Below are 57671 nucleotides of genomic sequence, written 5' to 3'. Positions count from 1 at the left end.
TGGTCGGCGCCAGCTTGCGCTTGCCGATGGCCTTGCCGACGAAATAGGCACCGATGTCAGCGGCCCAGACCAGCACGGCGGCGGTCAGCAGCACACCCACCCCGGCCACGCGCAGCGCCATGACCGCATGGCCGAACGCCGGCAGCATGATCAGTCCGAGCACGACGCCCAGTACGGTGAATCCGGGCGTTGCCTTCCGTACGCCGCGCGCCAGCAACACCAGCGCCACGCCCCAAGCCACCAGCGAAGCCTCGAGCAGCCAGTCGATGGCGAATCCGGACGGCGCAAGGTGCCACGCCAGCAACGCCACCAGGCATGCCACGGCATAGACATATGGCCACGGGCGCGGCAGGCCGATCAGGCGACCGAATTCCCAGCCGCCCAGCAGCACGATGACTGCCACCAGCACCGCCAGCGCCGTGGGGGGCGCCAGGAACAGGATCGGCAGGATCAACAGCAACAGGCATACGGCGGTGATAACGCGGGTCAGAAGCATGCGGCTGCGATTCCCGTTGATATGAAGGTACGACCGGCCTCAGGCCGTTCCCGACAGGCCCGGCGCCACGACCTGGGCACTGGTCCGGCCGAATCGGCGCTCTCGCTGGCGGTACGACGCAAAGGCCTTGTCGAGTTCCGCGGCGTCAAAATCGGGCCAGAACGTATCGGTGAAATAGAGCTCGGTATAGGCGAGCTGCCAAAGCAGGAAATTGCTGATGCGCTGCTCGCCGCCGGTACGGATGAACAGGTCCGGTTCCGGCGCATAGGCCATCGCCAGGTGCGGCGCCAGCAACGATTCGTCGATCGATTCCGCATCGAGCATCGGCGCGCGCGCCAGCATCTTGCGCATGGCCTGCAGCAGATCCCAGCGGCCGCCGTAGTTGGCGGCGATGGTCACGGTCAGGCCCGTGTTGCCTGCCGTACGCGCCTCGGCGTCCTTGATCATCTGCTGGATACGCGGGCTGAAGCGCGCCAGGTCGCCCACCACGCGCAGGCGGATGTTGTTCGCGTGCATCCGGACCACCTCGCGGCGCAAGGCGGTCATGAACAGGCGCATCAGGAACGAGACTTCGTCCGCAGGCCGGCGCCAGTTCTCGGAACTGAATGCGAACAGGGTCAGGTACTGGACGCCGCGTGCGGCGCAGGCCTGCACGATCTCGCGCACGGTATCCAGACCCCGAGTGTGGCCAGCCACGCGCGGCAGGTGACGCTTGGTCGCCCAGCGGCCGTTGCCATCCATGATGATGGCAACGTGTCGTGGCACATAGGTGGTATCGGGAACGCCGAGCGTCGAACTGATATGCTGCATGGATTCGCGGACGGGCTGGGACAACCCCGGCGGACGCGCCGCCGGGACGGCCTTACACCGTCAAGATCTCCTTCTCTTTCTCGGCGACGAGCCTGTCGATCTCGCCGACATACTTGTCCGTCAGCTTCTGGACGTCGTCCGTACCGCGGCGCTCGTCGTCTTCCGAAATGGTCTTGTCCTTGACGAGCTTCTTGAACTGCTCGTTGGCGTCGCGGCGCAGGTTGCGCACGGCTACCTTGGCGCCCTCGGCCTCGCTCTTCACCACCTTGATCAGCTCCTTGCGGCGCTCTTCGGTCAGCGGAGGCATCGGCACGCGGATCACGTCGCCCATCGTGGCGGGGTTCAGGCCCAGGTCGGCGTCGCGGATTGCCTTTTCCACGGCCTGCACCATCTTCTTTTCCCACGGTTGCACGGTAATCGTCCGGGCGTCGCCCAGGCCAATGTTGGCCACCTGGCTGATCGGCACCGGCGAGCCGTAGTAATCCACCTGGACGTGGTCGAGCAGGCCGGTGTGCGCACGGCCGGTACGAATTTTCGCCAGATCGGCCCTGAAGGCTTCGATCGACTTCTGCATCTTCTGCTCGGCGCTCTTCTTAGTGTCGGCGACGGTCATGATTACCTCCGGAAAACAGCCAGACAGGATCCCGTCAGGCGGGATCGAAAATGGAACATTCTACTCTCAGGCCAGACCGAATCCGCATTTTGATGCGGTCCGGACTGCTTAAACGTGCACTAGCGTACCTTCGTCCTCGCCCAGGATCACACGCTTCAGGGCACCCGGCTTGACGATCGAGAACACCTTGATCGGCAGCTTCTGGTCGCGGCACAGCGCGAACGCGGTGGCATCCATGACCTGCAGGTTGCGCGAAATGGCTTCGTCGAACGTGATCGTCGTGTAGCGGGTGGCGCTCGGGTCCTTCTTGGGATCGGCCGTGTAGACGCCGTCCACCTTGGTGGCCTTGAGCACGATTTCCGCGCCGATTTCCGAACCGCGCAGCGCGGCGGCCGTATCGGTGGTGAAGAACGGGTTGCCGGTGCCGGCGGCAAAGATGACGACCTTGCCTTCCTCCAGCTGGCGGATGGCACGCGGGCGGATATACGGTTCCACCACCTGGTCCATGCGCAGCGCCGATTGCACGCGGCCTTCGATATTGGCGTGGCGCATGGCGTCCTGCAGCGCCAGGGCGTTCATCATCGTGGCCAGCATGCCCATGTAGTCGGCCGTGGCACGGTCCATGCCGGCCGCACCGCCGGCAACGCCGCGGAAAATGTTGCCGCCGCCGATGACAACCGCCACCTGGACGCCCAGCTTCACGATTTCGGCTATGTCATTGACCATGCCTTCGATAGTGGCCCGGTTGATGCCGAAGGCATCGTCGCCCATCAGGGCTTCACCGGACAGTTTCAGAAGGACGCGCTTGTAGGCTGGCATGTTCACCCTCGGGCAGGTTCTAGTCGCTCGTTTGAACGGATGGATGGGCGCGGGCGGCACGACGCAACTGCGCACCGGCCGCGCATGAATTTGGACTGCTTGACAGCTGGAAAGCCGGTTTTCGCCGTCATCTGCCGGCATCACGCCGCTAAAGGCGCGCTTTTTGCAGGTGACTGCGAAAACTGACTGGCACGGCGCACATGGCAACCGTACTTGTGCAGAGGGGCACCTTGCGGCGCCCCTCGGCATTATACGGTGGCAGACCGGGCATCCCGCCAGGGAAACCCGCCCGGCCACCCGGACATCAGCCCTTCTGGGCGGCAGCCACCTGGGCAGCCACTTCAGCAGCGAAGTCGTCCTGCTTCTTCTCGATGCCTTCGCCCACCACGTACAGGGTGAAACCCTTCACATTGGTGTTTGCAGCCTTCAGCATCTGCTCGACCGTCTGCTTGTCGTTCTTCACGAACGGCTGATTCAGCAGCGACACTTCCTTCAGGTACTTCTGGACCGAACCTTCCACCATCTTGGCGGCGATTTCGGCCGGCTTGCCCGATTCGGCAGCCTTCTGCTCGGCAATGCTGCGCTCCTTGGCGATCAGCTCGGCCGGCACCTGTTCCGACGACAGCGACACCGGCTTCATGGCGGCCACGTGCATGGCAACGTCCTTGGCGGCGGTTTCGTCGCCGTCGAACTCGACCATCACGCCGATGCGGGTGCCGTGCAGGTACGAAGCCAGCTTGCCACCGTTGGCGTAGCGCACGAAGCGGCGGATCGTCATGTTCTCGCCGATCTTGCCGATCAGGGCCGAGCGCACGGCGTCAACCGTCGAACCGTCCATTTCCAGGGCCGACAGGGCTGCCACGTCGGCCGGAGCCTGCTTGGCGATCAGTTCGGCAACCTTGGCGGCAAAGCCCAGGAAGTCGTCGTTCTTCGACACGAAGTCGGTTTCGCAGTTCAGTTCGACCAGCGAGCCCGTGGTGCCGTCGATGTACGTGGCCACGATGCCTTCGGCGGTCACGCGCGAAGCGGCCTTGCTGGCCTTGTTGCCCAGCTTGACGCGCAGCAGTTCTTCAGCCTTGTCCAGGTCGCCGTCGGCCTCGGTCAGGGCCTTCTTGCATTCCATCATCGGCGCGTCGGTCTTCGCGCGCAGTTCTGCAACCATGCTTGCGGTAATTGCCGCCATTTGTCACTCCTTGATTGGTTGGCTTCATCCGCGGCGAATCATATCCACGGCGGATGACAACTGAATCTGTTTGCAAAAAGGGGGCGCCAGATGTGCCCCCTTTTCTTGGTTGCCGTCAGGCGGGCGCCGGCGGCCGGTGTGTCCCGGCCTCAGGCGCCAGCGGGCAATCAGCCTTCCTGGACTTCGACGAATTCGTCGTCGCCACGCACGGCTTCCACCACTTCCTGCACCGCGTTCGCACGGCCTTCCAGGATGGCGTCGGCCACGCCGCGCACGTACAGGGCAACGGCCTTGCTCGAGTCGTCGTTGCCCGGGATCACGTAGTCGATGCCTTCCGGCGAGTGGTTCGTGTCGACCACGCCGATCACGGGGATGCCCAGCTTGTTGGCTTCGGTCACGGCAATCTTGTGGTAGCCGACGTCCACCACGAAGATGGCGTCAGGAACGCCGCCCATGTCCTTGATGCCGCCGATGGACTTTTCCAGCTTTTCCATCTCGCGCTCGAACATCAGCGCTTCCTTCTTGCTCATGGTTTCCAGCGCGCCGGCTTCCTTGGCGGCTTCCATGTCCTTCAGGCGCTTGATCGAGATCTTGACGGTCTTGAAGTTCGTCATCATGCCGCCGAGCCAGCGGGCGTCGACGTACGGCATGCCAGCGCGGCCGGCTTCCTCAGCCAGGATCTCGCGCGATTGACGCTTGGTACCCACGAAAAGCACGGTGCCGCGGTTTGCTGCCAGCTGACGCACGTACTTCAGCGCGTCCTGGAACATCGGCAGGGTCTTTTCGAGGTTGATAATGTGGATCTTGTTGCGATGACCGAAGATGAAGGGGGCCATCTTCGGGTTCCAGAAGCGGGTCTGGTGGCCAAAGTGGCAACCGGCTTCCAGCATTTCGCGCATGGTCACGGACATGTGAATAACTCCAAAAGGGTTAGGTTCTGAAGTCCGCCCCGACATTCCTGAAAAGGAACACCCCGGATGAGCGGACCAGCGATTTACAAAAAACAGCGATCATTCCCGACCCGCAGCGGCCCGTTTCCGGCCCATCAGCAAGTCAGCCCGCGATTGTAGCAACAAAGCAGCCCTTCCCTCAAGCCCCTTCGCAAAGGCATGCGAACGAACCGCCCGGCGGCGCCGGCCCGGCCTGCTACCGTATTTCCCTGCTTTCTCGTCACGAAGGTGAGATAATCCCGCTTTGCGAACAGTAAAGGCGCAGCTGCGGCTGGGCCATCACATTTCAGGCGAAGCAGCATGAGCATCCATATCAATACCGCCGAAGACATCGCCCAAATGCGCGTGGCTTGCCGCCTTGCCTCCGAGGTCCTCGACTACATCACCCCTTTCGTCAAGGTTGGCGTCACCACCGGCGAACTCGACCGCCTGTGCCACGCCTACATGCGTGATGTACAAGGCACCGTGCCCGCCCCGCTGAACTACGCGCCGCCGGGCTACCCGCCCTTCCCCGGCGCCATCTGCACGTCGGTCAACGACGTGATCTGCCATGGCATCCCGGGCGACCGCGTGCTCAAGGCCGGCGACGTGGTCAACCTTGACATCACCGTCATCACCAAGGAAGGCTACTACGGCGATACCAGCCGCATGTTCGTGGTGGGCGAGGCATCGATCCTGGCCAAGCGCCTCGCGCAAATCACCTACGAGTGCATGTGGAAGGGCATCCAGCAAGTGCGCAATGGCGCACGTCTGGGCGATATCGGCCACGCCATCCAGACCCACGCCGAAGCCGCCGGCTACACCGTGGTGCGCGAATACTGCGGCCACGGCATCGGCAAGGTGTTCCACTCGGACCCGCAGATCCTGCATTACGGCCGCCCGAACACCGGCATGGAAATCAAGTCGGGCATGATTTTCACGGTCGAGCCGATGATCAACGCCGGCAAGCGCGATATCCGCACGATGCCCGATCACTGGACGGTCAAGACGCGCGACCGCAGCCTGTCGGCCCAGTGGGAGCACACGGTGCTGGTGACGGACACCGGCTACGAAGTGCTGACGCTGTCGGAAGGTTCGCCCGTACCGCCCGCGTTCATCACCGACACCGTGGCGGCCTGATCCCGCACCGAACGCCAGGGCGCCCACCAAGGCGCCCTTTCTTCTTCCAGCCGTGCCCACGCCCACCCTCGAACCGCCGCCCATGGACACCACGCCGGAACTGCTGCTCTGCCAGCGCATTCGCGACAGGCTCAAGGCCGACAAGCAGGCGCTGTTTGCCGAGTTCGACGCCAACAATCTGGTCACGCCTCTGGTGACGAAGCTGCGTCGCGCCGTCGATGCCGCGCTGATCGAGGCCTGGACCGCCCTGGAACTGCCGGCCTCCGCCGCGCTGGTGGCCGTGGGCGGGTATGGCCGTGGCGAGTTGTTCCCGTATTCCGATGTCGATGTGCTGTTGCTGCTGCCGGCCGAGCCCGACAGCGAGACGGCCGCCAAACTGGAACGCTTCATCGGCCTGTGCTGGGACCTGGGGCTGGAAATCGGCTCGTCGGTGCGTACCGTGGACGACTGCATCCGCGAATCGGCCGCCGACATCACCATCCGCACGTCGCTGCTTGAGGCGCGCCTGCTGACCGGCAGCAAGACGCTGCTCGCGTCGCTGCTGGCACGCTACCAGGCCGACATGGACGCGGCCGACTTCTTCCAGGCCAAGCTGCTGGAATTGCGCCAGCGCCATGCCAAGTACCAGGACACGCCCTACGCGCTGGAGCCGAACTGCAAGGAAAGCCCCGGCGGTTTGCGCGACCTGCAGGTCATCCTGTGGATGACCAAGGCGGCGAACCTGGGCGACAGCTGGAAGGAACTGTTCGAACGCGGCCTGCTGACCGAGCGCGAATCACAGGAACTGGCCCGCAACGAACGTCTGCTGCGCACCATCCGTGCGCGCCTGCACCTGCTGGCGGGCCGCCGGCAGGACGTGCTGGTCTTCGACCTGCAGACCGCGCTGGCCGAGTCCTTCGGCTATCGCCAGACGGCCCACAAGCGCGCCAGCGAACAGCTGATGCGGCGCTACTACTGGGCCGCCAAGGCGGTCACGCAGCTCAACAGCGTGCTGCTGCTGAACATCGAGGCGATGCTGTTCCCGAGCGAGTCCAAGGTCACGCGCGTGATCAACGACCGTTTCGTGGAGCGCCAGGGCATGCTGGAGATCACCAGCGACGACCTGTACGAGCAGAACCCGCACGCCATCCTGGAAACGTTCCTGCTGTACGAGCGCACGCCGGGCGTGAAGGGCCTGTCGCCGCGCACGCTGCGCGGGCTGTACAACGCGCGCACGGTGATGGATGCCAGCTGGCGCAACGACCCCGTCAACCGCAAGCTGTTTCTGGCCATCGTGCAGGAACCGCAGGGCATCACGCACGCGCTGCGGCTGATGAACCAGACCAGCGTGCTGGGCCGCTACCTGATCAACTTCCGCCGTATCGTCGGCCAGATGCAGCACGACCTGTTCCACGTGTACACCGTGGACCAGCACATCCTGATGGTGGTGCGCAACATGCGCCGCTTCGCGATTGTCGAGCACACGCACGAATTCCCGTTCTGCAGCCAGCTGATGGCCGGCTTCGAGCGGCCGTGGGTGCTGTGGGTGGCGGCGCTGTTCCACGATATCGCCAAGGGGCGCGGTGGCGACCACTCGAAGCTCGGCACCGTCGACGCGCGCCGCTTCTGCAAGCAGCACGGCATTGCGCGCGAGGACACCGACCTGATCGCCTGGCTGGTGGAAAACCACCTGACCATGAGCCATGTGGCCCAGAAGCAGGACCTGACCGACCCCGACGTGGTGAAGGGGTTCGCCCAGGTGGTGGGCAGCGAGCGTTACCTGACGGCGCTCTACCTGCTGACCGTTGCCGATATCCGCGGCACCAGCCCGAAGGTGTGGAATGCCTGGAAGGGCAAGCTGCTGGAAGACCTGTACCGCATCACGCTGCGCGTACTGGGCGGCGCCAAGATCGACCAGCATTCCCTCTGGGCGCAGAAGCGCGACGACACCATCGCGCAGTTGCGCCTGAAGGCGTTCGATCCCGAACTGGCCAAGCCGCTGTGGAGCCGGCTGGACATGTCGTTCTTCATGCGGCACGATGCGCGCGACATCGCCTGGGTGACGCGGCACCTGTTCAACAAGGTGAACAGCGTCGATCCGGTGGTCAAGGCCCGCGTGTCGCCCGCGGGCGAAGGGCTGCAGGTGGTGGTCTACGTGAAGGACCAGCCCGATCTGTTTGCGCGCATCTGCGGCTATTTCGAGCGCAAGGCGTTCTCGATCCAGGACGCCAAGATCGAGACCACGCGCGACGGCTACGCGCTGGACACCTTCCAGATCACGGACCCCGGCCTGGACGGCGGCTACCGCGACATTCTGGCGCTGGTGGAGCATGAACTGGCCGAGCGCGTGCGGCTGGAGTGCCCGCTGCCCGAGCCGACGCAGGGCCGGCTGTCGCGCCAGTCGCGCAGCTTCCCGATCAAGCCGCGCGTGGACTTGCGTCCCGACGAACGGGGCCAGTATTACCTGCTGTCGGTGTCGGCCAACGACCGCACCGGCCTGCTCTACGCGCTGGCCCGCGTACTGGCCAAATATCGCGTGTCCGTGCATTCGGCGCGCATCAACACGCTCGGCGAACGCGTGGAAGACGTGTTCCTGGTCGACGGCTCGCCGCTGGCCGCCGACAACCGATTGCAGATTCAAGTGGAACAGGATTTGCTCGACGCACTGGCCATCTGACTCCCCGATGGCCGGCGCGCGGGCGCTTGGAAAGATATGACAGATAGCAACAACCCCGGCCGCAAGACGCTGGGCATCAAGACCTCCACGACGGGCGCACCGCGCAAGGCGAACCGCCCGGTGCGTGTGTCGGACCTGAACCGCAAGCGCGTGCAGGATGTCGTGACCGGCATCAAGCAGGCCAAGGATCGCGCGGCCGAGAAAGACAAGCGCAAGCCGGCGCCGGCCGAAGGTGCACCGCGCCGGTTCGAGGGCGAGCGTACCGAGCGTCCGCGCCGCTTCGAGGGGCAAGGCTCCGACCGCCCGCGTCGGTTTGAAGGCGAAGGCTCGGACCGCCCCCGTCGCTTCGAAGGCCATGGGTCGGATCGTCCGCGCCGCTTTGAAGGCCAGGGCTCGGATCGCCCGCGTCGCTTCGAAGGCGAAGGCTCCGACCGCCCGCGTCGTTTCGAAGGCCAGGGCTCCGACCGCCCGCGTCGTTTCGAAGGCCAGGGCTCCGACCGCCCGCGCCGTTTTGAAGGCGAAGGCTCGGACCGTCCCCGTCGCTTCGAAGGTCAGGGCTCGGATCGCCCGCGTCGCTTCGAAGGCCAAGGCTCCGATCGTCCGCGCCGTTTTGAAGGCGAAGGCTCGGACCGTCCCCGTCGCTTCGAAGGCCAGGGCTCGGATCGCCCGCGTCGCTTCGAAGGCCAGGGCTCCGACCGCCCGCGCCGTTTTGAAGGCGAAGGCTCGGACCGTCCGCGTCGCTTCGAAGGCCAGGGCTCGGATCGTCCGCGTCGCTTCGAAGGCCAGGGCTCGGATCGCCCGCGTCGCTTCGAAGGCGAAGGGTCCGATCGTCCGCGCCGCTTCGAAGGCCAGGGCTCGGATCGTCCGCGTCGCTTCGAAGGCCAGGGCTCGGATCGCCCGCGTCGCTTCGAAGGCGAAGGGTCCGATCGTCCGCGCCGCTTCGAAGGCCAGGGCTCGGATCGTCCGCGTCGCTTCGAAGGCCAGGGCTCGGATCGCCCGCGTCGCTTCGAAGGACAGGGCACGGATCGTCCGCGTCGCTTCGAAGGCGAAGGTGGCCAGCGCCCGCGCCGCTTTGGCGACGATGCGCGGACGGACCGTCCGCGCCGCGATGATGGTGCGCCGCGCCGTGGCGATGCACCGGCACGCCGTTTCAGCGACACGTCGGACCGCGCCCGCCCGGTGCGCGGCGACCGCGGCGAACGGTTCGAACGCTCGGAACGCCCGGCCCCGCAGGCCCCGGCCGAGCCGCGTGAAGACGGCCTGGTCCGTCTGTCCAAGCGCATGTCCGAACTGGGCCTGTGCTCGCGCCGTGAAGCCGACGAATGGATTCCGCTGGGCTGGGTGCTGGTCGATGGCGAGCCCGTGACCGAACTCGGCTCCCGCATCCGCCCGGACGCCGAAATCGAAATCCGGCAGGAAGCGCGCTCTGAGCAAGGCGAGCGCGTGACGGTGCTGCTGAACAAGCCGGTCGGCTATGTCTCCGGCCAGGCCGAAGATGGCTACGAGCCGGCCGCCGTACTGTTCACGGCCGAGAACCAGTGGGAGCAAGACCCCACGCGCAAGCGTTTCGCGCCGTGGCAGCGCAAGAACCTGGCCCCGGCGGGCCGGCTCGATATCGACTCCACCGGCCTGCTGGTGCTCACGCAGGACGGCCGCGTGGCGCGGGCGCTGATTGGCGACGATTCCACCGTCGAAAAGGAATACCTGGTGCGCGTGGAGTGGGAATCGCCACAGGGTCTGGTCGACCGCAACATCAGCGCCGTCTTCCCCGAAGACCAGCTTGAGCGCCTGCGCTTTGGCCTGTCGCTGGACGGCGTGGCGCTGAAGCCCGCCAAGGTAAGCTGGCAGAACGAAGAGCAGTTGCGCTTCGTGCTGCGCGAAGGCCGCAAGCGCCAGATCCGCCGGATGTGCGAACAGGTGGGACTGAAGGTGGTGGGCCTCAAGCGCGTGCGCATGGGCCGTATCGCGCTGGGCGACCTGCCGCCGGGCCAGTGGCGCTTCCTGGGGCAGTTCGAGAAGTTCTGAGGCGGCTCGGGCAGCCTTGATTCGCCGGCCCCTATCCCGCAAGCGGGTGGGGGCTACACCCCTCACCCATGCACCGCCGGCAGCTTCCTTAGCGCGGCCTCGGCCTGCTCGTCGGCCGGCACATAGACCAGCAGCCGCGCGCCATTGCGCGGCGCGGTCCAGAAATTGGTCTGCGTCAGCTGGAAATCCCCGGTTTCCGGATGGGTGAAACGCTTGACGTGGTTCTGGATGCCGCGCACCTGGTATCTCTGCCAGAGCTGCTGGAAGGTCTCGGACACCGCCATATAGCGCGCCAGCTGCGCTTCCCACAGCGGATCGTCGACATGCTCGGCCATCGCCGCCCGATACATCGCCACCATGTTGCAGACCATGCTTTCCCAGTCGGGCACGGCCTTGCGCCAGCCCGGGTGCGTCAGTGCCAGATAGATGCAGTTGCGGTCTTCCGGCGGCAGGCTCGGGACATTCATCCCCAGCAGCCGGCAATAGGCGTCGTTGTGCGCCACGATGTCGAAGCGGGCGTTCTGCACCAGCGCCGGGATCGGGTCGAGCTGGTCAAGCATGCGCTGCGTGGTCACCGACACCGTTTCGCAAACCGACGTGCCGGCCAGGGCGGCGGGCCGCTGCAGGCCGGCAAGCGTGAACAGGTGCTCGGTCTCGGTCGGCGAGCATTGCAGCGCGGCGGCCACCGCATTGAGCACCTTCGGCGACACGCGGATCGGCCTGCCCTGCTCCAGCTTGGTGTACCAGGTGATGCCGATATCGGCCATCGCGGCCACTTCCTCGCGCCGCAGGCCCGGCGTGCGGCGTCGGCCGGCACGCGACAGGCCGATCCGTGCCGGATCGAGATTTTCGCGGCGGGCGCGCAGGAAGGCGCCTAATTCGGCCTCCCTGCCGGTGCCGGCATGGGCTGCGAACTCAGGCGCGTCGTTGTCCGTGGGCAGGCCGGTTCCCGGGTTCCACAGCGCACTCGGTTCCTGACGGGCGTTCATGATCGATCACTCCTGCGTAGCCTGACACTGTTTATACCAGTCTAACTGGACTCTTGTACCAGTCTGGATGCATGACCATACTCCCAGCCTCACGCCTTGTCGAGGTCCGCATGCCATGAAAGCCCCCGCACCTTCCATCCATACTTCCGCACCGGATTCCACACCGTCACTGGGCCGTACCGGCCTGTACGTGCTGCTGGCCGGTCAGTTGCTGCCGCAGATCGACTTTTCCATCGTCAACGTGGCGCTGCACCCCATTGAACATTCGCTGGGCGCCTCGCCGGCCGAACTGGAACTGATGGTGGCCGTCTACGGCGTGGCATTCGCCGTTTGCCTGGCCATGGGCGGCCGGCTGGGCGACAACTTCGGGCGCCGCCGCGTATTCAACGCCGGCGTGCTGCTGTTCGGCATTGCCTCGTTGCTGTGCGGCGTGGCCGGGTCGATGCTGGTGCTGCTGGGCGCCCGGTTGCTGCAGGGCGCGGCCGCCGCGCTGCTGGTGCCGCAGATCCTGGCCACCATCCACGTGGGCCTGCGCGGGCACGCGCACTCCCGCGCGCTGGCGCTGTTCGCGTCGGTGGGCGGTGTGGCCTTCATCATCGGGCAGGTGCTGGGCGGCTTCCTGGTGGATGCCGATATCGGCGGCCTGGGCTGGCGCAATGCGTTCCTGATCAACCTGCCCGTTTGCGCGGCCATCCTGTGGCTGTCGCCGCGCGTGATCCCGGAAACGCGGCGGGACAATCCGGCCGGTGTGGATGTCCCCGGCACGGCGCTGCTGGCGATGGTGATCCTGGCCGTGCTGCTGCCCGTGGCGATGGGGCCGATGTTCCACTGGTCCTGGCCCGTGCTGGCCACGCTGGCGGCGGCGGGCCCGCTGACGCTGTGGCTGTGGCAGGTTGAAAAGCGCCAGGAACGGCGCGGCGTGCATCCGCTGCTGCCGCCGTCGCTGTTACGGCTGCCGAGCGTGCGCTTCGGCTTTGTGGTGGCCATCCTGTTCTACGCGTGCTGGAGCGGCTTCATGTTCGTGCTGGCGCTGGCCCTGCAGGGCGGTGGCGGCATGACGCCGACGATGGCCGGCAACGCGTTCATTCCGCTGGGCGTGGCGTTCTCGGTGGCCTCGCTGCTGAGTCCGCGTGTGGTGGGGCTGTGGGGCCGTACGCGCGTGCTGCTGATCGGCTGCCTGATCCAGATGGCAGGCATGGCGGCGCTGGCCTGGACGCTGCGCCATGTCTGGCCGCATCCCGACCTGCTCACGCTGGCCGCGCCAACCATGCTGATCGGCATTGGCAACGCGCTGGTGGTGGGCTGCTTCTATCGCATCGGGCTGGCCGATATTCCGCCCGATCACGCCGGCGCAGGCAGCGCGGCGCTGGCCACGGTACAGCAGGCGTCGCTGGGCCTCGGTTCGGCGCTGCTGGGCACGGTGTTCGCCCAGCGCATCCACCACGGCGGCAGCTACCTCGATGCCACGCTCACGAGCCTGGCGGCCGAGCTGATCCTGATGACGATGCTGGTGGCGGCGGCCGCGATCTATCACGCCCGCCACGGCCAGCCGGTGCTGGCCACTGGTGCCGCATGACGGCCCCGCCCGCCGCCCCGCTCAGTCGTCGTAGTTGGGCGGCAGTTCGGGGAACAGGACTTCCGTGAAGCCGAAGCGCGTGAAATCCTTGACCCGCATCGGATACAGCACGCCGATCAGGTGATCGCACTCGTGCTGCACCACGCGCGCGTGAAAGCCATCCGCCACGCGCTCGATCGGGTTGCCGAGCATGTCGAAGCCCGAGTATTTCAGGCGGGTGTGGCGCGGCACCACGCCGCGCAGGCCGGGCACCGACAGGCAACCCTCCCAGCCGTCTTCCATGTCGTCGGACAGCGGCTCCAGCACCGGATTGATCAGCACGGTCTTGGGCACCGTCGGCGCATCGGGATAGCGCGGGTTGCGATCGAAGCCGAAGATCACCACCTGGAGGTCCACGCCGATCTGCGGCGCAGCCAGGCCGGCGCCGTTGGCATGCTCCATCGTGTCGAACATGTCGTCGACCAGCAGCCGCAGTTCCGGCGTGTTGAACTCGATCACCGGCCGCGCCTTCTGCAGCAGCCGCGCATCGCCCATCTTCAGAATCTCGCGGATCATTGCGGTTCTCCGTTGTCGGGGGCCTCGGCCCCGGCGTCGGCCAGCAGCTTGAGCATGCCGTCCTCGTCCAGCACCGGCACACCCAGCGCCTGCGCCTTTTCCAGCTTGCTGCCGGCTTCGGCGCCAGCCACGACGTAATCGGTTTTCTTCGATACCGAGCCCGCCACCTTGGCGCCGGCGGCTTCGAGCTTTTCCTTGGCGTCCTCGCGCGACAGCGTCGGCAGCGTGCCGGTCAGCACGATGGTCTTGCCGGCCAGCGGCAGCGGCGCCCGTGCCGTGGGTTCCGATTCGACCCAGTGTACGCCTGCGGCACGCAACTGCTCGATCACCTCGACGTTGTGCGGCTCGGCGAAGAAATTGGCAATCGATTGCGCCACCACCGGCCCCACATCGTTGACTTCCAGCAGCGCGGCCTCGTCGGCGGCCAGCAGGTTGTCGAGCTTGCCGAAGTGCTTGGCCAGGTCCTTGGCCGTGGCCTCGCCCACGTGGCGGATGCCCAGCGCAAAGATAAACCGGTTCAGCGTGGTCTCGCGCGACTTGTCGATGGCCGCCACCAGGTTCGTGGCGGACTTGTCGGCCATGCGGTCCAGCGCGGCCAGCTTGGCCACGCCGAGCTTGTAGAGATCGGCCGGCGTGCGGACGATGCCCATATCCACCAGCTGTTCGACGATCTTGTCGCCCAGGCCATCCACATCCATCGCGCGCCGTTGGGCAAAGTGGATCAGCGCCTGCTTGCGCTGCGCCGCGCAGATCAGGCCGCCCGTGCAACGGGCGATGGCCTCGCCCTCGAGCTTTTCCACATGCGACCCGCATACCGGGCACGCGGTGGGCATCACGAAGGCGCGGGCGTCGGCAGGCCGGCGCTCCAGCACCACGGCCACCACCTCGGGAATCACGTCGCCGGCACGGCGAACAATCACCGTATCGCCAATATGCACATCCTTGCGGCGGATCTCGTCCTCGTTATGCAGCGTGGCATTGGTGACGGTCACCCCGCCGACGAACACTGGCGCCAGCCGCGCCACGGGGGTGATGGCGCCGGTCCGGCCCACCTGCACCTCGATGTCCTCGACCGTGGTGGTCATCTCCTGCGCCGGAAACTTGTGCGCCAGTGCAAAGCGCGGGGCGCGCGAGACAAAGCCCAGCTGTTCCTGCTCGGCGATGGCATTGACCTTGTAGACCACGCCGTCGATGTCGTACGGCAACTGGTCGCGGCGCGCGCCGATATCGCGATAGAACGACAGCAGCCCCTGCGCGCCCTTGACCACGCGGCGTTCGTCGCAGACCGGCAAACCCAGCGCGGCGAAGCCGTCCATCATCACGCTGTGCGTGGCCGGACGGTCGGCGCCCTGCAGCTCGCCCAGGCCGTAGGCGAAGAAAGACAGCGGCCGCCTGGCCGTGATCCGCGGGTCCAGCTGGCGCAGGCTGCCTGCCGCCGCATTGCGCGGATTGACGAACGTCTTTTCGCCGGCCTCGGCCTGGCGCGCGTTGAGACGGTCGAAATCGGCGCGGTACATGAACACCTCGCCGCGCACTTCGAGCACGGCCGGGGCCTTGCCGCGCAGCTTCAGCGGAATGGCCTTGATGGTGCGCACATTGGCGGTCACATCCTCGCCGGTCTCGCCATCGCCGCGCGTGGCGGCCTGCACGAGTTTGCCGTCCTCGTAGCGCAGCGACATGGCCAGGCCGTCGAACTTCAGTTCGCACGCGTATTCGACGGCGCTTTCGGCCGCTTCGGCGGCACCGAACAGGTCATCGGCCGGCGCCGCCACGGCGGCCTTGCCCAGCCCCTGTGCGCAGCGGCGGTCGAAACTGACCACGTCCTCGTCCTCGAAGCCGTTGTTCAGAGACAGCATGGGCACGCGGTGGCGCACCGTGTCGAACGCGGCCAGCGGCGCCCCGCCCACGCGTTGCGTCGGCGAGTCATCGGTCAGCAGGTCGGGATGCTCGGTTTCCAGCGCCTGCAGCTCGCTGAACAGCGCGTCATATTCCGCATCGGGAATGGTCGGCGCATCGAGCACGTAATACTGGTAGCTGTGGCGCTCCAGTTCGGCGCGCAGCCACTGCACGCGCTCGGCGGGGGACGCATGGGCCGGCAACGGGGCGGCGGGCGCGGGGGCCGGAGCCCGCGCGCCTGGATGCTTGGCGGTCATGGGGGCTCCGTCGTTATACGCTGAACAGGCGCTGGGCCACCGGCGATCCGGCCGGCATGCCGCGCGCTTCGAGCTTTTCGTAGAGCTTTTCGAGCTGGTTGAAGATCGCCACGAACGACGCTTCTGTCAGCGGACGCATATTGTCGTCCACCAGCTGGGCGCCCATCCGCTGCGCCAGGCTGTAGCCGTACTCGCAAACCGTCTTGAACGGCTTGATCGTCTGCGCGGCCTGCGGCACGTCGAGCAGCAGCGTGATCTGGCGGCCCGCGTTCAGCGTCAGGTCGTCGCGCAGGAAGTTCGTGTCGCCGAACTGCAGCGTGAACAGCGGCTTCTGCACGCCATCGGCGCCCGGTTCGTAGCGGATGAACCGCGTGCCGTCGCGCGACAGCACCAGGCCGTCCTGCGTGGCCACGGTCTGCACATAGGCCGCCGACCAAGGCGCGCCGTCCGAAATCACGTTGACGCCCAGCTGCACGTCGGCACCGGCCGCAAAGCCGTCCAGTTCGCGTGCGTTGGCCACGGTCTCGGTCATGTCGGGCAGGTCGGCCGATGCATCCAGCGCCTCGGCCAGTGCTTCCACCGCGTTGACGAATTCGGAGAATTCCAGCGCATTGAGCGGGCCGCTGCGGTTGGCCAGCTGCACGGCCACCTGCAGGTCTTCGTACTGGTGACCGGCGGTGACCGGCTCCCAGGCATTGGCTTCGACGCGCAGCCCTTCGATATGCACCTGCTTCGTGCCAGCGCGGCGCAGACGGCCCGTCAGCGGCAGGATGCGATCACCGGACGCCTTGCGCTCCAGGTGCATCGGCACGATGCAGTCGATCAGCGGATCGATGACGGCGGCGGCGGGCTGGCCGTCCGGGACGGATACGGTGGCGGGGGCCGCCGGGGCCGCCTTTGCGACGGGTTCATCGGCGACCTGGCCGCCGGCTTCGCGCCCGGCGTCCGCCAGTGCGTCGGCATGGGTCCCGGCATGGGCTTCCGCGTGCGCTTCGGCGTGGGTTTCGGCGTCAGCATCGGCATGCCCGGCAGCCGGGGCAGCTGCCACGGCCACCTCGTCGGCCACGATGTCGTCGGCATCTGCCGAACTGGCGGCGGCATGGGCGGCGGCGGTGGCCATGGCAACGTCGGCCGGCGCGTCACGCTTCAGGCCCTTGCCGGCCTCGCCCAGCGTCGGCTCGCGCCGGCTCACGTGCTCGGGCGGCGCTTCCTTGAGCTTGGCCTGCGTTTCGGGCTGCGTGGTCTTGCCCACCACCGGCTCGCGCATCGGTGGCAGGTCGTCCTCGGGCATCAGCGGCCGCACGCGGCGCGCCTTGTGGATCTGCCAGCGGTTATAGGCCACCAGCAACAGCAGCAATACAACACCCGCGATGATCAGTGCGTTCTGCAGTTCCATCTTAAGCGGCCTCCGCCATCGATACGGCTGCATCCATGTCCACTGCCACGATCCGCGAGACACCCTGCTCCTGCATCGTCACGCCAATCAGTTGGTGGGCCATCTCCATCGCAATCTTGTTGTGGGAAATAAATACGAACTGTGTCTTGTCGGACATACGCGCCACCATGTTGGCGTAACGCTCGGTGTTGGCGTCGTCCAGCGGCGCGTCCACCTCGTCCAGCAAGCAGAACGGGGCCGGGTTCAGCTGGAACATCGCGAACACCAGCGCAATCGCCGTCAGGGCCTTTTCGCCACCGGACAGCAGGTGAATCGTCGAGTTCTTCTTGCCCGGCGGCTGCGCCATCACCTGCACGCCGGCATCCAGGATTTCCTCGCCCGTCATGATCAGCCTGGCCTGGCCACCCCCAAACAGCGCCGGGAACAGCTCGCCGAAGTGATGGTTGACCTGGTCGAACGTGCCCTGCAGCAGCGCCCGCGTTTCCTGGTCGATCTTGTTGATCGCGTCTTCGAGCGTGTTGATGGCGTCGGTCAGGTCGGCCGACTGCGCATCGAGGAACGTCTTGCGTTCGCGGGCGGCGGCCAGCTCGTCCAGCGCGGCCATGTTGACCGGGCCCAGTGCGTTGATGGCATTGTTCAGGCGCGTCACCTCGCCCTGCAGGTACGACGGCTTGAGGTCGCCGGTCAGCTTTTCGGCAAGCGCCACTTCGTCCACCTCGGCCGTGGCCAGCTGCTCGGTGAACTGCTCCTGGTTCAGGCGGGCGGCCTGTTCCTTGAGCTGGCATTCGGTGATGCGGTCGCGCAGCGGCTGCAGGCTGCGTTCGGCCGCCAGGCGCTGTTCGTCGAACTGGCGCAGCTGTGCCGACAGGGCATCGAGCTCGATGCGCGCGGCGGACAGCTTCTGCTCCTTCTCGGCGCGCACTTCCAGCGCTTCCTGCAGGCCGGTATTGGCAGTCTGCTCGTTGATCGTTTCAAGCTCGGCGCGGGCGTTTTCCAGCGATTCCGCCACGCGCTCGCGCTGGTCGGCGGCCATCTGGATATTGCGGCGCAGTTCGTCGATCCGGCCGGCCAGATTGCGCTCCGCAAACACCGCTTCCTGCGCGCCGCGCTCCAGGTCGCGCAACTGTTGCCGCGCGTGGGTCAGCTGGGTATCCAGGGCATCGAAGGCCATCTGCTGGTCTTCGTGCGCCGCCTGCAGTTCGGCCAGGCTTGTATCGTGCTGCTCGAAGCTGGCTTCGGATTCGGCACGGATGGCGCGCTGCTCGTCGATCTGCGCGTCGATTTCACCAAGTTCCTCGCGGATCTGGTTGCTACGCGCCGAAAACCGCTCCATGGCCTGCGACAGCTTCAGCACGTCCATCTGCAACGCATGCACGCGGCGCGTGGCCTGCTCGGCGCGCGCACGCGCCTCGATCAGCGTCGTGCTGGCATGCGTGTACGCGGTCTCGGCGCGCACGGCATTGGACCTGGCCTCGTCGGACAGCAGCATCTGCGCGCGCGACTGCTTCTGCAGGTTCTCGATCTCCTGCTCGCGGGCCAGCATGCCGGCCTGCTCGGAATCGGCCGCGTAGATCTGGATCGCGTTGCGGCCCACCAGATGGCCTTCGGCCACCACGAACTGGGCGCCTTCGGGCAGCGTGCCGCGTGCCGCCAGGGCCTGCGACATGTCGGTGGCCGTATAGATGTCGGCCAGCCAGTCCTGCATCACCGCGCGGATGCCCGGCTCGGTGATCTGCACCAGCGACATCAGTGGACGCAGCCCGGCCGGGGCTTCCACCGGACGCGCGGCGGGCGGCGGCGTGTAGAACGCAAGCTTGGACGGCGGGGCGTCGGACAGGAAACCCTTGACCCAGTCCAGGTTCGACACTTCCAGTGCCGCGAGCTTTTCGCGCAGCACCGATTCGAGCGCGTTTTCCCAGCCCGGCTCGATATGGACCTTCTTCCACAGGCGTGGCAGTTCGGCCAGGCCATGGCGCTCCAGCCAGGGCTGGACCTTGCCATCGGTCTGCACGCTTTCCTGCAGCTGGCGCAGCGCGGCCAGGCGGGCGTCCAGCGATGCAATCGCGGCCGTCTCGCGCTGCACGCGCTCCTGCGCCGCGCGGCGCTCGGCGTCCAGGCGCGGCACCGCTTCCTCGGCATCCATCAGCGACGCCTGGGCTTCGTCAAGCGTGGCTTCCTGCTCGGCCAGGTCCATGCGCAGCTCTTCAAGCCGCACTTCGTCGGGACGGTCGAGCCCTTGCTCCTCGGCCTTCAGGCGTTCCTTGCGCTGCTCCAGCTGCTGCAGCATCTGGTTGGCGTTGCGCTGGTGCGCGGCTTCGAGCTTCAGTGCCTGCTCGGCCTGCATGATGGCGCTGCGCTGGTCGTTGAGCTTCTGCTGGGCGTCGCGCCACTGGGCTTCCAGGGTGGGCAGCTCTTCGCTCTTCTGGGCCACGGCGTCCTGGGCCTCGACCGTGCGGGCCTCGGCCAGCGCCAGGTCTTCCTCGGCCTGCGCAATGTCGTCATTGGCCTGGTCGGCCTTGCCCTGCCACTGCTCGCGCTGGGCGGTCAGCGCGGCAATCTGCGCCTGCAGCCGGTTGCGCGACTCCACCACATAGCGGATTTCGGCTTCGAGCTTGCTGACTTCCGCGTTGGCCTCGTACAGGGCGCCCTGCGCGGCGTGCATGCCATCGGATGCGGCATAGTGCGCCGCGCGCATGGTTTCGAGTTCGGCCTCGACATGGCGCAATTGCGCGGTCTGGGCTTCCAGGTCGATCTGCGCCTGCTCGATGGCGCGGGCATGGCGTTCCTGCTCTGCCTGGGCTTCGCGCTTGCGCAACAGCCACAGCAGGTGCTGCTTTTCCTCGCCTTCGGACTGCAGTTGCCGGAAGCGTTGTGCCACCTCGGCCTGGCCTTCCAGCTTGTCGAGGTTGTTGCCCAGTTCGCGCAGGATGTCTTCCACGCGGGTCAGGTTCTCGCGCGTGTCGCCCAGCCGGTTTTCGGTCTCGCGGCGGCGCTCCTTGTACTTGGACACGCCGGCGGCTTCTTCCAGGAAGATCCGCATGTCGTCGGGCTTGGCCTCGATGATGCGCGAGATCATGCCCTGCCCGATGATGGCGTAGGCGCGCGGCCCCAGGCCGGTGCCCAGGAAGATGTCCTGGATGTCCTTGCGGCGCACCGGCTGGTTGTTGATGTAGTACGAAGACGTGCCGTCGCGGGTCAGCACACGCTTGACCGCCACTTCGGCGTACTGGCTCCACTGCCCGGCGGCACGCCCCTCGGCGTTGTCGAACACCAGTTCCACGCTGGCCCGGCCCGCCTGCTTGCGTGCGGTGGAGCCGTTGAAGATCACGTCCTGCATGGATTCGCCACGCAGTTCCGACGCGCGTGATTCGCCGAGCACCCAGCGCACCGCGTCGATGATGTTGGATTTACCGCAGCCGTTAGGACCTACGATGCCGACCAGTTGGCCCGGCACTTGAAAATTGGTGGGGTCGACGAAGGACTTGAAGCCCGCCAGTTTGATCGAGGACAGTCGCACGGTTGTCGTGTGGTTTGGGCGATACGAAATGGGAAATGCCGGGCCCACGCCGGAGCACACGGCAAGACGTGACGCCTGCGCCGCAAACTGCCCCCGGTGCCCGATAGATTGGCGCTCATCATACCATCGCCAATCCATTGACCGGCCGTTTTCGCCACCGTTGCGGCCCCCACGAAGCGGTCGTTGCCTGACTTGAAAAATCGTTGTACTTCCGAGACTTGCGGGCGATGCTGCATGCACTTTCTAGCCCCTGCCGTTGTTTCATGAAAACGTCACGCTGGCAAAGCCCCCGGAAACTTCTTAGGGTTAGTGCTAGTCTCTGGAGATGCCGGCGTGATCCCGGGGTCCCACTCCCCATGCGCCGGGCCCGCCGCTCCGCCATGCCTGCCGCTGTCCTCATGGCGCGCGCGGCCAGTCTGAAGCTTGATTGCCTGCAGCGCAGCAGTTTTGGAGGACTGAGCATGACCCCAACCCCACCGGTCGAGACGCCGGGTGACCTGCCGTGGTCCATCGCGGAGATCAACTACAACGCCATCGACGTCGCAAAGGTCCGAGACGATCGCACGCTCTTCTATCTGCTGACCGGCGCCTCGTTCATCGAGAGCGGGTCCGACACCTACGCCGGCAATCTGGCGCAGTACTACGCCGACGTGCCCGACGCGGCCGAGTGGCTGTCGCAGCACTGGGAATCCGAGGAACTGCAGCACGGCCTGGCGCTGCGCCGCTATGTCGAGCATGTCTGGCCCGAATTCGACTGGGAACGCGGGTACCGGCGGTTCTTTGACGAGTACAGCAAGACCTGTTCCGTCGACAATTTCGAGCGGACGCCGGCACTGGAAATGGCCGCGCGCTGCGTGGTGGAAACCGGCACTGCCACCTATTACCGGGCACTGGAACAAGCCAGCGACGAGCCCGTGCTGCGCAACCTGACGCGCCGCATCGCCAATGACGAAGTGCGTCACTACAAGCATTTCTTCCGTTATTTCAATGACTTGAGCAGCGACGAGCGGCTTGGCCGGGCCAAGGTACTGGCCGCCCTGGCGCGCCGGCTGCTGGAAATCAAGAACGAGGACGCCGAAATCGCCCTCCGGAACGTGCTGCGCATCGAGCAGAACCGCGAAGACGTGCCGGATCGCGAGGTGCGCGCCCTGAATTCGCGTTGCAGCGCCGTGATCCGGCGCCACCTGCCGATCGAGATGACGGTCAAGATGCTGTTGCGCCCCCTGCACCTGCATGCGCGCCTGGAAGACCTGGTGCGTCGGCCCATCGTCGCAATGGTGTCGCGGGTGATGCTGTATTGACGGGCGCCTGTACGAGGTACCTGCGCCCGCCCGCGCTTTCCGGTCATGTGCCCGGCGCGATATACTGCTGCGTTTCAACCGCCCCGCCGCCCTGCCACCGTGAATCCGCGCCTCGACCTGCTCCAGACCTACCCTTTCGAGAAACTGCGCGTGCTGGTGGCCGATGTGAAACCGGCCGACAAGCCGGCCATCAGTTTCGGCATTGGCGAGCCCAAGCATCCGACGCCGCAGTTCATCAAGGACGCGATGACCGCGTCGCTGTCCGGGCTGGCCACATACCCTGCCACGGCCGGTACCGACGCGCTGCGCCAGACCATCGCCGGCTGGCTGGAGCGCCGCTACCACCTGCCGAACGTCGATGCCGCCACCGAGGTGCTGCCGGTCAGCGGATCGCGCGAGGCGCTGTTTGCCTTCGCGCAGACCGTGATCGATGCCAGCCGGCCCGATCCGCTGGTGCTGTGCCCGAACCCGTTCTATCAGATCTATGAAGGCGCGGCCCTGCTGGCCGGCGCCCGCCCGGTTTTCGCCAACAGCGATCCGGCGCGCAATTTCGCCCCCGCGTTCGACCAGATCGACGCCGATGTCTGGCCGAAGGTGCAGCTGCTTTACGTATGCTCCCCGGGCAACCCCACGGGCGCCGTGCTGTCGCTGGATGACTGGAAGCAGCTGTTCGAACTGTCGGACCGCTACGGGTTCGTGATTGCGTCGGACGAGTGCTATTCCGAGATCTATTTCGACGAAGCCACGCCGCCGCTGGGCGCGCTGGAGGCCGCCCACAAGCTGGGTCGAGGCTTCGAGCGCCTGGTGATGTTCTCGAGCCTGTCCAAGCGATCTAACGTGCCGGGCCTGCGCTCGGGCTTCGTGGCCGGCGATGCGGCCATCCTGAAGAAATTCCTGCTGTACCGGACCTACCACGGTGCCGCGCTGAACCCGGCCGTGCAGGCCGCCAGCGTGGCCGCCTGGGGCGACGAGGCGCACGTGCGCGACAACCGCGCCGCCTATGTGCGCAAGTTTGCCGAGGTCACGCCGCTGCTGGCCCAGGTGCTGGACGTGGCGCTGCCCGACGCGGCGTTCTACCTGTGGGCCGATGTGTCGCGCACGGGCCTGAGCGACACCGAGTTCGCCGTTCGCCTGCTGGCCGAGCAGAACGTGGCCGTGCTGCCGGGCAGCTACCTGGCGCGCGACGCGCACGGTGCCAACCCCGGCAAGAACCGCGTGCGCATGGCGCTGGTGGCCACGCCCGACGAGTGCCTGGAAGGTGCGCGCCGGATTGTCGAATTCTGCAAGTCGCTGGGCTGACAGACCCGGCGCCACGCTTCACCTGCTTCACCGATCGAATGCCCTGGCGCCGGGGCACCTGCCACCGGCGCCGCCTCTTACACAAATCACCACTGAGAACACCATCATGACGCAAGCTCTGCAAGCCCTGATCGACCAGGCCTGGGAAGACCGCACCAGCCTGTCGCCGAAGTCCGCGCCGAACGATATCCGCGAAGCCGTGGCCAACGTGATCTCGCAGCTGGACGCCGGCACGCTGCGCGTGGCCGAGAAGCAAGGCCAGGACTGGATCGTCAACCAGTGGGTCAAGAAGGCCGTGCTGCTGTCGTTCCGTCTGGAAGACAACGCGCCGATGAGCGCCGGCGGCTTTGCCCAGTTCTACGACAAGGTGCCGACCAAGTTCGCCAACTGGAGCCAGGACGACTTCGCCAAGGCCGGCTTCCGCGTGGTGCCGCCGGCCGTGGCCCGCCGTGGCTCGTTCATCGCCAGGAACGCCGTGCTGATGCCGTCGTACGTGAACATCGGCGCCTACGTGGACGAAGGCACGATGGTCGACACCTGGGCCACCGTCGGTTCGTGCGCCCAGATCGGCAAGAACGTTCACCTGTCGGGTGGCGTGGGCATTGGCGGCGTGCTGGAGCCGCTGCAGGCCAACCCGGTCATCATCGAGGACAACTGCTTCATCGGCGCCCGTTCGGAAGTGGTGGAAGGCGTGATCGTTGAAGAAAATTCGGTGATCTCGATGGGCGTGTACCTGGGCCAGTCGACCAAGATCTACGACCGCGAAACGGGCGAGATCCACTATGGCCGCGTGCCGGCCGGTTCGGTGGTGGTGGCGGGCAACCTGCCGTCCAAGGATGGCAAGTACAGCCTGTACTGCGCCGTGATCGTGAAGAAGGTGGACGCGCAAACCCGCGCCAAGACCAGCCTGAACGACCTGCTGCGCGACTGATCCACGGATCTGTCGAGCCGCACCCAGCCGCCGGGCCCGTCCCGGCGGCGGATCACAGCCCCGCCGATGCCATCCTCTGCCAAGCGATTCATGGCCCTCGACCCCGCCACCGTCAGTACCGTGCTATCCCTGCTGCCCACCATCCTCGAACAGGCCAACAAGACCATCGAGAAGCTCAAGAAGGGCAAGCGCAAGGACGGCAGCGAAACCACGCAGCCCGACGCCGAGCCGCCGCGCGACCCGGCCGCGCGCATCGCGGAACTGGAAGCGGCCGCCATGCAGCAGGCCGAGGCGGTCAAGCTGCTGGCCGAGCAGCACGCGATCACGATCGAGGCGCTGCGCCGCGAGGCCGCGCGGCTGGACCGCCGGCTGCGCCTGATGACAGCCGTGGCCATGGCTGGCGTGGCATTTGGCCTGGGCGGGCTGATCATCGCGATCAACCTGCTGTTCCGTTAATTTCACCCCGATTCCGCGCACCATGACCGTCTTGCTCTACGGCATTCCCAACTGCGACACCGTCAAGAAGGCCCGCACCTGGCTGGAATCGAACGGTGTCGATTACACGTTCCACGATTTCAAGAAGCAAGGCGTCGACGAGAAGATGTTGCGCGCCTGGCTCAAGCACGTGCCGCTGGCCACGCTGCTGAACAAGAAAGGCACGACGTACCGCGCGCTGTCCGACGCCGACAAGGCCAAGGCGGACAACGAAGCCGGCGCCGTGGCCCTGATGCAGACCAGCCCGTCGCTGATCAAGCGCCCGGTACTGGATCGCGATGGCCAGGTCAGCGTGGGGTTTTCCGCCGACACGTACGCCTCGCTGTTCTGAAGACCCGCATTTCGCACCATTCGTCGCACCTGCCCGCACCATGAATCCGACCCTTGCCCTGACCGAAGACCTGATGCGCCGCCGCTCGGTCACCCCCGCCGACGAAGGCTGCCAGTCCGTGCTGGAAGCGCGCCTGAGCGCGCTTGGCTTTACCTGCGAGAACATCGTCAGCGGCCCTGACAGCTTCCGCGTGACCAACCTGTGGGCGGTCAGGCGCGGCACGCAGGGCACGGCGGGCAAGCTGCTGGCCTTTGCCGGCCACACCGACGTGGTGCCGACCGGCCCGCTCGACCAGTGGTCGTCCGACCCGTTCGAACCGACCCAGCGCGACGGCAAGCTCTACGGCCGTGGCGCGGCCGACATGAAGACGTCGATTGCCGGCTTCGTGGTGGCCTGCGAGGAATTCGTCGCCCGGCACCCCGACCACGCCGGTTCCATCGCGTTCCTGATCACCAGCGACGAGGAAGGCCCCGCGCACGACGGCACCGTGAAGGTGGTGGAAGCCCTGAAGGCACGTGGCGAACGGCTGGACTACTGCGTGGTGGGCGAACCGACCTCGGTCGATACGCTGGGCGACATGGTCAAGAACGGCCGCCGCGGGTCGCTGTCGGGCAAGCTCACGGTCAAGGGCGTGCAGGGCCACATCGCCTACCCGCACCTGGCACGCAACCCGATCCACCTGGCCGCGCCGGCGCTGACCGCGCTGGTGGCCGAGACGTGGGACCAGGGCAACGAGTATTTCCCGCCCACCACGTGGCAGATGTCGAATATCCATGCGGGCACCGGCGCCACCAACGTGATTCCGGGCCACGTGACCATCGACTTCAATTTCCGCTTCTCGACGGCCAGTACGCCGGACGGCCTGAAGCAGCGCGTGCATGCGATCCTGGACCAGCACGGCCTGGAATACACGCTGGACTGGACACTGGGCGGCGAGCCGTTCCTGACGCCGCGCGGCGATCTTTCCGACGCGCTGGCGGCCGCCATTGCCGCCCAGTGCGGGGTGACGACCGAGCTGTCGACCACGGGCGGCACGTCCGACGGCCGCTTCATCGCCAAGATCTGCCCGCAGGTCATTGAATTCGGCCCGCCGAACGCCAGCATCCACAAGATCGACGAACACGTGGAAGTGCGCTTCATCGAGCCGCTCAAGAACGTTTACCGTGGCGTGCTGGAACGCCTGATCGCCTGATCGGCTGATCGACTTACCATTGGAACGACCCACCGCCATGGCTACCCCCTCCCCCCTGAAGACGGTCCGCGACCTGCTGCGCCTGGCCGTTTCCCGATTTACGGCCGCCCGGCTGTCGTTCGGCCACGGCAGCGCCAACGCCTATGACGAAGCGGCCTACCTGGTGCTGCACACGCTGAACCTGCCGCTGGACACGCTCGATCCGTTCCTCGACGCGCGCCTGCTGCCCGAGGAAGTCGACGCCGTGCTCAAGGTGATAGACCGCCGCGTCACGGAACGCGTGCCGGCCGCGTACATCACGCACGAAGCGTTCATGCACGGCCTGCGCTTCTACGTGGATTCGCGCGTGATCGTGCCGCGCAGCTTTATCGGCGAATTGCTACAGGACGGCCTGGAGCCATGGCTGGGCGACATCGGGCAGATCGGCCCGGTGCTGGAACTTTGCACCGGCTCGGGCTGCCTGCCGATCATCGCCGCGCATGTCTGGCCCAATGCGCGCATCGACGCCGTGGACATTTCGCCGGACGCACTGGCCGTGGCCCGCCGCAACGTGGCGGACTACAAGATGGAACACCGCATCGCGCTGTTCGAGGGCGACCTGTACGCGCCGCTGCCTTCGGGCGCCACGTACGACGTGATTCTGACCAATCCGCCCTATGTCAACGAGCAGTCGATGCGCGAACTGCCGGCCGAGTACCTGGCCGAGCCGCGCCTGGCACTGGCCGGCGGCGACGACGGCATGGACGTGGTGCGCCGTATCGTCGCTGGCGCCAAAAAGCGCCTGAACCCGGGCGGCGTGCTGGTGGTGGAAATCGGCAACGAACACGACAACGTGGAAGCGGCCTTCCCCGATCTCGATATCGTCTGGCTGTCCGTTAGCGCGGGCGATGACCAGGTGTTTTTGGTGACGTACGACGCGTTGCCGGATTGAGTGCAAGCCAGGGCCCCAAACCCACCAAGATTTGGTGGGTGGTTTGGGGTCGAAATATATAAAAAGTTCGGCCAGCGCCAATTTGGTGTGGCGTATGGCGGTGCACTGTGCGTTTTGAGTGACGTAAACAGCATCGCCTAATAAAAAGTAGACGAGTAGCCCGAAAAACATAAAAATCCTTCGCCTGCCTAATAAAAAGTTGCGCCCCAAACATCACTTTAAGGGGTCGCCATGCACAGTATGCGATTGGTTGGATATGCCCGGCTGCGTGAACAGCTGAGGTAGGCCCACTTCACCGCGCGACCAGGTAGGTCTTTGCCCATCGTGGCGATGAAAGTATCCACTTCCCGCAGCTTGGCACACGGGTCCGGCCCGAAACGTTCGACGCCATCGAACATGCCGTCCAGGCGGTGTTTTTTGCTGAGGCCGACGACGCCGATACGCACCGCTAAACAAAAAAACGCCGCGACCCCGCGGCGTTTTTCTTAGGAAAACTCCTACCCGGATCAGCTTCCCGGCCCGACCGAATAGATCGTGCCGTTCGACGACACCTGATAGTAGTCGGCGCCGACGCCTACCCAGTGATACCCCTTCTTGGGCGCGGGCAGGTTGTAGTCCTTGTACTTGTCGATCACGTACTGCCGGTCGCGGAATTCTGCCGGCAGCTTTTCGCCCTTGTTCCACTTCTTGGGCGAGTAAGGCGACTGGGCGCCCATCGGCGCCGAGCCAGACTGGCCGGAGGACATGCCACCCTGCGACATGCCGCCTTGGGACCCGCCCGAGGACATACCGCCTTGGGACCCGCCCGAGGACATGCCGCCCTGAGACATGCCGCCTTGGGAACCAGAGCTCTGTCCCTTGTTCGACATGCCTTGGGGCTGCCTGCCGCTGGTGGCTGGCGGCATCGGAGTCGCATTGGGTGGCATCGCGCCTGCCTGGCCCGGGGATGGCATGGGGGTGGGACCCGACGGCTGGGTCTGGCCGGGCATCGGTTGTTGTTGCTGGGCCTGGGCGAGCGGCACGGACAGCAGGCCGGCGGCGACCAGTACAGCGGGTATTAACGTCTTTGTTTGCATCGTGATCTCCTCACAGACGGAACACGGCAGACTGTCCCAGAACCAGGGCAGTCCCAAGAAAGCTTAGTAGCAAATGCAGGGCCCGCATGACGGCCCGATGTCGACCGGGCGTCTCCCGGGCTGGCTTTCTCCAATGATTTCAACGATTTGGGACGCGCGTGCGGCGGATGCCCGGACTGAAGAAAACGCGCAGAGGGGCGTCGATCGCCGGTAGTTTTGGCATGCAGCCGTGTCATATCTTCCCGCGCGGCCCTCCTCGTGGTCCCCGCTTCACCGGTGCGATGCCCTGCTGCGCCGCGCCATAACATTTTCTTGAAGCGGCGCGCAAAGTCTCCTAGAAATTGGTCAGACCGCTTGACCATTTGTCCGCTGCCTGCCCGGGATACCCCATGCCGCTTCAGCAGATCGAACCGCGTCGCCTGTACCGCCAGATTGCCGACCAGCTGCGCCGGTTGATCGAAAGCGGGGAGTTCCCCGTTGGCGCGCGGCTGCCGCCCGAGCGCGACCTGGCGGTGCAACTGGGCGTGTCGCGTCCGTCGGTACGTGAGGCGCTGATTGCGCTGGAGGTGGAAGGCCTGGTCGAGGTCCGCATGGGATCGGGCATCTATGCCTGCGCGGCCGATGCCACGCCCCCCACCGTGCACGGGGGCGGCATCGTGGCGGCGACGCCGCTGGACGTGATCCGCGCCCGCCAGGTGATCGAAGGCGAAATGGCCGCCGGCGCCGCGCGCCACTGCACGCCGGCACTGCTGGAGGCGCTGGCCGAATCGATCGCGCTGATGGAAGAGGAAGCCGGCGGCGGCCATATCCCCGTGCGCGGCGACCGCATGTTTCATCTGCGCATTGCCGAGGTATCGGAAAACGCCGTGCTGCTGCGCCTGGTGGCCGAGCTCTTCGACGAGCGCCATAACCCGCTGTTCGCGCAGTTTGGCAACCATTTCGAGAATGCCGAAAGCTGGGCCGCCGCCATTGCCGAACACCGTGCCGTGGTGAACGCCATCGATTCCGGCTCGCCCGATGCGGCGCGGGCCGCGATGTGCGACCACCTGGAACTGTCGCATCACCGCTTCTATGCGGCGTGGCCGGGCCATGGCAAAGACGTGAAAGCCCACAGCGAGGAGTCGTGATGTCCCTGACCTGCCATATCCACGCCAGCGAAGACCTGCGCTTTACCGAAGTGGAACCGGCCGCCCCCGGCCCGCACGATGTGCTGGTGCGCCTGGGCGCGGCCGGCATCTGCGGGTCGGACCTGCACTACTACTTCCACGGCAAGGTCGGCGCGTTCGTCATCCAGGAACCGCTGACGCCGGGGCACGAAGCGTCCGGCATCGTCGAGGCGGTGGGCAGCGCCGTCACGCGCGTGGCGCCGGGCATGAAGGTGGCGATCAATCCGTCGCACGCGTGCGGCCAGTGCGACTACTGCCGCGCCGGCCGCGACAACCTGTGCCGCAACATGCGCTTCCTGGGCAGCGCCAGCGTGTTTCCGCATGTGCAGGGCATGTTCCGCCAGCACTTCCCGATGCATGAGCGGCAGTTGACGCCAGTGCACGCCGATATCTCGCTGGGCGAACTGGCCTTTGCCGAACCGCTGTCGGTGGCGCTGCACGGCGTGAACCGGGCCGGCGAACTGCTCGGCAAGACCGTGCTGGTGACCGGCGGGGGCACCATCGGCAGCCTGACCGTAATGGCCGCGCGACTGGCCGGCGCGGCGCAGATCATCGTGTGCGATATCGCCCAGCGGCCGCTCGACGTGGCGGCGGCGGTGGGCGCAGACCGCACCATCCTGACCACGCAGGTGCACGCCAGCGAACTGCAGGACATTGCCGACGTGAGCCTGGAGGCCGCCGGCAGCGTCGCCGCGCTGAGCACGTGCCTGACGGCCACGCGCCGGGGCGGCCGCATCGTACAGGTTGGCACCCTGCCGGCCGAAGGGCTGCACTTTCCCGCCAACAGCATCATGGCGCGCGAACTCGATTACGTGGGCGCGTTCCGCTTCGGCCGCGAATTCGACTGGGCGGTGCAGTACCTGACCAGCCGGCGGCTCGACGTGCGGCCGCTGCTGTCCGCCCAGTTGCCGCTGGCACAGGCGGTCGAGGCCTTCCAGCTGGCCGCCGACAAATCCCGCAGTACCAAGGTGCAGTTGACCGGATAAGGTTTTGCCCTCGCATGCCGACTGGTCACCTCTATAAGACCGGCGGATCTTTCACCGAAAAAGGAGACCCATGATGCTACGTCGCCGGCAGTTCTCGTCCACGCTCGGTGCGGCCCTGCTGTTCGCCGCCACCCTGACCACCCCCGCGCTGGCCCAGCAGGCTTCCCCGATCAAGCTCAAATGGGCGCACGTCTATGAAACCTCGGAGCCGTTCCACAAATGGTCGGTCTGGGCCGCCGACGAGATCAGGAAGCGCACCAACGGCAAGTATCAGATCGACGTGTTCCCGGCGTCGCAACTGGGCAAGGAGAACGATATCAACCAGGGCCTGGCGATGGGCACGGTGGACATCATCATCTCGGGCTCCAGCTTCGCGGCCAAGTCGTTCCCGCGCATCGGCGTGACGTACTACCCATACATCTTCCGGGGCCCCGACCACCTGCTGGCCTACACGAAGAGCGACATCTACAAGGAACTGACGGCGGGCTACGAGCAAAAGACCGGCAACCATATCGTGGCCACCACGTATTACGGCACGCGCCAGTCCACGTCGAACAAGCCGTTCTCGCACTGCGCCGAGATGAAGGGCCTGAAGATGCGCGTGCCTGACGTGCCGGCCTACCTGGCCATGCCCCGGGCTTGCGGCGTGAATACGTCGCCGATCGCGTTTGCCGAGGTCTACCTGGCGCTGCAGAACGGCACCGTGGAAGCCCAGGAAAATCCGCTGACCACCATCGAGGCGAAGAAGTTCTACGAGGTGCAGAAGTACATCGTGCTGACCGGCCATATCGTCGATCACCTGAACACGATTGTCTCGGGCGCGCTCTGGAAGAAGCTGTCCGAGCCCGAGCGCAAGATGTTCCTCGACGTGGCGCAGGAAGCCGCTGCCAGGGCCACGGCCGACGTGGTGGCGCGCGAAAAGGAACTCGTGGCGGTGTTCAAGCAAAAGGGCATCACGGTGACAGAGGTCAGCATCCCCGAGTATCGCGACGCCGTGCTCAAGAACGTCAGCGTCGAGTCGCAGGGCTATCGCAAGGCGGACTGGGAAAAGATCCAGGCGGTGAAGTAAGCCCGACTCGCAATCCCGCTCCCCTCTCCCGTACACGGGAGAGCGGAGAAAAACCACCACACGAACCGGAGACTTCCAATGGAACTGCGCTCCCAGGCCTTGCCCGACCGGTCCACGGACACCCCGCCCGCCGACGGCGCCCCGCACATGACTTCGGTCGAGGAAATCGTCCACACGTTCGAGGCCGCCGATGCGCAGCCGGTGGACCTGTCCGGCTACGCCGCCGAGGACTGGTTCACCGTGGGCCTGTTCTGGATCATGACGCTGCTGGTCTTCATGCAGTTCTTCACGCGCTACGTGATGAACGATTCGCTGGCCTGGACCGAGGAACTGGCCACCTACTGCCTGATCGGCGTGGTCTTCATCGGCGCGTCGATGTGCGTGCGCAAGAGCCGGCATATCCAGGTGGACCTGATCTATCGCTACCTGCCGCATGGCGCGGCGCGCGTGCTGTCCACGCTGGTCGACGTGCTGCGCACGGCGTTCCTGGGCTACGCCGCGTGGCTGGTCTGGAAGTACATCGGCATTGTGGGCGACGAGCCGATGACCACCATCGACTGGAACAAGAACCATGTGTACTGGGCGGCGCTGCTCGGCTTTGTGCTGATGCTGGGACGCTCGATCCAGGTGACCTGGCAAAACTGGCGAAACGGCTATTCGATTCTGGAACGCCCGGAAGCCTTCGAATCGTTTGACGACTAAGGAGCCCGGGCATGTGGATCCTGATTGCTTCGTTCTTGCTGCTGATGCTGGTGGGCATGCCGGTGGCCGTGTCGATGGCGCTGGCGTCGCTGTTCTATATCTGGGCCAGCGGCACAGTGCCCGACGTGATCCTGGCCCAGCGCATGATCGCCGGCGTGGAGAGTTTTCCGCTGCTGGCCGTGCCGTTCTTCATCCTGGCCGGCAACCTGATGAACGTGGCCGGCATCACGGGCCGCATCTACAACTTCGCGGTGGCGCTGGTGGGCTGGATGCGCGGCGGCCTGGGCCACGTCAACATCATCGGCTCGGTGATCTTCTCGGGCATGAGCGGCACGGCCATTGCCGATGCGGCCGGCCTGGGCACCATCGAGATCAAGGCGATGAAGGACCACGGCTACGAGACCGAATTCGCCGTGGGCGTGACGGCGGCATCGGCCACGCTGGGCCCGATCATCCCGCCGTCGCTGCCGTTCGTGATCTACGGCATGATGGCCAACGTGTCCATCGGCTCGCTGTTCCTGGCCGGCATCGTCCCTGGGCTGGTGCTGACGCTGTTCATGATGGCCACCGTGGCGTGGATCGCGCACCGGCGCGGCTGGGGCGGCGACACGGCGTTCTCGTGGAAGCTGCTCGGCTCGGCCACGGTGGAGATCATCGTGGTGCTGGCCTTCCCGATGGCGATCTGGCTGGCCGTGTCGGCCGGCATGTCGACCAACATGGCGGCGATGATTGCCCTGGTGGTGCTGCTGGCGCTGGACTGGTACTTCGACTTCTCGGCCGTGATGGCGCTGATGGCGCCCGTGATCCTGATCGGCGGCATGACGCTGGGCTGGTTCACGCCCACCGAGGCAGCCGTGGCCGCGGTCATCTGGGCCCTGTTCCTGGGCCTGGTGCGCTACCGGTCGATGACGATGCGGGCGCTGGCCCGCGCCACGCTCGATACGGTGGAAACCACCGCGTCGGTGCTGTTCATCGTCACGGCGGCGTCGATCTTCGCCTGGCTGCTGACCACGAGCCAGGCCGCGCAGGCGCTGACGGACGCCATCCTGGGCTTCACGCACAACAAGTGGGTATTCCTGCTGCTGGCCAACGTGCTGATCCTGATCGTCGGCTGCTTTATCGACACCACGGCGGCCATCACGATCCTGGTGCCGATCCTGCTGCCCATCGTGCTCAAGCTCGGCATCGACCCGATCCACTTCGGCCTGATCATGACGCTGAACCTGATGATCGGCCTGCTGCACCCGCCGCTGGGCATGGTGCTGTTCGTGCTGGCGCGCGTGGCCAGGCTGTCGGTGGAGCGCACCACGGTGGCCATCCTGCCGTGGCTGATCCCGCTGTTCCTGACCCTGATCGCCATCACCTACGTGCCCGAGATCACGTTGTGGCTGCCCAACCTGGTAGGCAGCAAATGACGACGATCACGCACGTTGAACTGCTGCAGGTCGATCTGCCACCCCCCGTTGCGCGCTCCGATGCGATCCAGTCGTTCGTTACCCAGGAAACGCCGATGGTGCGCGTGCGCTGCGACGACGGCAGCGAAGGCACGGGCTACAGCTATACGATCGGCACAGGCGGCTCGTCGGTCATGGCGCTGCTGCGCGACCACCTGGCGCCGCGGCTGATCGGCCGCGACCCGGCCCGCATCGAGCAGATCTGGCGCGACCTGCTGTTCAGCACCCACGCCACCTCGGTGGGCGCCATCACCAGCCTGGCACTGGCGGCCATCGACACGGCGCTGTGGGACTGGCGCTGCCGCCGCGACGGCCAGCCGCTGTGGCTCGCCGCCGGCGGTGCGCAGCAGCGCGTGCCGATGTACTCCACCGAAGGCGGCTGGCTGCACCTGTCGCCTGCCGAACTGGTCCAGGCCACGCTGGCGGCAAGGCAGGCGGGCTTCCAGGGGGTCAAGCTCAAGGTTGGCAAGCCGCATCTGGCCGAGGATCTCGACCGTCTTTACGCGGTGCGCGAAGCCGTGGGCAACCATTTCGCGCTGATGATCGACGCCAACCAGTGCTTCACGTCGGCCGAGGCCATCCGGCGCGCGCCCCACTATGAAGGCCTGGGCCTGTCATGGTTCGAGGAACCGCTGCCCGCCGACGACCTGTCCGGCCACGTCCGGCTTGCCGCCGCCACCCCCCTGCCGATTGCCGTGGGCGAATCGCTCTATTCCGCCGGCCAGTTTGCCGACTACCTGCGCCAGGGCGCCTGTTCGGTCGTGCAGGCCGATGTGGCGCGCGTGGGCGGCATCACGCCGTGGCTCAAGGTGGCGCACCTGGCCGAGGCCTGCAACGTCCCGATCTGCCCGCACTTCCTGATGGAGCTGCATGTGTCGCTCTGCGCGGCGGTGCCGAACGCCCCGTGGGTCGAGTACATCCCGCAGCTCGATGCCATCACGCACAGCCGCGTGGCGTTTGCCGATGGCCACGCCGTGCCGCCTGCGTCGCCGGGGCTTGGCATCGACTGGGACTGGGCCGCCATCGACCGCCGCGCCATGGCGCGCGCCACCGTTTCCTGACCTGGCTGACAGGACTGAGAACACAAACCCGCTTGAACCGATAAGGAGCCATCCATGTCGCAACGACTCACCGGCAAGATCGCGCTGGTCACGGCCGCCGGCCAGGGCATCGGCCGGGCCACGGCCGAAGCGTTCCTGCGCGAAGGCGCCCAGGTCATCGCCGCCGACATCAATCCCGAACCGCTGGCGGCGCTGGCTGCCCTGCCCGGCTGCCGGACGCTGCGGCTCGACGTCACCGATGGCGCGGCCGTGGACGCCGCCGCACGCGAGATCGGCCGCATCCACGTGCTGTTCAATGGCGCCGGCTTTGTCCACCACGGCACCATCCTGGACTGCGACGAGGCCGCCTTTGACTTTTCGATGAACCTGAACGTCCGCGCCATGTATCGCATGATGCGCGCGTTCCTGCCGGCCATGCTCGACGCGGGCGGCGGGTCGATCATCAACATGGCCTCGGTGGCCGGCAGCATCAAGGGCGCGCCCAACCGCTTTGTCTACGGCGCCTCGAAGGCTGCCGTGATCGGCATGACCAAGGCCGTGGCGGCCGACTACATCACGCGCGGCATCCGCTGCAATGCGATCTGTCCTGGCACCGTGGAATCGCCGTCGCTACGCCAGCGCATCGGCAACCAGGCCACCGCCAGCGGCCGCACGCTGGCGCAGGTGGAAGCCGATTTCATTGCCCGCCAGCCGATGGGCCGCATCGGCACGGCTGCCGAGATCGCCGCGCTGGCCGTGTATCTGGCATCGGACGAATCGGCCTTCACCACCGGCACCGCCCAGGTGATCGACGGCGGCTGGTCCAACTGACCCACGGGAGGCGCGCATGTCCGCACCGGCTGTCATCCGGATCCATCCCGCCGACGATATCGTCATCGCGTGCCGCCAGCTGTTGCCCGGCACGGTGCTGCACCAGGAGGGCGTCACCGTCGCCAGCCTGGTGCCGCCAGGCCACAAGGTGGCCGTGCGCGCCATTGCCGAAGGCGCGCCCGTGCGGCGCTACAACCAGATCATCGGCTTCGCGCGGCAGGCCATCGCGCCGGGCCAGCATGTGCATACCCACAACCTGGCCATGGGCGACTTCGCGCGCGACTACGCGGCCGGCACCGACGTCCACGACACGGCGAAGGCCACCGCCCCGGCCACGTTCGACGGCATCGTGCGGGTCGATGGCCGCATCGCCACGCGCAACTACATCGGCATCCTGACCTCGGTGAACTGCTCGGCCACGGTGGCACGTGCCATTGCGGACCATTTCCGGCGCGAAATCCACCCCGAGGCGCTGGCGCCCTACCCCAATGTGGACGGCGTGGTGGCGCTGACGCACGGCGCGGGCTGCGCCACCGACAGCGACGGCGAAAACCTGCGCGTGCTGCGCCGCACCCTGGCCGGCTACGCCCGGCATCCGAACTTTGCGGCGGTGCTGGTGGTGGGCCTGGGCTGCGAGACCAACCAGATCGATGCGCTGCTGGCCGAGCCAGGCCTGTCGGCGCTGGCCGAGGGGCCGCGCTTTCACAGCTTCAACATCCAGGACACCGGCGGCACGGCCAGGACCGTGGCGCGCGGCGTGGGCGTGGTGCAGGCGCTGCTGGAAGACGCCAACCGCGTCACGCGCCAGCCGGTACCGGCCAGCCACCTGATCGTGGGGCTGCAGTGCGGCGGCTCCGACGGCTATTCGGGCATTACCGCCAACCCGGCGCTTGGGGCGGCCGTGGACCTGCTCGTGGCGCAGGGCGGCACGGCGATCCTGTCGGAAACGCCCGAAATCTACGGCGCCGAGCACCTGCTGACGCGCCGCGCGGTGTCGGCGGCGGTGGCCGACCGGCTGATTGCCCGCATCCGCTGGTGGGAGGCCTATACCGCCCGCAACGCCGGCAGCATGGACAACAACCCGTCCGCCGGCAACAAGGCAGGCGGCCTGACCACCATCCTGGAAAAGTCGCTGGGCGCCGTGGCCAAGAGCGGCACCACCAATCTGGTGGATGTCTACGAATTTGCCGAACCGGTGCGCGCGCACGGGCTGGTCTTCATGGACACCCCGGGCTACGACCCCGTGTCGGCCACGGGCCAGGTGGCGGGCGGCGCCAACCTGATCTGCTTCACCACGGGCCGGGGGTCGGCCTATGGTTGCGCGCCGTCGCCGTCACTGAAGCTGTCCACCAACACTGCGCTGTGGCAGCGCCAGTCGGAGGATATCGACATCAACTGCGGCGACATCCTGGACGGCGAATCCACCATCGCCGACAAGGGCGCGGCCATCTTCCGGCTGATGCTGGAAACCGCCTCGGGCCGCCGCACCCGCAGCGAGCAGCACGGCTACGGCCAGAACGAATTCGTGCCCTGGGCGCTTGGCGCCGTGATGTAACCACCCCCCCGCATTGCCGGAGACCTGCATGAAGATCACCAACGCACGCGTTATCGTCTGCTGCCCGGGACGCAACTTCGTCACGCTCAAGATCGAAACCGACGAGGGGCTGACCGGCATCGGCGACGCCACGCTCAACGGGCGCGAACTGGCCGTGGCCAGCTATCTGGAAGACCACGTCGTCCCGTGCCTGATCGGGCGCGACGCGCACCAGATCGAGGACATCTGGCAATACCTGTACCGCGGCGCCTACTGGCGGCGCGGCCCGGTGACGATGAGTGCGATTGCCGCCGTGGACACGGCGCTGTGGGACATCAAGGCCAAGGCCGCCAATCTGCCGCTGTACCAGCTGCTGGGCGGCAAGAGCCGGACCGGGGTGATGGTCTACGGCCACGCCAACGGCAGTGACATCGGCCACACCGTGGAAGAGGTGCTGCGCTACAAGGAAATGGGCTACAAGGCGATTCGCGCGCAATCTGGCGTGCCGGGGCTGAACAAGGTGTACGGGGTGTCGCGCGACCGGCTGTTCTACGAGCCGGCCGATGCCAACCTGCCCTCCGAACACGACTGGAGCACCGAACGCTACCTGGATCACACGCCGAAGCTGTTCGACAAGGTGCGCGAAGCGGTGGGCCCCGACATCCACCTGCTGCACGACGTGCACCACCGGCTGACGCCGATCGAAGCGGGCCGGCTGGGCAAGTCGCTGGAGCCGTTCCGGCTGTTCTGGATGGAAGACGCAACGCCCGCCGAGGACCAGCGCGCGTTCCGGCTGATCCGCCAGCACACGGTCACGCCGCTGGCCGTGGGCGAGATTTTCAACAGCATCTGGGACTGCAAGGCCCTGCTGGAGGAACAGCTGATCGACTATATTCGAGCCACGGTCGTGCATGCCGGCGGCATCACCCATTTGCGCCGTATTGCCGACTTCGCGGCACTGCACCAGGTGCGCACGGGCTGCCACGGCGCGACGGACCTGTCCCCGGCCTGCATGGGCGCGGCACTGCATTTCGATATCTGGGTGCCCAACTTCGGCATCCAGGAATACATGCGCCATACCGAGGAGACCGATGCCGTCTTCCCGCACGCATACACGTTTCAGGACGGCATGATGTACCCCGGCGACGTACCGGGCCACGGCGTGGACATCGACGAGACGCTGGCCGCGAAGTACCCGTACCAGCGCGCCTACCTGCCGGTGAACCGGCTGGCGCACGACGGCACGCTGTGGCACTGGTAGCGCGGCGGGTGGCGATCGGCGTTGAGCGCAAGGCCTGACAAGGAGACCACGATGAGCGATATCGAACAGCTGCCGCGTCTGCATCCTGCCCGGCTCGGCGCGCTGCCGCCCGACGTGCGGCGTCCCGGCTATGCGCGCGACGCCCTGCGGGCGGGCATCGTTCACCTGGGGATCGGCGCCTTCCATCGCGGCCACCAGGCCGAGATCACTGAAGCCGCCATCGCGGCCATGGGGGAAGACGGACTGCGCTGGGGCATCATCGGCGTGTCGCTGCGCCGGCCCGACACGCGCGACGCGCTCAAGCCGCAGGAAGGCCTGTACACGCTGGCCCTGCGCAGCGCCACCGCCGAAACGCTGCAGGTCATCGGGGCCGTGCTTGGCGTGCTGGTGGCCGAGGAAGACCCCGAGATCGTGCTGGACCGCATCGCCCATCGCGACACCCGCATCGTCAGCCTGACCGTCACCGAGAAAGGCTATTGCCACGATCCCGCCACCGGCGAGTTGAACCGGGCCGACCGCGATATCGTCGAGGATCTGTCCGCCGTATCGCACCCCGTGACCGCCATCGGCTACCTGGCGCTGGGCCTGCAGCGGCGCATGCAGCGCGGCCTGGGCCCGGTCACGCTGCTGTCGTGCGACAACCTGGCCAGCAATGGCGATACGCTGCGCCGCGTGCTGCTGGCCTTCTGCGCCGAGATCGACCCGGCGCTGCACGACTGGGTGGCGGCGCGCTGCACGTTCCCCAACACGATGGTGGACCGCATCGTGCCCAAGACCACCATCGACGACGTGGCGCACGTCTCGTCGGCGCTGGGCCTGTACGACGCGTGGCCCGTGGTGGGCGAGCCGTTCTTCCAGTGGGTGATCGAGGACCGCTTCGCGGCGGGCCGCCCCGCATGGGAAGCCGGCGGCGCCCAGTTCGTCGCCGAGGCGCGCCCGTTCGAGGTACTCAAGCACCGGCTGGTCAACGGCAGCCAGTCGATGATGGCGTACCTGGGCGTGCTGGCCGGCTGGGCCACCACCGACCGCGTGATCGCCCAGCCTCCCGTGCATGCGTTCATTTCGGACACCATGGCGCGCGAAACCCAGCCCACGCTGCCGCCGCTGCCGGGGCTCGATGTGGACGCCTATCGCGCCAGCCTGCTGCCGCGCTTCACGAACCCGGCGCTGGGGCATCGCACCCGCCAGATCGCCATGGACGGGTCGCAGAAGATCCCGCAGCGGCTGCTGGCGCCGATCCGCGACCGCATTGCCGCCGGCCAGCCGTTTCCGCGCCTGGCGCTGGGTGTGGCCGCGTGGCTGCACTTCCTGCGCGGGTACGACGAGGCCGGCAACGCCTTCCCGATCGAAGACCCGCTGGCGCAGCCGCTGGCCGCCGCGATGGCCGACGCCGCGCGCCAGACCGAAAAACTGTTCGATGCCCGCACACGCGAGCAGACGCGCGTGCGGACCATCGCCGGCTTTGCGCCCGTGTTTGGCGACCTGGGGCAGTCGGCGGTGTTTGTAGACAGCGTGGCCACGCAGCTGGAACTGCTGTGCGCGCACGGCGTGACGGGTGCTCTCACGCGCGTCAACAGCACCGCCTAGCCCGACGCCAGCGCAGGCCACGCATGCGCTGGCGTCATGCCAGCATGCGCAGATATCGTTTCTCTCTCTTGCCGGGGCGCCCCTACCATCGGCCAGAGCCTGTCATAAAAGGGCTTCCCAGCGTTCTGCCAAACAGGGAGAGAGAGACATGCAAGCCAGCGCCCCCGCCTTTGCGGAGACCGCGCCCCAGATCGGGGCCAGTCAACGCCGCCGCGCCATCATCGCCACGGTGATCGGCAACGGCCTCGAATGGTTCGACTTCACGGTGTACAGCTTCTTCGCCGTGATCATCGCCAAACTGTTCTTCCCCACCGGAAACGACCTGTCATCGCTGCTGCTGGCCGTGGCCACGTTCGGCGTAGGGTTCTTCATGCGGCCCGTGGGCGGCATCATCCTGGGCGTCTACGCCGATCGTGTGGGCCGCAAGGCGGCGCTGTCGCTGACCATCCTGCTGATGGCCGCCGGCACCACGCTGATCGGCATCGCGCCCACCTATGACCAGATCGGCGTGTTCGCCCCGCTGCTCATCGTCATCGCGCGCCTGATGCAGGGTTTCTCGGCCGGCGGCGAGATGGGTGGCGCCACGGCGTTCCTGACCGAGTACGCGCCCGAGCGCCAGCGTGCCTACTATTCGAGCTGGATCCAGGCCAGCATCGGCGTGGCCGTGCTGCTGGGTGCCGCCGTGGGCACCTTCGTCACCGCGTCGCTGAGCCCCGAGGCGCTCAACAGCTGGGGCTGGCGCCTGCCGTTCCTGATCGGCATGATCATCGGCCCGGTCGGCTTCTATATCCGTCACAACCTTGAAGAGACGCCCACGTTCCAGGCGACCACCGACAAGACCGATTCGCCGCTGAAGGAAGTGCTGCGCGACTATCCGCGCCAGACCGCCGCCAGCTTCTCGATGGTGATCCTGTGGACGGTATGCACCTACGTGCTGCTGTTCTACATGCCGACCTACGCCATCAAGGTGCTCAAGGTGCCGCAATCGACCGGCTTCATCGCCGGCATGGCCGGGGGCATGGCGATCATGGTGTTCGCGCCCATCGTCGGCATGATGGCCGACCGGCTGGGCCGCCGCGGCCTGCTGTCGGGCGCCGCCGCGCTGATCTTCGTACTGGCCTGGCCGATGTTCGCCTACATCAACCACGCGCCGGGGCTGGCTTCGCTGCTGGTGTTCCAGATTGTCTTCGGCGTGCTGATTGCCGCCTACACGGGCCCGATCCTGGCCGCGTTTGCCGAACTGTTCCCGGCCAAGGTGCTGTCCACCGGCCTGTCGGTGGCCTACAACCTGGCCGTGACGATCTTCGGGGGCTTCGCCTCGTTCTTCATCACATGGCTGATCGCCAGCACGGGCAGCACCATGGCCCCGGCCATCTACGTGATGATCGCGGCGGCCATCAGCTTCTGCGGCACGCGCCTGGTGCGCGAGCCCGCCTACCTGCAATCGAAGTAATTGAAGATGACCCACATCCTGCTTCAGGGCGGCAACGTCCTCGACCCCGTGCACGGCGCGCTGCTGCCGCGCCATGATGTGCTGATCGACGGCGAACGCATCGTCGACGTCAGCGCCACGCCGATCCACGCGCCCCAGGCCCGCGTGATCGACGTCACCGGCAAGACCGTGATGCCGGGCCTGATCGACCTGCACGTGCACGTGCTGGCGTCGCTGGCCAACCTGGGCCTGAATGCGGTGCAGCCGAACGTGCTGGTGGCGTTCCGCGCCATGCCGATCATGCGCGGCATGCTGGAACGCGGCTTCACCAGCGTGCGCGATGCCGGCGGCGCCGACTGGGGCCTGTCGCAGGCCGTGGCCACGGGGCTGATCCCCGGCCCGCGCATCTTCCCGTCTGGCAAGGCGCTGTCGCAGACGGGCGGCCACGGCGACTTCCGCCCGCGCTCGGACACGCTGGAGCCGTGCTCGTGCGCGTTCCGGGCCGGCGCCATCGCCCGCGTGGCCGACGGCGTGGACGCCGTGCGGCTGGCCGTGCGCGAGGAAATCCAGAAAGGCGCCACGCAGATCAAGATCATGGCGTCGGGCGGCGTGGCATCGCCCACCGACCCCATCGGCAACACCCAGTACAGCGAAGACGAGATCCGCGCCATCGTGGCCGAGGCCGAGGCCGCGCAGACGTATGTGATGGCCCACGCCTACACGGGCCGGGCGATCACCCGCGCGATTCGCTGCGGCGTGCGCACCATCGAGCACGGCAACCTTGTCGATGCGGCGGCCGCCCGCGTGATGCGCGAGCACGGCGCCTACGTGGTGCCGACGCTGATCACCTACGACGCCCTGGCCCGCGACGGCGCGCGCCTGGGCCTGCCAGCCGACTCCGTGGCCAAGATCGAAACCGTGCGCCAGGCCGGCCGCGATTCGCTGGCCATCTACGCCGAAGCCGGCGTACCGATGGGCTTCGGCTCCGACCTGCTGGGCGAAATGCACCAGTACCAGTCCGAGGAATTCCGCATCCGCGCCGAACTCCTGGGCAACGCCGAGGCGGTACGCTCGGCCACGTCGATCGCCGCCGAGATCCTGCAGCGCGACGGCGAGCTTGGCGTGGTCAAGGCCGGCGCGATCGCCGACGTGCTGGTGGTCGATGGCGACCCGCTGCAGGACATCGAGGTACTGGCCGGCCCGGCGTCGCGCATCGAACTGGTGATGCAGGCGGGCAAGATCCATCACGCTTGAGGCCACGGCAGGCTAGCCCTCTCCCCGGACAACCCGCAGGCATCGATAGCCCCAACGGTTTGCTCCCCTCTCCCTTGCGGGAGAGGGGCCGGGGGAGAGGGCACGGCATTGCAAATCAAGCCCCTCGCCTCTCGAGACACCCCCGTCCTGCCACCCTCTGGCACAAGGCTTGCGACTATCATTGGCATCGTCACCTGCCCATGACAAGCCCCCGATGCGCATCACCCCCCTTCCCCCATTGCCCTGCCTGGTCGCGTTCGAATCCGCGATGCGGCACGGCAGTTTCACCAAGGCCGCGGCCGAACTTCATCTCACGCAAAGTGCCATCAGCCGCCAGGTGGCCCAGCTTGAGCGATTCCTGGGCAAGAAGCTGTTCGTGCGCGAGCCGCGTGCGTTGCGGCTGACCGTCAGCGGCCAGCAGTACGCCGAGCAGGTGCAGCGGCTGCTGGTGCGCTGCGCCGAAGCCACCGAAGACGTGATGAAACGCAAGGGCCAGGTCGAGCTGACCGTGGCCTGCTCCTCCGGCGTGGCCGTGCTCTGGCTCACGCCGCGCCTGGCAGCCTTCCGGGCGCGGCATCCGGATTTTCATGTGCGGCTGGTGGTCAACGACAGCCTGGCGTCGTTGTCGGGCACCGATTTCGATGTCGGCCTGTATTACCTGCGCGAAGGCGCGCCCAGCGGCATTGCCGCGCAGCGTCTCTACGACGAGGAAGTGTTTCCGGTCTGCGCGCCGTCGTACCTGGGCGGCCGGGCGCTGAAGGTGCCGGACCTGCCCAGGGAATCGCTGCTGGTGCTGGAGGATGCCCAGCGCATCTGGATGTCGTGGCCGGCCTGGTTCGCGCGCAACGGCTTGCGTGAAACCCGCTTCGAGCGCGAGCTGGTGGCCAATACCTACCCCGTGCTCGTGCAGATGGCCATCGAAGGCCAGGGCATCGTGCTGGCGTGGCGCCATATGATCGACCGATGCCTGGCGGCGGGCCTGCTGGTGCGCGCCTGCGACGCCAGTGCGTCGCTGGGCGGCGGGTACTACGTGGTCTGGCCGCGCGACCGGGCCGAACCGGCGGCGGCGCGTGCGTTCCGTCAATGGCTGATCGAGGAAAGCGACGCCGGGGCCTAGGTCCGGCCGGGCCTCGGCATGTCGGGGGACGGACGAACGACGCGCCTGACGGGGGCGGCTACGGGGCGGAAGCGAGCGCCTTGCGCACGGCGTCGGTCACCTGCGCCACCACGCCCTCGCGCCAGTCGTCGGTATCGCCATAGAACGCGTTCCATACCGTCTGCTTGATCAGGGCACGCTGGTTCTCGTCAGCCTCTGGATGCAAGTACAGCCAGTGATCGCCCCGCAGAGCGTCCAGCACTTCGGCCAGCGGCAGCGTGCCGAATTCGAGCGCAATGCCGGCATAGTCGATGGACGGCAGGGTCTGTGGCACCGCCTGCCACGCCAGGCCCGTCAGGTTGGCCGAGGTCGAGGAACCGTCGTAGATCGATGTGACGCTGCGGCCCCAGATGGCACGCGTCCTGGCCAGCGGCTCGGGCGCGTCCGGCCCCATGTAGATCGGTTCACCATAGCCCCACGGGCCCAGGCCGGTATGCACGTCGATCCAGCGCAGCACCGTGCGGCCCGCGCCAAACCGGGCCAGGATGCGCCGCAGCGTGTAATTGCTCCACGTGGCTTTGTGGCCGCCGAAGAACATGCCGGCGGCGTCCTGGTACTGGCCCGCGCTGACCGCAGCCTGATACCAGTCCATCCCCTTCTGGGCCACGGTCGTCATCAACGCCGTTTGTGCCTCGCAGGACGGCGGCCATTGTGCCGGCAGCAGCAGCGGCGCCACCTCGGCATAGGCCGGGTTCAGCGGCAGCGGCCGGTCGAAATCCATGAAATTGCGATTCAGATCGACGTTGTCCTCGTTGACGCGGCGCAGGTGCGAGAACCCATAGGGGTTCACGGCATGCACGAACATCAGCGCCCAGCCCGCGCGGCGGCAATCGGCATGCAGGGCGGTATCGTGCAGCATGGCCACCTGGGCGCCCGATCCGCAGTAGCCTTCGGCGCCGTGCGTGCCCGATGTCACCAGCAGCACGTGGGTCGCGTCGGATGCGCCCAGCCAGGCGACGTCCATGGCCAACGTCTCGCCGTCACGACCGACTTCGGTCGGATGGGGGAACTCGGTCAGCGTGGCGCCGCAACCATGGGCGGCATCTAGAAACTTCTGGCGGGCTTCGGCATAGCTGCGCGCGAACTGGCGCGCAACGGGCGACATCGGACTGGCAGGCATGGCGGGGAGTTGGCCTAGGCCGGGTGAAGGTACGCCCAATGTAACGCCAATCGGCCGTCCGATGCCAGCGTCTTGCATATTGGGTCTGGAACGGCCTTGGAACGGCTTCAGGACGGATTCCGGACCGATTCAGGAGCGATTCAGAACAGTTCGCCCGGCCCGCCGGGCTCGCCTTCCTTCGGCCAGGCGGAACGGAACGCATGCGGATGCATGACAATGCCGGCCGCCTCGATCTGCGCGGCGGACAGCACCAGATGTCTGGCCAGCCAGTCATGCAGGCTGCGCAGAAAACGTATGCGATCCTCGCGATTGGCGCTGGCCGTCAGCCATTCCAGCTTGGTGTGCGCGGTGTAGACATCGAGCAGGTTCAGCGCCTTGAGCTTGGGCGGCGTGGCGGCGCTGCGCTCGATCGCCAGCACGCGCTGCACCTGGGGATGCGTCAGCGGCCGGCCGGCCATGATCTGCTGGTACAGGTCTTCCAGCGCAGGAAACCGCACGGTCGGCTGCACGCGCGGCACGCCGGCCACCTTTTCCATCCGCAGCACCACATATCGCGTAGCGAAGTTGCGGCGCTGCAGCTCCAGTTCGGCCGCCGTGGGCTTGCGGCGCGGCAGATCGGCAAACGCGGCGTCCACGCGCTTGACCGCGTCGCGTTCGGTGTAGTCCGGCACCTGGTCGAGCATGCCCGGCACGGCAAGCGCGGCGCGCGCGCATTCCAGACCAAACGGGTATTCATGGCCATCGGGACCGCGCAGGATCCAGGCATGGCCTTCCGGAAAGCCATGGTGCCGGCCACCCAGGGCGCTGCGCGCGTGGCAGCGGGTGGCGGACGGATCGACAAAATCCTTGCGGACGGGAATCCAGCTCCCGGGCAGGGGTAGGGTCATGAGGCAGTGCGGGTGGGGAAATCGGCCGCTATTGTCCCACTGTTTCAGCGGCTGCTAAGTCATTTCGAGCGTATTGCCGCGCACCTCGATCCTGACCGGATCGCTTTTCTTCCATTGTTTTCGCGGGATGACGAGTTTCCACACCGCATCGCCGCCGGTGTCCCGGAAGAACGCCACCACGCCAACGTATTCGCTGCCGTCCTTCATCGGCTCGCTGATGCTGGCGGCTGCGCCCGGGCGCAGCACCACGTCCCCCGTGGCCAGCAGGTCCGGCTTCAGCCATTCCAGGTCATTGGCCTGCAGTTGCTCGTAGCTCGATTGCTCGAACCGCTGCGCGTCCTTGAGCTGATAGAACCGCACGACCGTCGACAGCGACTTGCCGGCGGCATCGGGATTCACGGACGCCCGGCCGGCGAGGTCGATGTTCATGGTCTTCACCTGGCTCGTGAACGCCCATTTCGCCGCGTCCACGGTGCCGTCCTTGACCGCCTGCCCCACGCCGCATCCAACCAGCCCGGCGCTGGCCAGCGCGACCATTGCACTGCGCTTCAGACATCGCATCGTGCCCTGCCTCCTATCCCATACGTTAAGAAATGGCTTGCGCGGGGCGCATGCCATGGTGCGTGGTTTGGTGACCCGTCCACGTTCCAAGCTGCACACGAGTCAGCCTGCCTGCAGCCGTAGCGGGCCGCTGCGCGTCTTTGACGGGCTCAAGCTGTATCGAGTAGCCCAGCCTGGCATCTCCGGCATTGAGCCGGGGCGCGGGCATCAGTGCGGGCCGCACGTGCATTTCCAGGCACGCCTGGACCGTGTATCCAAGATAGAAGCCCAGCAACGCCAGCACCGCGCGATGCATCGCCCCGCCCGGCAACAGCCCGAGCACCGCCTCGCCGGTCTGCGGCACCAGTACGACGCGGACGGTATTGGTCCGATCCACGAAGCCGCGCCCGAGCACGCAGTGGTCGCCAAGCGGCTGGGCGCGCTGCGCGTCCTGGTCGCGCGGGTCATCGAGGCGAACCCACACCGGGTGAAACTCCTCCACCTTGATACAGGCATCCGGCACCGCGTGCCGCAATACGCCGGCCAACCCCTCGGCCGTGCGTGTGCGCTGGCCGGCGAGGCCGAGCATCGACAACAGCTTTGGCGTTTCTACTATGCGTCGTACGTCCGGCTCGCCGATGCCAAGGCCCACCAGGCTCAACAGACATTGCGAAATCTTGTCGCGCCCCTCGCGCCGGAAACCAACCGGATACCGGTACTTGCTTGCCACACGGTAGAACTGGGTGACCATCCGGTGATGGAACAGGTCCAGAAACGCGGCCAGCGGCTCGGCGCCATCGCGACGCTGCGCGATTTCATCGACGAAATACGATGGCATGAACGCATCCACGCCGTATAGCCCGATAAAAGTCGTTCGCACTGTCGGCACGTCACCGAGCCCGCCGGCACCCTGCTCGACCGCCGCCATCTCGCGCCCCGGAAAGCCAAGCTGCGCCGCAGACCGGAACCGCACCGGATCATCGGCAAGCCGGTTCGTGGAGCCCAAAGGGGGATGATCGGGGGCCGCCAGCTCGATCAGTTCGCAAAAGCGTAGAAAATTCATCCGGGGCGCATTGGCCAGCAACGCAGCCAGCAGCCGTCCACCGGCCTTCGCGTGGGATTCGACCTCCCTCAAAATGGCGCTCCTTCGGCCTTGCTATCGGGCCAAACCAGCCGAGCGCCATCCGGCTGGGCGATGATTGCCAGGCGCGTATACAGGTTCAGCGTGGCGTAGAGCGACAGGAACGCATTCAGCATGTCGCCAAACAGCGCCAGATCGCCATCGCCCGCAAAGCGGGTCCGGTCAACCGTGACCGCGATTTCGACGCCACGCAGCAAACCGCCCTTGACCAGCTTGCGCAGCGGCCGGTGTTGCACGGCGGTGATCGCGCCGATCCGGCGCCGGTTCATTTCGCCATCGGTCCAGTCATAGAGCGCCAGCGACCCGCGCAGCATCTCGGCATCGAGCAGCGACAGGTAGTTCGGCGCCAGATGCGACAGCACGCGCCAGTGGAACCTGTCGCGCGTCGGCGGATAGACCGGCAAGGTCGGGGCGGTCAGGTTCCGGACCGCGCTGACGTGGGCGAAGCCGCTGCGCATGCGGCGGATGCCAGCCTGTCCAAGCGCCTTGCGCGGCAGCATGCCATTGGTGCCCGTCACCGACAGCGACAGCGTCTCCTCGGGCAGGCTGTCGTGCTGTTCCCACGCATGGCCGCCCAGCACGAGCCACGTATCGAAGCGGCCCGATGGCCCGCGTCGCACGCGGGTGTGGAAGTACCGTTCCGGCATCTCGTGACGCAACATGCCGCCGCGATGACGGAACGCAGCGAACGGCGCATACTCGAATCGCCCGCCCGTCGCCGCCTCGAAGCCCCGCACGGTGTCCACCGAATAGACTTCGACATGCCAGCCATGCCGCTCGGTGGCCCGCACGCGATACTCGGATTCCCGGTGGGTCACGGAAACGGGGTCCGCCTCCAGTTCGAACAGGTTGATGACCGGCGTGCAGTACAGCCGGAAGTTGTCGGCCGATACCCGCAGATCGGCGGGCAACGCCTTCTCCAGGACGACCTCGACGTCGAAGTGATCGACACCGGGCGGGATCGCCGTCATGTCCAGGCCGACCAGATCCACGAACATGAACTTCTCGGGAAACGTGAAATACTCCAGCAGCAGCTGGTAGCCGCCGAACGCATTGTCCGGCTTCGGCCAGAGCCGTTCGCCGGCACCCAATCCCGCCGGTTCGATGCGCAGCCGCGCCATGGGCTGCGCGGCTCCGGGCCGGTCTGCAGGAAACCCCGGGACGCGTACCTGGACCGCTACCGGCGGCGCCGTCAGCGCGGCCCGCATCGCCAACGCCAGCGGCCGGTCGGCATGCAGGTATATCCGCAGGCGCGGCACCGCGAACGGCTCCCGCGTGGCCGGCCCCTCAAACGCCATCCGCAACCGCACGACCGAGCGGCCGTCCTCGCGCGTATCGATCCCGGCATCGGTCAGCCGCAGCGGATACAGATCGACGGCCTGCGTGGTCCGGTAGATGCACTCGACCTGGCCCGTGCCGTCGCGGCCGTCCTCCACGGCAATCGGATCGGACAGCACCTCCAGCCCGGCAGGCAGCACTTCGTGGCGATGCAGCCCGGCCGGCTCTGGCGCCAGTTCCAGGATCGAAAGCGACGGGATCATCCGCAGGTAATGCGGCCACAGCATGCTGACCAGGCCCTCCGTCATCTCGGGCAATTCGTCGTCGAGCTTTTGCCGCAGCCGCCCCATCAGGAACGCGAATCCCTCGAACAGGCGCTCGACATGGGGATCGCGCTCCCCGACGCGATCGATGTTGAGCATGCGGGCGCGGTCCGGAAACGCCTGCGCGAACTCCTTGCCGGCATCACGCAGATAGCGCATCTCGGCTTCGTAGTAACGCAGGATGTCATTGTCTTGGGGGGAATGGCTCATCGTGTCAGCGTAGTCGTCATGCCAGGGTCAGGGTCCGTGCCGGGTCGATGGCGGTCAGCTCGCCCAGCAGCACGTCGATGCGATGCGCCAGCACGGGCTTGTTCGCGTCCTTGCGCAGAATGCGCGACTTGAGCAGCCGTAGCCGCTGCTGCTTGACGTCGAAGGCCAGCGCCGGTTCCCAGGCCGCCAGCTGGAACCGCTGCGCGTCCTGGTCCAGTACGGTCAGCAGGTGCGCGGCGATATCCGCCCGGTCAGCCCGTTCGGCAACCCTTGCCATGACCAACTGCCGGACAAAGCGTTCACGCTCGCCGCTGCGCGCCGGCAACCCCTGCAACCATGACAAGGCCGCTTCGATGCCCCGCTCCCCAGCCATGTCGATGGCCTGGGCCTCCATTTCGGTCCAGTCGGTCCTGGCCTCGGACACCACGGCGGGTGCGATCGGCCCACCGCGCTCCAGGTCACGTACCGTGGCATGGCGACCGATCCATTCCAGCGTGGCATCGTCCGCGAACGGCGTGCCATCGGCGAAAGACAGCTGGTCCAGCCCCGGCAGCCGCTCCAGCAACAAGGCACAGTCCGTGGCCAGCAGGTCTCGCACGGCCGCGTATGGCCCGGCGGCCTGCTCCTGGGCAACAAACGCGTAGCACTGCAGATCCAGCCAGCAATGGTTCGCGCCTTCCGCGAAGGCCTGCTCCACGCGTTCGAGCAATTCCGGCCATTGCTTCTGCAGGGACAGCCGCTTCAGGTGCGCGCGCAACTCCGCGCGCGGTGCTGCCAGCCGGGTGCGACCGCCGGCATCGTGAGGGGGCACCTCGACCAGGACATCCCAGCGCACACACCGTATGAGCCGGTAAGCGGCCAGATATCCATCGGGCTGCTCGCGCAGGAAACGCGCCATCTGGCGAGCACGGTCCAACAGTTCCCGTGCCGACGTCACCGCGCCGTATGTCAGCGACTCGGGTGCCTCCACTGGCTTGACCAGCCGGTCGTCGCTTGCCGCCGGTAGCGGGTTTTCAATCCGGCTCTCGAAGCGCCGGCACAGACCGTCCAGCGCCGGACGGCCGGCATCGGACCATTGCGCGGTCCGCGCCTGGATCAAGGCCAGCGCAGAAAGCGTACGCGCCAGGGTGTCTCCGTTCAGTCCATGCACGCGATCCAGCCTGTCGGCGAACGTCGTGCCCGCCAGCCATTCGAGCGCCGCCTTGCGCGATTCCTCGCGGGTGGGCAGCAGCTGGTTGCCAAAGCGATCGATCAGCGCCGACAACAGCTCGAATCCTGCCGCTACGCCCTCCGCGCCATCGCGACGCATGCGACCGTACAGGTAGTAGACCGCCAGCCGTACATCCTTGGCATGGGTTTTCAGCAACCGCTCGGACAACTCCACGATCAGGGCGTCGTCGACGCCGGACAGCTTGGCCACCTCGTCCTTGATCGCAAGGAATTCGTCCTCATAGCCTGGGTCGTCGCCAACCGGCATCTCCGGGCGAATGTCCTGCAGCCATGGCCCCCATTCCGCCTGCGTGGAGGATACGAGCGCCAAGGGCGTGTCGGCGCCAAACAGCGCCTTGAGTAGTTGATTGAACATTACGGGGAGTCGGATTCGTCAGTGGGATGCCGTCGCACTGGCCTGCGCCAGCGAATGCCGCCCGGAATCGGCAAAGATCCGAGACGGCAGTACAAAGCCTCGCAAGGCCAGCAACTCAAGCGGCCCATGACCCGCCTCGGTCCGCATCTGGTAGCGGATGGGATACGCCATCGCGGCCGGCACCGGCGTATGGGCTTCGCGCGCGGTCAGGCTATCCGGGTCGGCAGTCACTGCCTGCTTGCCGGCAGCGCCAGTATCTGGCGCCCCCTGCCATGTCAGCTGGAACGTTGCGCTGTCGATGGGCTCGACATCCGCGCGCTCCAGCATCCTGATCCATCCCCAGCGCCCGTCGAATTCATAGTGCTTGTTCGTCCCGGCCGTCTCGGTCTGCCACTGCAGGCGCGTGCCCGGCGCCTGAAGATCGTTGGCCGGCCACCGTGTGGCATGCCACGCTTCGCGCTGGTTGAAATAGTGAAGCGTCTGGCCATCCACGGTCATCAGGGTGTCAGTCAGGCCCGGCGTCGGGATCGGCTTGAGCGCAAACTGAAACTGCGGTTCGCCTTGCACCAGCAGTCGGGCCCCAATCCGCTGCAGAGCGTTGATCCCCTTGAGGAAATTCGGATCGAATTTCAGCCCTTCCGCAGCCGCCGCGACCGGCACCCATTGGTCGCCCTGCAGTTCCAGCACGCCGGCAAGCTGACTGCCCAGGAAGGCATGGATCAACCCGTCCCGCGGCCGCAGAAAGCGCGCTAGTTCAGGCAGCGAAGCGTCATTCTCGGTCGACGCAAATGGATAGCGCCCTGCGAACGCCCTCCCCCAGGCCATCGCGATGTGTTGACGCCAGGCCTCGTTCAAACTGGCCTGGGCCGGCCGCAGGACAGCCTGTGCGGCCTGCGCAACCGGCCGCACGAACAGCGCCTCGCCCATGCCGGCCCATTCGGCGCCAAGGCTGGCGGCCATCAACTGCGCATAGGCCTGCGTGTCACCCAGTTCCGACCCCTTGCCCTGAAATAGCGCCTGCGCCAGCTGCCGCGCCTGGCCATCGCCATCGCCGCTTTGCGTGATCTGCTGCAGGCGCAGGCGCAACGCCGTCGCACGATCGAAGTATCGCTGCAGGCTCAGATCGCCACTGCCCACGGACATACTCGGCCCACCCGGCCCCGGCTGACCGGCAAGTCGCAACACCGGTCCAAACGCCGCATCAAGCGCCCGTTCGCTCCCTCGGCGCTCGCCCCCTCTGCCTTCCCGCCAAGGATGGCCTTGGTCTTGTCCACCAGCGCTTCGGCCAACGAAGCCTTCTGCACCCCGGCCCCGCCCTGGTACGCCAGCGACTTCATCAACGCAACCACGGGCGACTGACGCGCATCGGTCATCTGCTTGAGTTGGGCAATCGAGGCCGGCAACGTCGGGGCCGCCTCCCATTGCAACGCGTTCATGAAGGCCTGCCAGTGCTCGGCATAGTTGGAGAAGTATTGCGCAGTCAGCGCGACACGCATCGCATCGGCGGAGTCCCGCCCCTCCGTCTTGCCGAAGCCAGCCTGACCGTCTGCCCCATCGTCGGACAACACCCAGTCCGCGGCAATATCCCGCCGCTTGGCGGCCGCATCGATCGCGTCCGCGACATAACCTTCATACGCCTGTCGCGTAAAGACCCCCGGCACCACCGCCGACGATCGCAACAGTCCACGCGTATCGGTGCCGGCGGCAAGCTGCGCCAACGTCAGGTCCGGATACTTGCTGCCGACACCATCGAGGATGCCCCGGTAGAGCGTGTCCTGCGCATTGGTCTGCCCGATGACGGCCAGCAAGGTCCTGCGGGCGCCGGCGACCAGATCCTCTCGCGCGTCAATCTTCCAGGCTTCATTCGTTTTCAGGTGCCGCGCATAGAAGTTGGCCATGCGCTCGGCCATGTCCATCCTTTCACCCGGCGTCAGGCGCGCACCGGTGGTCCAGTGTGCCGCCATCTGCGCCGCAAGGAAATCGGGTTCGACGCGAGCGGGATTCGCCATCATCAGATACGCCTTGAGCGTGTCGCGACCCCCCATCGCCCAGCGAGTGGTCTGGTCGTCGAGTTGTGTAGTCCGAAGTTGGGACAGGTCCGCGAGAGAGGCCTCGAGGTCGTGCTGGATGGGAGTGATCAGAAGCTGGCGAGCGGCTTGGCTGTATGGCTTCCGTAGCGCACCAAGGATTTCGGCGTCGCGGTTGAGGGTGGCGCGGGCCAACCAACTCGAGTGCTTCGATATCCGCTGCTCGTAAAGATCAATTTGTTGTTGGAGCAAAACCAAAGATCTGAGCTTGTCCGCAGGGCTTGTGGAGCGATGAATGCCTTGCATCGCACCTGAGGCCATACTCAAACTTCTTGAACTTTGCATGCCTGAGACAATCATCACAGAAGTCCAGGCACAAATACCTGCGATCGCAATCGCAAGAAAAACGTCTGCTCGACGTACGCCTATTGGGCGAACACAAAATGCCCTTGACTGCGCACTAATCTCCCGCCATACCGGTGACAAGGAAGACGAACACCTCCAGCCGTTATCGGAATCCGCATGACTCGACCCAGGCGGCCGAGCCAGGGTGAACACCGCACCGCTCAAACGCCCTTTCATCCAGTCTGACGTTTGCCATACTTTGGAAACGTGCCCAAGCATTCCGCGCATCGAGCCGACGACAGCCGAAAGCTTGACAGCCCCCCATCGGTCGATGATGCGCCGCGCATAGATGGCGTCAAGTGCCTGCCGACGTTCCAGCGAATCCAGCGCACCGACAACCAGATGATTGGCCTCCTCGGTACTATCTTGCAACCGCCCGCGAAAATAGACGCCGGCAAGCTCCCATTGCCCCGACTGACCCGGCGCTACCGACGGACATAACAGAACAACCGGGAAGCTCCAACGAAATTCTTCCTCCATCGCAGCCAACCTGCGTAGCACATCACTCTCTTTGTCTAGACCGTCACCCTCGGCAACCACATATACCAGTGCATCGATCGGCCGACGCGGGCGCGCCGTCAGGATCTCCTTCCGCCACAGGATCGCATCAACACCGATTGGCGTTGCATGGACTAGAACCGTTTCCTTTGCATCGACAATGCCGACTGCATCTAGTCCCGGCGCAATTGTGTTGATGGTCTTGTCGTCGCCACACACGAGTAACCAAGGCGCGCGACGTCGCCAACCTCTTCCGTGCCTCCTTCGCAAGGCCCTTTGCACGGATCGAAGTTCCGTCCACGGTGTCGGCCCCGAAGCTTCGCCCCCTTTCGTTTTCGACGACGTCAAAATTTCTGGCCTGGGCGACAATACCGTTGACTTCAATCTGGCTATCAGAAGGACGACCGCTTGCAGATGCTTCAAGAAAATCAGCCCGACCAGAAAACCACTGAATAGGCATAGCTCGATGATCGCTATCTGTTCAGCTGGTTTTTCATAACGCAGCAAGACCGCCCCAGCCGTGAACGCTACAACGATATACAGAATGAATAAAGCGATGCCGAGATATAGCATCGCGAGCTTCCCTTGCGGTTTCTCCCTCATTTTTGATTCCTGCAAACGAGGGAGATAATGCCGCTCCCATGTTGAGCAACGATAAGTTGCGGTAGCGCCAGGCGCCCAGCGTTTTCCAATGCATGAATGGCGGCGAGCCAGGGACTAGCGTCACCGCAATCCCCCAGCATCGCGTCGAGATCCCTTAGCCTTACGCCGTCCCCAAGCATCTTATTGAGCTGATGGCATGCTTCTGTCGAAAGTCCTTGCATCCATATCGTCTCGACTTGGTCCACGGCAGTTTGTCCCCACTTCGCGGCCAGTTCCACAGTCCGAGGCATCGAATCCACCGTTCCACGTCCTGGTCGATGAATGCGCAACGCTGACTTAAGGTCCGCTGATCGGTCCGATGCATCCATGCGGCGAAGCAGCATCGCTGCGGCCCCTTCTGAATGCGCACATTCCATACCGTCGCTTATGGCGTCTCGAAGTTGAACCACAACAACGAGTTTCGCTTCATTCACTGCCATGCTGTCGAGCCATTGCTCCAGCTCCGATATGCCAAAGCTGCCCGCACAGGGTGTCACACGCACTATCAAGCCACGGGCATTTGACGACAATAGCGCTTCCAGCTCTCGGCAAGTCTCTTCAGGATCAACACGTGCAGCGAGCCGAAGCCGAACATCCAGTACGCATCCCGAAGGCAATGCGCAAAGACCACATGCGATTTCACGGACCAGGTCTACAAGGAGCCAGGCGCAGATTTCCCGATGGCGTACGTGTTCACCCAGTACGTTACTAGGGTAGAACGGACGATTCGGTATCCTCAGTGCGCGTGGCGCGGGAACGGCTCGGTCCGTCGTATCAGGGCCGGGTGCATGATCATGTGGATCGGCACCGAGATCGATGCGAACGGCGCGCGCCATCTCCTCCGTGGCGGTGCGCTGGGCATGACCGATCACCGCGAGGGGTCTGCTGGCTCGATCATGGCAAGCCTCCTCAATTTGGTCTCGCACTTCGTTTTCCACAATCGCCTGGCTGCAGGCAAGATGCCCTAGGCCGAGTCGCAGGGCCAAGGCCAACAGCCAGCAGGCGACCGCGTACCCGATGCCCCCTACCCATAGCATCCACTGCTCGGACTCTGCTTGCCACCAAAGAATGCCGGCAATACTAGTACCAACGGCGACAAATATGACAAGCAAGGCTCCCCATCGCAAAGCACATATTCGGGGCGGCTTCGGAACAACGACACGTGGCGGTACCCTAGCGAAATCAATAGGCATCAACTCACCAACAGCTTCAAAATCTCTCATTAAGGTTCAGACGATAAGCCTGCGAACAAATGGCCGAGCAGCAAAGCTCGTGTGGCATCCTTTCCTATTCCGAAAATCCGAACCGCCCACTGTATTTGACGCCTTCCGGCGGAGTGCTTGACCAACTCGGGAACGAAACGGCGCCTCCTGCCGCGCCTTCAATACGCAACTGTCCTTTCACCTCTACCGCGCCCGCGGGACTGGCCAAGATGACTCTGCCGTTGCGAACCTCGATGTACGCGCCAGTGCCATCCGATAGCCGGATGCCCTGCGACGCGGCAAGGGTCAACTTTCCCTCCGACGAAGTGATAGCAATATCCTTCAACGCCATCAGGTCCAAACCATCGCCTTGGGCTTGTATTTCCACCTTTCCTTTCGATGCGAATATTCGAATACCCAGCTTTGCAGCAAATAGAGATATCGCTTCGCCTGCGGCGACAGACATCCGCTTTAGGACACCTACGTCGAAACCGCCACCTGCTGTCAAGAAGACGTGTGCACGCGCGGCAATTTGCAGATCGCTACCGGTTGCCAGGCCTACCCCATGTGGAGCTGTCGCAACCAGACAGGCCTTCTGCAGGCCTAGCAGCCGTTTTTCGACCAGAGCACGCTGCCTGTCTACTTCAGCTGCCCAAGCCTTTGCAGCGTTTGCGGATTTCGAAAGCGATTGCAGGACCTCCGTGGCCTGCCTGAAGGTTTCCGCCACATCGTCCATGTCGAGTTGCTTGCCTTCCGCATTCGGCTGGTCTGCAGCGGTCAGATATAGACCCTTGCCACCACGCAACGCCCCGAACTCGGACGTCCTTAGTTCGAAGCCGGATCCTCTTTTCTGTCTTTCCCGGTCGACCAAATAGCCAAGATTCAGTTGCGTCCGCCATCCGTAAGGGGTCGACAGCTTGATCCCCTCATGCCCCTCCCAGTCCTCGAAGCGCAGCTTGTTGTTGCGCTGCGTCCGGATCACGTTGCGCGATTGCCAGCCGTCCCGGCCGATGATCAGGTCGGGCTTGTGGCTGTTGTGTAGCGCGTGGGCGATATAGGGCCGGTTCGGGTTGCCGTCGTGGAAGGCGATGGCGACCTCGGTGCCTTCCAGCAGCGGGAAGTGGAAGCCCGTCTGCACGGCGCCGGCGAACGGCTTGGCCAGCCGCAGCGGTACGCTTTCCTGGCCATTCGGCCATTCGTCGAAGTCGAGGTCGAAGCGGACGGTGTAATGGCCGTCCTGCGTCAGGTAGGCATATTTGTATTGGCCGGGCGAGGTGACGCGACCGCTCAGCGTGCCAGCGATGCGTGGCCATTTCGTGTCGTCGACCGGCAGACGGAAACGCCGGTCCGACGGAATCGCGTGATATGTGTTCCGATAAGCCTGATCGCGGGCGCCCGTGTGGATGACTTCGGTAATGACCTGGCCGTTCGGCGCATCCGGCAGCGTCGCATCCATGCGCAGGATGCGCGCCGGGCGCAACGCCAGCACGTTGCTTTCACCCTGATAGACGACCTGCCCGGCGATGGCCGCCTCGTGACGCAGCAGCGCCTCCCACTTCGCGCCAGCCATATCCAGATGATGGGTGCCGTGGACGTATGGCTCGCCATAAGTCGTCCGATCCTTGTATGCAATGTTGGCGTCGGCCTTGAGCCGCTCGTAGGCGTGCGCGGGGTTGTAGTCCGATGCCAGGACCGATCTGGCGACGGTTCTCGTATGGGTACGAATCGCAAAGACGGCTTCGGTGCCCGACTCCAGCCCGGCCGTCTCCCGATAGGGCACTCGCAGTTCCGGCTGATAGATGTAGTGATCGATGTCGTCCCCGAACACCACAATTTCGCCAAATTTCCCCGGCGCGAAGTAGCAGTACATGCCTTCCTGCTCCATCAGCAGGCGCACGTAGTCCCAATCGGACATCTGGTACTGCAGG

General features: G+C 65.9%; 46 protein-coding genes (1 of these 46 running past the window's edge). 24 read left to right on the top strand and 22 right to left on the bottom strand.

Translation table 11 applies throughout. The features are described from left to right. From AC3G88_RS22195 to rpsB, 6 genes are all read right to left on the bottom strand, one after another. Positions 1-496, bottom strand: the 5' portion of a protein-coding gene (locus tag AC3G88_RS22195; protein WP_153947789.1) for a phosphatidate cytidylyltransferase. It extends 326 nt beyond the left edge of the window; the window shows 496 of its 822 coding nt (coding positions 1-496); the start codon lies at positions 494-496; its stop codon lies beyond the left edge, outside the window. A gap of 39 nt (positions 497-535) precedes the next feature. Further along, a complete protein-coding gene (uppS, locus tag AC3G88_RS22190) occupies positions 536-1306 on the bottom strand; it encodes an undecaprenyl pyrophosphate synthase (protein ID WP_400393329.1) in 771 nt (256 codons plus the stop codon). A gap of 52 nt (positions 1307-1358) precedes the next feature. Further along, a complete protein-coding gene (gene frr / locus AC3G88_RS22185; protein ID WP_153947791.1) occupies positions 1359-1919 on the bottom strand; it encodes a ribosome recycling factor in 561 nt (186 codons plus the stop codon). A 108-nt stretch (positions 1920-2027) separates the two neighbouring features. Beyond that, complete coding sequence (gene pyrH, locus AC3G88_RS22180; protein ID WP_066735314.1) at positions 2028-2738, bottom strand: UMP kinase; 711 nt, start codon at positions 2736-2738, stop codon at positions 2028-2030. 304 nt (positions 2739-3042) lie between these two features. After that, positions 3043-3921 carry a translation elongation factor Ts gene (gene tsf / locus AC3G88_RS22175; protein WP_092600036.1) on the bottom strand — a complete coding sequence of 293 codons (879 nt, stop codon included), beginning with the start codon at positions 3919-3921 and terminating at the stop codon, positions 3043-3045. 167 nt (positions 3922-4088) lie between these two features. Further along, a complete protein-coding gene (gene rpsB, locus AC3G88_RS22170) occupies positions 4089-4832 on the bottom strand; it encodes a 30S ribosomal protein S2 (protein WP_092600039.1) in 744 nt (247 codons plus the stop codon). A 339-nt stretch (positions 4833-5171) separates the two neighbouring features. Between rpsB and map the strand changes: the two genes are divergently transcribed. From map to AC3G88_RS22155, 3 genes are all read left to right on the top strand, one after another. After that, positions 5172-5990 (top strand): type I methionyl aminopeptidase, encoded by an 819-nt coding sequence (gene map, locus AC3G88_RS22165; RefSeq protein WP_488773120.1) that lies wholly within the window; start codon positions 5172-5174, stop codon positions 5988-5990. Positions 5991-6072: 82 nt separating this feature from the next. After that, positions 6073-8646, top strand: a complete 2574-nt coding sequence (locus AC3G88_RS22160) for a [protein-PII] uridylyltransferase (protein ID WP_400393335.1) — start codon at positions 6073-6075, stop codon at positions 8644-8646. A 36-nt stretch (positions 8647-8682) separates the two neighbouring features. Then, a complete protein-coding gene (locus AC3G88_RS22155; protein WP_488893981.1) occupies positions 8683-10671 on the top strand; it encodes a pseudouridine synthase in 1989 nt (662 codons plus the stop codon). A gap of 62 nt (positions 10672-10733) precedes the next feature. On the opposite strand, the gene AC3G88_RS22150 is transcribed toward AC3G88_RS22155, so the two are convergent. Next, a complete protein-coding gene (locus tag AC3G88_RS22150) occupies positions 10734-11660 on the bottom strand; it encodes a helix-turn-helix transcriptional regulator (RefSeq protein WP_488773122.1) in 927 nt (308 codons plus the stop codon). Between the two features lie 115 nt (positions 11661-11775). Between AC3G88_RS22150 and AC3G88_RS22145 the strand changes: the two genes are divergently transcribed. Beyond that, a complete protein-coding gene (locus AC3G88_RS22145; RefSeq protein ID WP_488893980.1) occupies positions 11776-13236 on the top strand; it encodes an MFS transporter in 1461 nt (486 codons plus the stop codon). A gap of 21 nt (positions 13237-13257) precedes the next feature. Here the strand turns inward: AC3G88_RS22145 and def are convergent, their stop codons facing one another. Genes def through smc form a run of 4 tightly spaced genes read right to left on the bottom strand, consistent with a single transcriptional unit; the run spans position 13258 to position 20857 of the window. Further along, complete coding sequence (def, locus tag AC3G88_RS22140; protein ID WP_153947798.1) at positions 13258-13791, bottom strand: peptide deformylase; 534 nt, start codon at positions 13789-13791, stop codon at positions 13258-13260. Then, the gene (ligA, locus tag AC3G88_RS22135) at positions 13788-15944 is read right to left on the bottom strand and encodes an NAD-dependent DNA ligase LigA (RefSeq protein ID WP_488773124.1); all 2157 of its coding nucleotides are present in this window, start codon (positions 15942-15944) and stop codon (positions 13788-13790) included. The genes def and ligA overlap by 4 nt, the downstream gene beginning before the upstream one ends. A gap of 13 nt (positions 15945-15957) precedes the next feature. After that, a complete protein-coding gene (locus AC3G88_RS22130) occupies positions 15958-17340 on the bottom strand; it encodes a cell division protein ZipA C-terminal FtsZ-binding domain-containing protein (RefSeq protein ID WP_488773125.1) in 1383 nt (460 codons plus the stop codon). A gap of 1 nt (position 17341) precedes the next feature. Further along, positions 17342-20857, bottom strand: a complete 3516-nt coding sequence (gene smc, locus AC3G88_RS22125) for a chromosome segregation protein SMC (RefSeq protein ID WP_488773126.1) — start codon at positions 20855-20857, stop codon at positions 17342-17344. 461 nt (positions 20858-21318) lie between these two features. Between smc and AC3G88_RS22120 the strand changes: the two genes are divergently transcribed. From AC3G88_RS22120 to prmB, 7 genes are all read left to right on the top strand, one after another. Then, positions 21319-22158, top strand: coding sequence for a ferritin-like domain-containing protein (locus AC3G88_RS22120; protein WP_488773127.1), 840 nt, complete (start codon positions 21319-21321; stop codon positions 22156-22158). A 99-nt stretch (positions 22159-22257) separates the two neighbouring features. Then, on the top strand, positions 22258-23457 hold the full coding sequence (gene dapC, locus AC3G88_RS22115) for a succinyldiaminopimelate transaminase (protein WP_488773128.1): 1200 nt from the start codon (positions 22258-22260) through the stop codon (positions 23455-23457). A gap of 106 nt (positions 23458-23563) precedes the next feature. Further along, a complete protein-coding gene (gene dapD, locus AC3G88_RS22110; RefSeq protein ID WP_101684181.1) occupies positions 23564-24388 on the top strand; it encodes a 2,3,4,5-tetrahydropyridine-2,6-dicarboxylate N-succinyltransferase in 825 nt (274 codons plus the stop codon). 66 nt (positions 24389-24454) lie between these two features. Beyond that, complete coding sequence (locus AC3G88_RS22105; protein WP_488773129.1) at positions 24455-24844, top strand: hypothetical protein; 390 nt, start codon at positions 24455-24457, stop codon at positions 24842-24844. Positions 24845-24866: 22 nt separating this feature from the next. After that, complete coding sequence (locus tag AC3G88_RS22100; RefSeq protein WP_488773130.1) at positions 24867-25214, top strand: arsenate reductase; 348 nt, start codon at positions 24867-24869, stop codon at positions 25212-25214. Positions 25215-25254: 40 nt separating this feature from the next. After that, the gene (dapE, locus tag AC3G88_RS22095) at positions 25255-26406 is read left to right on the top strand and encodes a succinyl-diaminopimelate desuccinylase (RefSeq protein WP_488773131.1); all 1152 of its coding nucleotides are present in this window, start codon (positions 25255-25257) and stop codon (positions 26404-26406) included. A 37-nt stretch (positions 26407-26443) separates the two neighbouring features. Beyond that, positions 26444-27337: a 50S ribosomal protein L3 N(5)-glutamine methyltransferase gene (prmB, locus tag AC3G88_RS22090; protein WP_488773132.1), complete on the top strand. Its 894-nt coding sequence runs from the start codon at positions 26444-26446 to the stop codon at positions 27335-27337. A gap of 506 nt (positions 27338-27843) precedes the next feature. Here the strand turns inward: prmB and AC3G88_RS22085 are convergent. Next, positions 27844-28413 carry an RcnB family protein gene (locus AC3G88_RS22085; RefSeq protein WP_488893979.1) on the bottom strand — a complete coding sequence of 190 codons (570 nt, stop codon included), beginning with the start codon at positions 28411-28413 and terminating at the stop codon, positions 27844-27846. Between the two features lie 389 nt (positions 28414-28802). Between AC3G88_RS22085 and AC3G88_RS22080 the strand changes: the two genes are divergently transcribed. The 13 genes from AC3G88_RS22080 to AC3G88_RS22020 all read left to right on the top strand — a co-directional run bounded on the left by AC3G88_RS22080 (position 28803) and on the right by AC3G88_RS22020 (position 43846). Then, positions 28803-29540, top strand: a complete 738-nt coding sequence (locus tag AC3G88_RS22080; protein ID WP_488773134.1) for a FadR/GntR family transcriptional regulator — start codon at positions 28803-28805, stop codon at positions 29538-29540. After that, a complete protein-coding gene (locus tag AC3G88_RS22075; protein ID WP_488773135.1) occupies positions 29540-30565 on the top strand; it encodes an L-idonate 5-dehydrogenase in 1026 nt (341 codons plus the stop codon). Before AC3G88_RS22080 ends, AC3G88_RS22075 begins: the two co-directional genes overlap by 1 nt. 70 nt (positions 30566-30635) lie before the next feature. Further along, positions 30636-31634, top strand: coding sequence for a sialic acid TRAP transporter substrate-binding protein SiaP (locus tag AC3G88_RS22070; RefSeq protein ID WP_488773136.1), 999 nt, complete (start codon positions 30636-30638; stop codon positions 31632-31634). Positions 31635-31712: 78 nt separating this feature from the next. Then, complete coding sequence (locus AC3G88_RS22065) at positions 31713-32336, top strand: TRAP transporter small permease (protein ID WP_488773137.1); 624 nt, start codon at positions 31713-31715, stop codon at positions 32334-32336. 11 nt (positions 32337-32347) lie between these two features. Next, a complete protein-coding gene (locus AC3G88_RS22060; protein WP_488773138.1) occupies positions 32348-33751 on the top strand; it encodes a TRAP transporter large permease in 1404 nt (467 codons plus the stop codon). After that, entirely contained in the window at positions 33748-34851 is a 1104-nt protein-coding gene (locus AC3G88_RS22055) for a mandelate racemase/muconate lactonizing enzyme family protein (RefSeq protein WP_488773139.1), read from the top strand. Before AC3G88_RS22060 ends, AC3G88_RS22055 begins: the two co-directional genes overlap by 4 nt. A 54-nt stretch (positions 34852-34905) precedes the next feature. Next, complete coding sequence (locus AC3G88_RS22050) at positions 34906-35661, top strand: SDR family oxidoreductase (RefSeq protein WP_488773140.1); 756 nt, start codon at positions 34906-34908, stop codon at positions 35659-35661. Positions 35662-35677: 16 nt separating this feature from the next. Beyond that, positions 35678-37216: a UxaA family hydrolase gene (locus AC3G88_RS22045; RefSeq protein ID WP_488773141.1), complete on the top strand. Its 1539-nt coding sequence runs from the start codon at positions 35678-35680 to the stop codon at positions 37214-37216. Between the two features lie 28 nt (positions 37217-37244). Then, a complete protein-coding gene (manD, locus tag AC3G88_RS22040; protein ID WP_488773142.1) occupies positions 37245-38456 on the top strand; it encodes a D-mannonate dehydratase ManD in 1212 nt (403 codons plus the stop codon). A 51-nt stretch (positions 38457-38507) separates the two neighbouring features. After that, positions 38508-40043 carry a mannitol dehydrogenase family protein gene (locus AC3G88_RS22035; protein WP_488773143.1) on the top strand — a complete coding sequence of 512 codons (1536 nt, stop codon included), beginning with the start codon at positions 38508-38510 and terminating at the stop codon, positions 40041-40043. Positions 40044-40191: 148 nt separating this feature from the next. Further along, positions 40192-41496: an MFS transporter gene (locus AC3G88_RS22030; RefSeq protein ID WP_488773144.1), complete on the top strand. Its 1305-nt coding sequence runs from the start codon at positions 40192-40194 to the stop codon at positions 41494-41496. 6 nt (positions 41497-41502) lie between these two features. Next, a complete protein-coding gene (locus tag AC3G88_RS22025; RefSeq protein ID WP_488773145.1) occupies positions 41503-42729 on the top strand; it encodes a metal-dependent hydrolase family protein in 1227 nt (408 codons plus the stop codon). Between the two features lie 214 nt (positions 42730-42943). Next, positions 42944-43846, top strand: coding sequence for a LysR substrate-binding domain-containing protein (locus AC3G88_RS22020; protein WP_488773146.1), 903 nt, complete (start codon positions 42944-42946; stop codon positions 43844-43846). Between the two features lie 58 nt (positions 43847-43904). On the opposite strand, the gene AC3G88_RS22015 is transcribed toward AC3G88_RS22020, so the two are convergent. The 10 genes from AC3G88_RS22015 to AC3G88_RS21970 all read right to left on the bottom strand — a co-directional run. Beyond that, positions 43905-45005 (bottom strand): M14 family metallopeptidase, encoded by a 1101-nt coding sequence (locus AC3G88_RS22015; protein WP_488773147.1) that lies wholly within the window; start codon positions 45003-45005, stop codon positions 43905-43907. A 140-nt stretch (positions 45006-45145) separates the two neighbouring features. Next, positions 45146-45892, bottom strand: coding sequence for an interleukin-6 family cytokine (locus AC3G88_RS22010; protein WP_488773148.1), 747 nt, complete (start codon positions 45890-45892; stop codon positions 45146-45148). A gap of 54 nt (positions 45893-45946) precedes the next feature. Next, entirely contained in the window at positions 45947-46453 is a 507-nt protein-coding gene (gene tssJ / locus AC3G88_RS22005) for a type VI secretion system lipoprotein TssJ (RefSeq protein ID WP_488773149.1), read from the bottom strand. A gap of 25 nt (positions 46454-46478) precedes the next feature. Then, positions 46479-47495 (bottom strand): type VI secretion system baseplate subunit TssG, encoded by a 1017-nt coding sequence (gene tssG / locus AC3G88_RS22000; RefSeq protein ID WP_488773168.1) that lies wholly within the window; start codon positions 47493-47495, stop codon positions 46479-46481. Between the two features lie 68 nt (positions 47496-47563). Continuing rightward, on the bottom strand, positions 47564-49384 hold the full coding sequence (gene tssF / locus AC3G88_RS21995) for a type VI secretion system baseplate subunit TssF (protein WP_488773150.1): 1821 nt from the start codon (positions 49382-49384) through the stop codon (positions 47564-47566). 16 nt (positions 49385-49400) lie between these two features. After that, on the bottom strand, positions 49401-50969 hold the full coding sequence (gene tssA / locus AC3G88_RS21990) for a type VI secretion system protein TssA (RefSeq protein WP_488773151.1): 1569 nt from the start codon (positions 50967-50969) through the stop codon (positions 49401-49403). An 18-nt stretch (positions 50970-50987) separates the two neighbouring features. Next, positions 50988-52106, bottom strand: a complete 1119-nt coding sequence (locus tag AC3G88_RS21985; RefSeq protein ID WP_488893978.1) for a type VI secretion IcmF C-terminal domain-containing protein — start codon at positions 52104-52106, stop codon at positions 50988-50990. After that, positions 52088-54502 carry an ImcF-related family protein gene (locus tag AC3G88_RS21980; protein WP_488893977.1) on the bottom strand — a complete coding sequence of 805 codons (2415 nt, stop codon included), beginning with the start codon at positions 54500-54502 and terminating at the stop codon, positions 52088-52090. Before AC3G88_RS21980 ends, AC3G88_RS21985 begins: the two co-directional genes overlap by 19 nt. Beyond that, entirely contained in the window at positions 54499-55764 is a 1266-nt protein-coding gene (locus AC3G88_RS21975; RefSeq protein WP_488773153.1) for a hypothetical protein, read from the bottom strand. The genes AC3G88_RS21980 and AC3G88_RS21975 overlap by 4 nt, the downstream gene beginning before the upstream one ends. A 64-nt stretch (positions 55765-55828) precedes the next feature. Next, positions 55829-57671: type VI secretion system Vgr family protein (locus AC3G88_RS21970; RefSeq protein ID WP_488893976.1), on the bottom strand; the 1843-nt coding region annotated here is incomplete at its 5' end.

It is taken from the genome of Cupriavidus sp. 86D6, from assembly GCF_057815095.1.
Note: the sequence above shows the minus strand (reverse complement) of the source record. Positions and strands in the feature narration are given on the sequence as shown.

Bases quoted from the DNA above. Each gene is read 5' to 3' on its own strand.
- AC3G88_RS22160 (WP_400393335.1), top strand. From the start codon at position 6,073: ATGGACACCACGCCGGAACTGCTGCTCTGCCAGCGCATTCGCGACAGG.
- frr (WP_153947791.1), bottom strand. From the start codon at position 1,919: ATGACCGTCGCCGACACTAAGAAGAGCGCCGAGCAGAAGATGCAGAAG.
- AC3G88_RS22055 (WP_488773139.1), top strand. From the start codon at position 33,748: ATGACGACGATCACGCACGTTGAACTGCTGCAGGTCGATCTGCCACCC.
- map (WP_488773120.1), top strand. From the start codon at position 5,172: ATGAGCATCCATATCAATACCGCCGAAGACATCGCCCAAATGCGCGTG.
- AC3G88_RS22035 (WP_488773143.1), top strand. From the start codon at position 38,508: ATGAGCGATATCGAACAGCTGCCGCGTCTGCATCCTGCCCGGCTCGGC.
- AC3G88_RS22060 (WP_488773138.1), top strand. From the start codon at position 32,348: ATGTGGATCCTGATTGCTTCGTTCTTGCTGCTGATGCTGGTGGGCATG.
- AC3G88_RS22010 (WP_488773148.1), bottom strand. From the start codon at position 45,892: ATGACCCTACCCCTGCCCGGGAGCTGGATTCCCGTCCGCAAGGATTTT.
- tssG (WP_488773168.1), bottom strand. From the start codon at position 47,495: ATGAATTTTCTACGCTTTTGCGAACTGATCGAGCTGGCGGCCCCCGAT.
- AC3G88_RS22015 (WP_488773147.1), bottom strand. From the start codon at position 45,005: ATGCCTGCCAGTCCGATGTCGCCCGTTGCGCGCCAGTTCGCGCGCAGC.
- rpsB (WP_092600039.1), bottom strand. From the start codon at position 4,832: ATGTCCGTGACCATGCGCGAAATGCTGGAAGCCGGTTGCCACTTTGGC.
- AC3G88_RS22045 (WP_488773141.1), top strand. From the start codon at position 35,678: ATGTCCGCACCGGCTGTCATCCGGATCCATCCCGCCGACGATATCGTC.
- tsf (WP_092600036.1), bottom strand. From the start codon at position 3,921: ATGGCGGCAATTACCGCAAGCATGGTTGCAGAACTGCGCGCGAAGACC.
- AC3G88_RS22080 (WP_488773134.1), top strand. From the start codon at position 28,803: ATGCCGCTTCAGCAGATCGAACCGCGTCGCCTGTACCGCCAGATTGCC.
- tssF (WP_488773150.1), bottom strand. From the start codon at position 49,384: ATGAGCCATTCCCCCCAAGACAATGACATCCTGCGTTACTACGAAGCC.
- tssJ (WP_488773149.1), bottom strand. From the start codon at position 46,453: ATGCGATGTCTGAAGCGCAGTGCAATGGTCGCGCTGGCCAGCGCCGGG.
- def (WP_153947798.1), bottom strand. From the start codon at position 13,791: ATGATCCGCGAGATTCTGAAGATGGGCGATGCGCGGCTGCTGCAGAAG.
- AC3G88_RS22030 (WP_488773144.1), top strand. From the start codon at position 40,192: ATGCAAGCCAGCGCCCCCGCCTTTGCGGAGACCGCGCCCCAGATCGGG.
- AC3G88_RS22155 (WP_488893981.1), top strand. From the start codon at position 8,683: ATGACAGATAGCAACAACCCCGGCCGCAAGACGCTGGGCATCAAGACC.
- AC3G88_RS22020 (WP_488773146.1), top strand. From the start codon at position 42,944: ATGCGCATCACCCCCCTTCCCCCATTGCCCTGCCTGGTCGCGTTCGAA.
- AC3G88_RS22050 (WP_488773140.1), top strand. From the start codon at position 34,906: ATGTCGCAACGACTCACCGGCAAGATCGCGCTGGTCACGGCCGCCGGC.
- uppS (WP_400393329.1), bottom strand. From the start codon at position 1,306: ATGCAGCATATCAGTTCGACGCTCGGCGTTCCCGATACCACCTATGTG.
- AC3G88_RS21975 (WP_488773153.1), bottom strand. From the start codon at position 55,764: ATGAGAGATTTTGAAGCTGTTGGTGAGTTGATGCCTATTGATTTCGCT.
- AC3G88_RS22025 (WP_488773145.1), top strand. From the start codon at position 41,503: ATGACCCACATCCTGCTTCAGGGCGGCAACGTCCTCGACCCCGTGCAC.
- AC3G88_RS22075 (WP_488773135.1), top strand. From the start codon at position 29,540: ATGTCCCTGACCTGCCATATCCACGCCAGCGAAGACCTGCGCTTTACC.
- AC3G88_RS22120 (WP_488773127.1), top strand. From the start codon at position 21,319: ATGACCCCAACCCCACCGGTCGAGACGCCGGGTGACCTGCCGTGGTCC.
- prmB (WP_488773132.1), top strand. From the start codon at position 26,444: ATGGCTACCCCCTCCCCCCTGAAGACGGTCCGCGACCTGCTGCGCCTG.
- AC3G88_RS22070 (WP_488773136.1), top strand. From the start codon at position 30,636: ATGATGCTACGTCGCCGGCAGTTCTCGTCCACGCTCGGTGCGGCCCTG.
- ligA (WP_488773124.1), bottom strand. From the start codon at position 15,944: ATGACCGCCAAGCATCCAGGCGCGCGGGCTCCGGCCCCCGCGCCCGCC.
- AC3G88_RS21980 (WP_488893977.1), bottom strand. From the start codon at position 54,502: ATGAGGGAGAAACCGCAAGGGAAGCTCGCGATGCTATATCTCGGCATC.
- tssA (WP_488773151.1), bottom strand. From the start codon at position 50,969: ATGTTCAATCAACTACTCAAGGCGCTGTTTGGCGCCGACACGCCCTTG.
- AC3G88_RS22100 (WP_488773130.1), top strand. From the start codon at position 24,867: ATGACCGTCTTGCTCTACGGCATTCCCAACTGCGACACCGTCAAGAAG.
- AC3G88_RS22145 (WP_488893980.1), top strand. From the start codon at position 11,776: ATGAAAGCCCCCGCACCTTCCATCCATACTTCCGCACCGGATTCCACA.
- manD (WP_488773142.1), top strand. From the start codon at position 37,245: ATGAAGATCACCAACGCACGCGTTATCGTCTGCTGCCCGGGACGCAAC.
- AC3G88_RS22130 (WP_488773125.1), bottom strand. From the start codon at position 17,340: ATGGAACTGCAGAACGCACTGATCATCGCGGGTGTTGTATTGCTGCTG.
- AC3G88_RS22065 (WP_488773137.1), top strand. From the start codon at position 31,713: ATGGAACTGCGCTCCCAGGCCTTGCCCGACCGGTCCACGGACACCCCG.
- pyrH (WP_066735314.1), bottom strand. From the start codon at position 2,738: ATGCCAGCCTACAAGCGCGTCCTTCTGAAACTGTCCGGTGAAGCCCTG.
- AC3G88_RS22085 (WP_488893979.1), bottom strand. From the start codon at position 28,413: ATGCAAACAAAGACGTTAATACCCGCTGTACTGGTCGCCGCCGGCCTG.
- AC3G88_RS22105 (WP_488773129.1), top strand. From the start codon at position 24,455: ATGCCATCCTCTGCCAAGCGATTCATGGCCCTCGACCCCGCCACCGTC.
- dapD (WP_101684181.1), top strand. From the start codon at position 23,564: ATGACGCAAGCTCTGCAAGCCCTGATCGACCAGGCCTGGGAAGACCGC.
- dapE (WP_488773131.1), top strand. From the start codon at position 25,255: ATGAATCCGACCCTTGCCCTGACCGAAGACCTGATGCGCCGCCGCTCG.
- AC3G88_RS22150 (WP_488773122.1), bottom strand. From the start codon at position 11,660: ATGAACGCCCGTCAGGAACCGAGTGCGCTGTGGAACCCGGGAACCGGC.